The sequence below is a fragment of the Pseudoalteromonas sp. DY56-GL79 genome (assembly GCF_041414765.1).
GTDB classification, from domain to species: Bacteria; Pseudomonadota; Gammaproteobacteria; order Enterobacterales; family Alteromonadaceae; genus Pseudoalteromonas; species Pseudoalteromonas piscicida.
Genome location: NZ_JANHZS010000031.1, coordinates 1 through 57671, shown reverse-complemented (window position 1 = coordinate 57671; position 57671 = coordinate 1). Strand labels below are relative to the sequence as shown.

General features: G+C 44.7%; 54 protein-coding genes and 2 tRNA genes (1 of these 56 running past the window's edge). 21 read left to right on the top strand and 35 right to left on the bottom strand.

Annotated features, from left to right (window positions below; genetic code table 11):
• The 4 genes from NO992_RS20150 to NO992_RS20135 form a co-directional block, all read right to left on the bottom strand.
• Positions 1 to 651, bottom strand: partial view of an MBL fold metallo-hydrolase gene (locus NO992_RS20150; protein WP_371380102.1) — the 5' portion only. 99 nt of this gene lie to the left of the window's left edge; only the first 651 of its 750 coding nucleotides appear in the window; it begins with the start codon at positions 649 to 651; the stop codon falls past the left edge of the window.
• 127 nt (positions 652 to 778) lie between these two features.
• A tRNA-Ser gene (locus tag NO992_RS20145) sits at positions 779 to 871 on the bottom strand.
• 18 nt (positions 872 to 889) lie between these two features.
• Positions 890 to 980 (bottom strand) — tRNA-Ser (locus NO992_RS20140).
• Between the two features lie 224 nt (positions 981 to 1204).
• Positions 1205 to 1351, bottom strand: coding sequence for a hypothetical protein (locus tag NO992_RS20135; RefSeq protein WP_017219379.1), 147 nt, complete (start codon positions 1349 to 1351; stop codon positions 1205 to 1207).
• Between the two features lie 286 nt (positions 1352 to 1637).
• Between NO992_RS20135 and NO992_RS20130 the strand changes: the two genes are divergently transcribed.
• Positions 1638 to 2480 (top strand): diacylglycerol kinase family protein, encoded by an 843-nt coding sequence (locus tag NO992_RS20130; RefSeq protein WP_371380100.1) that lies wholly within the window; start codon positions 1638 to 1640, stop codon positions 2478 to 2480.
• 41 nt (positions 2481 to 2521) lie between these two features.
• Here NO992_RS20130 and NO992_RS20125 read toward each other — a convergent pair whose 3' ends face one another.
• Entirely contained in the window at positions 2522 to 3436 is a 915-nt protein-coding gene (locus NO992_RS20125; RefSeq protein ID WP_371380098.1) for a DMT family transporter, read from the bottom strand.
• Between NO992_RS20125 and NO992_RS20120 the strand changes: the two genes are divergently transcribed.
• Positions 3435 to 4994: a PLP-dependent aminotransferase family protein gene (locus NO992_RS20120; protein ID WP_371380096.1), complete on the top strand. Its 1560-nt coding sequence runs from the start codon at positions 3435 to 3437 to the stop codon at positions 4992 to 4994. The two genes, NO992_RS20125 and NO992_RS20120, sit on opposite strands and share 2 nt — an antisense overlap.
• Before the next feature lie 38 nt (positions 4995 to 5032).
• On the opposite strand, the gene NO992_RS20115 is transcribed toward NO992_RS20120, so the two are convergent.
• Positions 5033 to 5818 (bottom strand): YggN family protein, encoded by a 786-nt coding sequence (locus NO992_RS20115; protein ID WP_017219383.1) that lies wholly within the window; start codon positions 5816 to 5818, stop codon positions 5033 to 5035.
• A 288-nt stretch (positions 5819 to 6106) separates the two neighbouring features.
• Here NO992_RS20115 and NO992_RS20110 point away from each other — a divergent pair, with 288 nt between their 5' ends.
• Positions 6107 to 6292, top strand: coding sequence for a PA3496 family putative envelope integrity protein (locus NO992_RS20110; protein WP_010604204.1), 186 nt, complete (start codon positions 6107 to 6109; stop codon positions 6290 to 6292).
• A 189-nt stretch (positions 6293 to 6481) separates the two neighbouring features.
• Here the strand turns inward: NO992_RS20110 and NO992_RS20105 are convergent, their stop codons facing one another.
• The 3 genes from NO992_RS20105 to NO992_RS20095 all read right to left on the bottom strand — a co-directional run bounded on the left by NO992_RS20105 (position 6482) and on the right by NO992_RS20095 (position 8018).
• Entirely contained in the window at positions 6482 to 6928 is a 447-nt protein-coding gene (locus NO992_RS20105; protein WP_371380093.1) for a cytochrome c, read from the bottom strand.
• Between the two features lie 100 nt (positions 6929 to 7028).
• Entirely contained in the window at positions 7029 to 7493 is a 465-nt protein-coding gene (locus NO992_RS20100) for a DUF2721 domain-containing protein (protein ID WP_017219384.1), read from the bottom strand.
• 12 nt (positions 7494 to 7505) lie between these two features.
• Complete coding sequence (locus NO992_RS20095; protein WP_371380091.1) at positions 7506 to 8018, bottom strand: TlpA family protein disulfide reductase; 513 nt, start codon at positions 8016 to 8018, stop codon at positions 7506 to 7508.
• A gap of 106 nt (positions 8019 to 8124) precedes the next feature.
• Between NO992_RS20095 and NO992_RS20090 the strand changes: the two genes are divergently transcribed.
• On the top strand, positions 8125 to 8553 hold the full coding sequence (locus NO992_RS20090) for a YqaA family protein (protein WP_371380089.1): 429 nt from the start codon (positions 8125 to 8127) through the stop codon (positions 8551 to 8553).
• A 44-nt stretch (positions 8554 to 8597) separates the two neighbouring features.
• On the opposite strand, the gene folX is transcribed toward NO992_RS20090, so the two are convergent.
• The 6 genes from folX to NO992_RS20060 form a co-directional block, all read right to left on the bottom strand.
• Positions 8598 to 8960 (bottom strand): dihydroneopterin triphosphate 2'-epimerase, encoded by a 363-nt coding sequence (gene folX / locus NO992_RS20085; RefSeq protein ID WP_010378103.1) that lies wholly within the window; start codon positions 8958 to 8960, stop codon positions 8598 to 8600.
• Positions 8961 to 8967: 7 nt separating this feature from the next.
• The gene (gene folE / locus NO992_RS20080; protein ID WP_010378105.1) at positions 8968 to 9522 is read right to left on the bottom strand and encodes a GTP cyclohydrolase I FolE; all 555 of its coding nucleotides are present in this window, start codon (positions 9520 to 9522) and stop codon (positions 8968 to 8970) included.
• A gap of 6 nt (positions 9523 to 9528) precedes the next feature.
• A complete protein-coding gene (folM, locus tag NO992_RS20075) occupies positions 9529 to 10245 on the bottom strand; it encodes a dihydromonapterin reductase (protein WP_371380087.1) in 717 nt (238 codons plus the stop codon).
• 70 nt (positions 10246 to 10315) lie between these two features.
• On the bottom strand, positions 10316 to 11152 hold the full coding sequence (gene nadE / locus NO992_RS20070) for an ammonia-dependent NAD(+) synthetase (protein ID WP_371380085.1): 837 nt from the start codon (positions 11150 to 11152) through the stop codon (positions 10316 to 10318).
• 60 nt (positions 11153 to 11212) lie between these two features.
• Positions 11213 to 11839, bottom strand: a complete 627-nt coding sequence (locus tag NO992_RS20065) for a DUF480 domain-containing protein (RefSeq protein ID WP_349198501.1) — start codon at positions 11837 to 11839, stop codon at positions 11213 to 11215.
• Between the two features lie 95 nt (positions 11840 to 11934).
• Entirely contained in the window at positions 11935 to 15291 is a 3357-nt protein-coding gene (locus tag NO992_RS20060; protein WP_253107566.1) for an ATP-binding protein, read from the bottom strand.
• Positions 15292 to 15486: 195 nt separating this feature from the next.
• Here NO992_RS20060 and NO992_RS20055 point away from each other — a divergent pair, with 195 nt between their 5' ends.
• Positions 15487 to 17772 (top strand): penicillin acylase family protein, encoded by a 2286-nt coding sequence (locus tag NO992_RS20055; protein ID WP_371380083.1) that lies wholly within the window; start codon positions 15487 to 15489, stop codon positions 17770 to 17772.
• Between the two features lie 27 nt (positions 17773 to 17799).
• Here the strand turns inward: NO992_RS20055 and NO992_RS20050 are convergent, their stop codons facing one another.
• A complete protein-coding gene (locus NO992_RS20050) occupies positions 17800 to 18870 on the bottom strand; it encodes a diguanylate cyclase (RefSeq protein WP_253107562.1) in 1071 nt (356 codons plus the stop codon).
• A gap of 157 nt (positions 18871 to 19027) precedes the next feature.
• On the opposite strand from NO992_RS20050, the gene NO992_RS20045 reads away from it, so the two are divergent.
• Together NO992_RS20045 and NO992_RS20040 are read left to right on the top strand one after the other, a co-directional pair.
• On the top strand, positions 19028 to 20554 hold the full coding sequence (locus NO992_RS20045; RefSeq protein WP_010378119.1) for a carbon-nitrogen hydrolase family protein: 1527 nt from the start codon (positions 19028 to 19030) through the stop codon (positions 20552 to 20554).
• Position 20555: 1 nt separating this feature from the next.
• Entirely contained in the window at positions 20556 to 20870 is a 315-nt protein-coding gene (locus tag NO992_RS20040) for a multidrug efflux SMR transporter (RefSeq protein WP_010378121.1), read from the top strand.
• Here NO992_RS20040 and NO992_RS20035 read toward each other — a convergent pair.
• Positions 20857 to 21726, bottom strand: coding sequence for an EamA family transporter (locus NO992_RS20035; RefSeq protein WP_371380080.1), 870 nt, complete (start codon positions 21724 to 21726; stop codon positions 20857 to 20859). The genes NO992_RS20040 and NO992_RS20035 overlap by 14 nt on opposite strands.
• A 304-nt stretch (positions 21727 to 22030) precedes the next feature.
• Between NO992_RS20035 and NO992_RS20030 the strand changes: the two genes are divergently transcribed.
• Positions 22031 to 22417 (top strand): MAPEG family protein, encoded by a 387-nt coding sequence (locus NO992_RS20030; protein WP_039491002.1) that lies wholly within the window; start codon positions 22031 to 22033, stop codon positions 22415 to 22417.
• Positions 22418 to 22440: 23 nt separating this feature from the next.
• Here the strand turns inward: NO992_RS20030 and NO992_RS20025 are convergent, their stop codons facing one another.
• The gene (locus NO992_RS20025; RefSeq protein ID WP_371380119.1) at positions 22441 to 23133 is read right to left on the bottom strand and encodes a pseudouridine synthase; all 693 of its coding nucleotides are present in this window, start codon (positions 23131 to 23133) and stop codon (positions 22441 to 22443) included.
• Positions 23134 to 23214: 81 nt separating this feature from the next.
• Here NO992_RS20025 and NO992_RS20020 point away from each other — a divergent pair, with 81 nt between their 5' ends.
• Positions 23215 to 23520, top strand: coding sequence for a DUF6482 family protein (locus tag NO992_RS20020; RefSeq protein ID WP_371380078.1), 306 nt, complete (start codon positions 23215 to 23217; stop codon positions 23518 to 23520).
• 3 nt (positions 23521 to 23523) lie between these two features.
• Here the strand turns inward: NO992_RS20020 and NO992_RS20015 are convergent, their stop codons facing one another.
• From NO992_RS20015 to NO992_RS19980, 8 genes are all read right to left on the bottom strand, one after another.
• Positions 23524 to 24393 (bottom strand): dTDP-4-dehydrorhamnose reductase family protein, encoded by an 870-nt coding sequence (locus NO992_RS20015; RefSeq protein WP_371380076.1) that lies wholly within the window; start codon positions 24391 to 24393, stop codon positions 23524 to 23526.
• Positions 24394 to 24645: 252 nt separating this feature from the next.
• Complete coding sequence (locus tag NO992_RS20010; RefSeq protein ID WP_010604223.1) at positions 24646 to 26157, bottom strand: peptide MFS transporter; 1512 nt, start codon at positions 26155 to 26157, stop codon at positions 24646 to 24648.
• Positions 26158 to 26241: 84 nt separating this feature from the next.
• Complete coding sequence (locus NO992_RS20005) at positions 26242 to 26943, bottom strand: HAD-IA family hydrolase (protein ID WP_206472100.1); 702 nt, start codon at positions 26941 to 26943, stop codon at positions 26242 to 26244.
• A gap of 2 nt (positions 26944 to 26945) precedes the next feature.
• Complete coding sequence (locus NO992_RS20000) at positions 26946 to 27869, bottom strand: tyrosine recombinase XerC (protein ID WP_371380074.1); 924 nt, start codon at positions 27867 to 27869, stop codon at positions 26946 to 26948.
• Positions 27866 to 28492 (bottom strand): DUF484 family protein, encoded by a 627-nt coding sequence (locus NO992_RS19995; RefSeq protein WP_253107554.1) that lies wholly within the window; start codon positions 28490 to 28492, stop codon positions 27866 to 27868. The genes NO992_RS20000 and NO992_RS19995 overlap by 4 nt, the downstream gene beginning before the upstream one ends.
• Positions 28489 to 29319 (bottom strand): diaminopimelate epimerase, encoded by an 831-nt coding sequence (gene dapF, locus NO992_RS19990; RefSeq protein ID WP_010378136.1) that lies wholly within the window; start codon positions 29317 to 29319, stop codon positions 28489 to 28491. The genes NO992_RS19995 and dapF overlap by 4 nt, the downstream gene beginning before the upstream one ends.
• 127 nt (positions 29320 to 29446) lie before the next feature.
• Positions 29447 to 30700 (bottom strand): diaminopimelate decarboxylase, encoded by a 1254-nt coding sequence (gene lysA, locus NO992_RS19985; protein WP_371380071.1) that lies wholly within the window; start codon positions 30698 to 30700, stop codon positions 29447 to 29449.
• A 1-nt stretch (position 30701) separates the two neighbouring features.
• The gene (locus NO992_RS19980; protein WP_010604229.1) at positions 30702 to 30878 is read right to left on the bottom strand and encodes a lipoprotein; all 177 of its coding nucleotides are present in this window, start codon (positions 30876 to 30878) and stop codon (positions 30702 to 30704) included.
• Positions 30879 to 31033: 155 nt separating this feature from the next.
• On the opposite strand from NO992_RS19980, the gene cyaY reads away from it, so the two are divergent.
• From cyaY to add, 7 genes are all read left to right on the top strand, one after another.
• A complete protein-coding gene (gene cyaY / locus NO992_RS19975) occupies positions 31034 to 31354 on the top strand; it encodes an iron donor protein CyaY (protein ID WP_010378141.1) in 321 nt (106 codons plus the stop codon).
• The gene (locus tag NO992_RS19970; RefSeq protein WP_253107552.1) at positions 31354 to 32010 is read left to right on the top strand and encodes an alpha/beta hydrolase; all 657 of its coding nucleotides are present in this window, start codon (positions 31354 to 31356) and stop codon (positions 32008 to 32010) included. The genes cyaY and NO992_RS19970 overlap by 1 nt, the downstream gene beginning before the upstream one ends.
• Before the next feature lie 45 nt (positions 32011 to 32055).
• On the top strand, positions 32056 to 33039 hold the full coding sequence (locus NO992_RS19965) for a DUF2914 domain-containing protein (protein WP_371380068.1): 984 nt from the start codon (positions 32056 to 32058) through the stop codon (positions 33037 to 33039).
• A gap of 103 nt (positions 33040 to 33142) precedes the next feature.
• Positions 33143 to 34081: a hydroxymethylbilane synthase gene (gene hemC / locus NO992_RS19960; RefSeq protein WP_371380066.1), complete on the top strand. Its 939-nt coding sequence runs from the start codon at positions 33143 to 33145 to the stop codon at positions 34079 to 34081.
• Complete coding sequence (locus NO992_RS19955; RefSeq protein WP_371380064.1) at positions 34082 to 35899, top strand: uroporphyrinogen-III C-methyltransferase; 1818 nt, start codon at positions 34082 to 34084, stop codon at positions 35897 to 35899.
• On the top strand, positions 35896 to 36999 hold the full coding sequence (locus tag NO992_RS19950) for a heme biosynthesis HemY N-terminal domain-containing protein (protein ID WP_371380062.1): 1104 nt from the start codon (positions 35896 to 35898) through the stop codon (positions 36997 to 36999). The genes NO992_RS19955 and NO992_RS19950 overlap by 4 nt, the downstream gene beginning before the upstream one ends.
• Before the next feature lie 132 nt (positions 37000 to 37131).
• Positions 37132 to 38127 (top strand): adenosine deaminase, encoded by a 996-nt coding sequence (gene add, locus NO992_RS19945; RefSeq protein ID WP_371380060.1) that lies wholly within the window; start codon positions 37132 to 37134, stop codon positions 38125 to 38127.
• Positions 38128 to 38147: 20 nt separating this feature from the next.
• On the opposite strand, the gene NO992_RS19940 is transcribed toward add, so the two are convergent.
• The 3 genes from NO992_RS19940 to ubiD all read right to left on the bottom strand — a co-directional run bounded on the left by NO992_RS19940 (position 38148) and on the right by ubiD (position 41174).
• Positions 38148 to 38558, bottom strand: a complete 411-nt coding sequence (locus NO992_RS19940) for a CBS domain-containing protein (protein ID WP_371380058.1) — start codon at positions 38556 to 38558, stop codon at positions 38148 to 38150.
• Between the two features lie 352 nt (positions 38559 to 38910).
• On the bottom strand, positions 38911 to 39624 hold the full coding sequence (gene fre, locus NO992_RS19935; RefSeq protein ID WP_017219412.1) for an NAD(P)H-flavin reductase: 714 nt from the start codon (positions 39622 to 39624) through the stop codon (positions 38911 to 38913).
• Positions 39625 to 39701: 77 nt separating this feature from the next.
• The gene (gene ubiD, locus NO992_RS19930; protein ID WP_010604239.1) at positions 39702 to 41174 is read right to left on the bottom strand and encodes a 4-hydroxy-3-polyprenylbenzoate decarboxylase; all 1473 of its coding nucleotides are present in this window, start codon (positions 41172 to 41174) and stop codon (positions 39702 to 39704) included.
• A gap of 316 nt (positions 41175 to 41490) precedes the next feature.
• Here ubiD and NO992_RS19925 point away from each other — a divergent pair, with 316 nt between their 5' ends.
• On the top strand, positions 41491 to 44103 hold the full coding sequence (locus tag NO992_RS19925; RefSeq protein WP_017219414.1) for an EAL domain-containing protein: 2613 nt from the start codon (positions 41491 to 41493) through the stop codon (positions 44101 to 44103).
• Here NO992_RS19925 and NO992_RS19920 read toward each other — a convergent pair.
• Entirely contained in the window at positions 44100 to 44870 is a 771-nt protein-coding gene (locus tag NO992_RS19920; protein WP_010378162.1) for a tetratricopeptide repeat protein, read from the bottom strand. The two genes, NO992_RS19925 and NO992_RS19920, sit on opposite strands and share 4 nt — an antisense overlap.
• A gap of 89 nt (positions 44871 to 44959) precedes the next feature.
• Positions 44960 to 46354 carry a M20/M25/M40 family metallo-hydrolase gene (locus NO992_RS19915; protein WP_017219416.1) on the bottom strand — a complete coding sequence of 465 codons (1395 nt, stop codon included), beginning with the start codon at positions 46352 to 46354 and terminating at the stop codon, positions 44960 to 44962.
• Positions 46355 to 46545: 191 nt separating this feature from the next.
• Between NO992_RS19915 and dbpA the strand changes: the two genes are divergently transcribed.
• Positions 46546 to 47928 (top strand): ATP-dependent RNA helicase DbpA, encoded by a 1383-nt coding sequence (gene dbpA / locus NO992_RS19910; protein ID WP_017219417.1) that lies wholly within the window; start codon positions 46546 to 46548, stop codon positions 47926 to 47928.
• On the opposite strand, the gene NO992_RS19905 is transcribed toward dbpA, so the two are convergent.
• Positions 47917 to 48501: a DNA-J related domain-containing protein gene (locus NO992_RS19905; RefSeq protein WP_010378167.1), complete on the bottom strand. Its 585-nt coding sequence runs from the start codon at positions 48499 to 48501 to the stop codon at positions 47917 to 47919. The genes dbpA and NO992_RS19905 overlap by 12 nt on opposite strands.
• A gap of 71 nt (positions 48502 to 48572) precedes the next feature.
• Between NO992_RS19905 and NO992_RS19900 the strand changes: the two genes are divergently transcribed.
• Positions 48573 to 51407, top strand: a complete 2835-nt coding sequence (locus tag NO992_RS19900) for a response regulator (protein ID WP_371380054.1) — start codon at positions 48573 to 48575, stop codon at positions 51405 to 51407.
• On the opposite strand, the gene NO992_RS19895 is transcribed toward NO992_RS19900, so the two are convergent.
• The 3 genes from NO992_RS19895 to trxA all read right to left on the bottom strand — a co-directional run bounded on the left by NO992_RS19895 (position 51404) and on the right by trxA (position 54595).
• Entirely contained in the window at positions 51404 to 52666 is a 1263-nt protein-coding gene (locus NO992_RS19895) for a methyl-accepting chemotaxis protein (RefSeq protein WP_371380052.1), read from the bottom strand. The genes NO992_RS19900 and NO992_RS19895 overlap by 4 nt on opposite strands.
• 137 nt (positions 52667 to 52803) lie before the next feature.
• Entirely contained in the window at positions 52804 to 54063 is a 1260-nt protein-coding gene (gene rho / locus NO992_RS19890; protein WP_017219420.1) for a transcription termination factor Rho, read from the bottom strand.
• Between the two features lie 205 nt (positions 54064 to 54268).
• Positions 54269 to 54595, bottom strand: a complete 327-nt coding sequence (gene trxA, locus NO992_RS19885; protein WP_010378172.1) for a thioredoxin TrxA — start codon at positions 54593 to 54595, stop codon at positions 54269 to 54271.
• 91 nt (positions 54596 to 54686) lie between these two features.
• Here trxA and rhlB point away from each other — a divergent pair, with 91 nt between their 5' ends.
• Together rhlB and gppA are read left to right on the top strand one after the other, a co-directional pair.
• Positions 54687 to 55967, top strand: coding sequence for an ATP-dependent RNA helicase RhlB (gene rhlB, locus NO992_RS19880; protein ID WP_017219421.1), 1281 nt, complete (start codon positions 54687 to 54689; stop codon positions 55965 to 55967).
• A gap of 52 nt (positions 55968 to 56019) precedes the next feature.
• Complete coding sequence (gene gppA, locus NO992_RS19875; RefSeq protein WP_371380049.1) at positions 56020 to 57528, top strand: guanosine-5'-triphosphate,3'-diphosphate diphosphatase; 1509 nt, start codon at positions 56020 to 56022, stop codon at positions 57526 to 57528.
• Positions 57529 to 57671 lie beyond the last annotated feature (143 nt).

Here is a 57671-nt window from a genome sequence, read left to right as displayed (position 1 = left end):
AATTTCTTCAGCAAGTACCTCTCCTTGATGTGCCAAGATCACTGAGTGGGGTTGTAGTGCCTCGACTTTGGCAAGAGATTGGCGATACAAGCGTGGATAGAATACTGGAAAAGGCGCAACAAATTGCCCTTTCACTTTTACCGTCAAATCCGCCACATAGATGCGCTTACTGGGGAGATGATACAAGCTCAAATCTCTATCCGTATGACCGGGTGTGTGTATCGCTTGCCATTCGTTAAAGTGGGGCAAGCTATCACCATCGGCTAGGTAAAAGTCTGGTGATAATTGTCTTGGGTACCAAAGATTGCGTTTGGCCTTGCGCTTTCTCCCTGCAACCCAAAGTGCCAGCGCCATATCGGAGAGGTGCATCATGACACCATCAATACCACGATACCACTGACTGGGGGCATTTGCGGCCGCAATCTTTGCGCCCGTGAGTTTTTTGAGTTTGTGCGCGCCACCGGCATGATCTGGGTGCATATGCGTGACCACAATCAGCTTGAGTGCGCTTAGTGGCTTTTGCAGTTGCAGGATGTAGTTGCAGACCAACTCAACATCGGCACGACAGCAACCGTCGAGTAACAGCAGGCCCGTTTCGTATTCAACCAGATAAATATGTTGAATATAGCCTTCTAAGACATGGATTTTCATTCGTCACACTCATTTCCCCAATCAGATCTCAACATAGCATAGGTTGAAGACATCTGACCAGTTGTGTGTGGAAGTGATAAATCGCAGACATAAAAAAACCGCAATTAAGCGGTTTTCTTATAAGTGATGGCGGAGAAGGAGGGATTCGAACCCTCGATAGGGCTACAAACCCTATACTCCCTTAGCAGGGGAGCGCCTTCAGCCACTCGGCCACCTCTCCGGCGCAATACTTTAAAAATGGCGGAGAGATAGGGATTTGAACCCTAGATACGCTATTAACGTATGCCGGTTTTCAAGACCGGTGCTTTCAACCACTCAGCCATCTCTCCATGGGCAAAGATAATACTTAGCGATTTAGGCGCTGTAAACCGTTTTTAAACTGTTTGCTTAAAAAATGTGCTAAAAGTGAGGTTTTTTTAAAATTGTGCTAGAAATTAGCGGTTTGACGAAGAGGTTTTGTACAAAAATGCTGGTTGAAGTGGTGCTTTTATGGTCTATTGAAACAAATGCTGACGAGAGCATGGCGGGTTGGGACGCCATGCTCTGTGCAGACTTACTTATACATAATCACGTCTTTTAACGCTAAATGTTGACCACATACTGCCAACCACTTCGTCCAATTGATACGACGTTGTTTAGTTGGTTGTGTTTGGTTAAACGTGTTTTGTGATGGGCTGCAAGGTGCAGCTGAATTAAGCATGTCTGGCTCCTAATAAGCAATGATTGAAAACAAGGCTATTTTGCACGCAATTTGTTTAAATTTAAAACGATAAAAATTGATGTTTTCGGATAAAAATAACTAATGAATTAATGGTTTATTCATTTTTGTTTTAATGGGTTTTTTGCATGTTTATGCATGACTTTGATTGTCTTGGTTAGGCTGTAACCCAATTAATATGGGTGTTTTTGATTTTTGATTTTTGATTTTTGGTTTTAGTTTTGGTTTTTTATTCATATAAGTTGAGTTTTTGTATTTAAGGGTTTTTATGCTGGTGGTAGTCAACCCTTTAGCGGGTGCTGAGGGGAAAGCGCAAATTGCATGGTTAAAGCAACAATTAACACAACAACAGTTGACGGCAACTTGGTTTAATACCACTGGAAACTTTGTCGCAGATAGGGATGCAATTGCTCAAGCTGCTACGGCGGGAGTTAGCGTGGTGGTGATTGGGGGGGATGGCACGTTGCATCTAGTCGCCAATGCCATTGCTGAGCGGGATAACACGCTTGCGTTGCTGCCTGCGGGGACTGGCAACGATTTTGCTCGGCAGTTTAATTATTCCAAAGCACAGTGGCGAGCAGCTGTATTTTCAGACAAGATCTCAAGTATTGATTTGGGTAAAGTGGACGGGCGCTGGTTTGTCAATGTTGCTGGGATTGGCTTTAACGCGCATGTCATGAATAACTTAGGACAAACCAAACGTTTAGGTAAGCTGAGCTATACCTGTGCGGGACTAATGTCGCTGTTTACTGCCAAACTCATTCGCTATCACAGCAATACGTGGCCTGAGCAGGGTATGATGTTGTTACTTGCGAATGGCAAACACTTTGGGGCAGGGTTAACTCCCGCTCCTATGGCTTGCCTTGATGACGGTCAGCTGGAGCTACTGTGGTTCACGCCGCAAACGCATTGGCAGCGGGTGATATTGTTTGTCAATATGCTGCTTAAACGTCATATGGGTACAAGAAATGTGCACCACGGCCGCATTGCAGAGCTTTTTATCGAACAAGAGGGTTATGACATTGAGGCTGATGGTGAGATTGTTGGGCGCACGCCTGCGACGATAACCTGCTGCCGCCGAGCTCTGAGCATAAAAAAAGCGCCATTATAAAATGGCGCTGAAAAGTAAGAAGCTAAAGCATTGGTAAGACTTCAACTTCTAACTGGGGACCGAATGGACAACCAAGCGTAGATGCGATTTAAAGGCGTGAGTACAATCGCATTACCTAGGATGACCAAAATAAACCCAATAAAGGTGTTTTGCTGCCACTCAAAGCCTTCAAATAAGGTACTCAAGGCCACGGCAACAAAAGGAAATAACACTATCAAATAACTCGCTTTCTCAGGCCCAATATTCTTGAGTAGTGAGAAATAACAACCAAAGGCAATGACGGTGCCAAACACGCTGAGATAAATCAGAGACCACCAATATGATGCCGGCGCTTGGTTGATAAACTGATGTTCACTAAAGGCGACATAGGTTGCTAACATGACAGCGCTGTAAAGCATGCCCCACGCATTTCCCGCCATAACATCAATTTGCTGATTGGAATTGCGTACGCTCACCATATTACCGAGTGACGCGACCACTGTTCCTAATAGAGCTAATGATAATCCCAAGAAGGCCTCGCTTTGCAAATCAAATGCGACCAAATCGTGCCAAAACAAGCTGACTATCCCAAGCGTGCCCAGTGATGCACCAAAGTAAATTCGCTTTGCAATAGGTTTGGCAAAAAACAACTTAGTGTTGACGATGTTAACGACCAATAATAATGAAAACGCAATTGATGCCATCGCTGACGTTAAATGTGCCTGAGCCCAATACAAGAAGAGATAGTTAGCACCAAAATTACACAGCGCTAAGAGGATGAAAAAGCCATGATCTCGGCGAGAAAATCGCATTGGCACACGCTTATAGATGACAAACGCCCACATACAAACCGCGGCGAGGCCAAAGCGGTAAAACAGCGACACAAACTCGTTGATGCTGCCAAGTTGGTATTCAATGGCAAGCCATGTTGATCCCCAAATCAACACAGTGATGGCGTAAAGAAATAGATTTTTCATGATCGGCTCTAGATTCAAACAGCAGTGGAAGTATGTAGTTTACGCTGTTATTCTGTATAAGCTATATACAGAATTTACTAATTTATACCTATACAGATTATTGCTTATGAGTACCGTTATTCAACGCCAACATTCCGCCTTTCTCTATCAGCAGGTGATCCAAATGATCTTGTCGATGGCAGAACAAGAGTCCATTTTACCGGGCGAAAAGCTTCCCTCATTGCGTGTTATGGCGCAAAACTTAAATGTCAGTATCCCAACGGTAAAGCAGGCCTATCAAGCACTTGAAGATCAAGGAAAAGTCATTGCCAAAGAGAAATCCGGCTACTTTTTATGCCACAGAGCTTCGCACAACGACTCTCCGAAGCGTGCACGATTGCCCGCCAAACCTGTGGTGGTTAACAAGCAGGCGCTGATTGAACAAGTGTATAAGGGGATCCATCAGCCGCATGCAATCCCCTTAGGTATCGCCAACCCCATCGCCATTGCTGGTACTGAGCTGGTTCTTGCCAAAATTATGCGCCGCGCAATGAAAGAAGCAGGGAATGAACTCATTAATTATGGCCCTATGGACGGTTTAGATAGTTTAAAAAAGCAAATCGTGCGGCGTTATTTGGATATGGGCTTAGCAATAGACATGGATGAAGTGGTGATCACCAATGGCGCGCAAGAAGCGTTGGCGATTGCGTTACAAGCGGTGACCAAGCCCGGAGACGTGATAGCGATTGAATCCCCCTGTTATTTTGGCATAGTTGAACTGGCTGAAAACTTAGGGTTAAAGGCCATTGAAATACCTGTTTGCCCAGATGATGGCATTTGGCTGAGCGACCTTGAACGGGCGCTTGAAAAACATGATATTCGAGCGTGTGTGTTTTCTACCAGTATTAGTAACCCGCTTGGTAGCTTTATGCCAGATACGAGACGTGCGCAGCTGGTGGCACTATTAGAGCAACGTGACGTGGTGTTGATAGAGGACGATGTGTATGGTGATTTATATTTTACCGAGCAGCGCGGCATACCGGCACAAGCATTTAGCCAAAAAGGCTTAGTGATCACATGTGCGTCATTTTCAAAAACCGCAGCGCCCAGCTATCGAGTGGGTTGGATGGTCGCCAGTCAATTTAGTGCAAAAGCAAAGCGCATAAAACGTGCGTTGAGTTGTTCGTCATCTTTAATGAATCAATGGGCTCTGGCGGACTTTCTCAGCTCCGGAGGCTACGAGCGCCATTTAAAGTTGGTCCGTAAACGGTTAATTGAGAATCGAGACCGTATGATCCAAGCGGTGAATGTTGCGTTTGGTAGTGAGGTAAGAGTCAGTCGCCCGCAAGGCGGTTGTGTGCTGTGGCTAGACTTAGGTAAGCACGTTGATGGTGCCTTGTTGTTCCAAAAAGCCTTGGAGTGCGGGATCAGTATTACGCCTGGTACGCTATTTAGTGCCAGCAAAAAGTATCAAAATTGTATACGTATCAGTTATGGTTTGCCGTGGGATGCGTCGGTAGAGCAAGCGATTAAAACGCTGGGGGAGTTGGCTGATGCACAAAGGAAAGGGTTGGCATAACGTATCCTGAATTAAAAGTAAGTTATGCCAACGTCAGATTATTTAAATTTAAACAGTTGGTACTCTGACATTGCGGGGATAGACTTTGCGACAATGGCTTCGTTTTTCGCTATTTGTTCAAAGTCGCCACACAGTGCGTCTGCTTTTTTCTCAATAGATTCTGCCTGTTGTTCAACTTTGGTTTCGATTTGTGTTGCGAAGTTTTCCATACGCTGTTCAAAGCTGCTCATATCACCGTTTGCATCTGACATTTCGTTGCCAATCGCAACCAGTAAGCTACCTATCGATTGCATCATGGCACCTTGTACTGCAGTCTCGATTTTTTCTTCAAACTGATTATCGAAATTTTGGCCAAACTCATCAAAGGTTTGCTTGCCCATCACAAACGCACCTTGCTGATAAAACGTATTTTGCACTTCTGTTTCGAGGTCATCGATCACGGCATGGATGCTATCTAAACTAGTTAAATTAAAGGTTTGTGCCACTTCATTAAGGGCAACGCCCGCTAGTTTTATGCCTTCAAAAGCAATATCAGCCACTTGTGGTAGGCGGCCTCTTAGTTCATCACCGTATTGCGTGAGCATCGTTTTTTGCTGTGTATTAAGTGTGATGCGCTCGCCATTGAGTGTCAGTTCGCCAAGGTTGTTGATCTCAGCTGTTTTGTTTTTGGCCGTTGTGATCACCAAGTTATCAGGCGTGATCCTAACGTCATTCTGAAATTCTACTTCACAATTGTCACCGCTAAACGTGATGTTATTTTTTTCGTGTGCAGCGACGGTGGTTGTCATCATTGTTGCTGCTGTTAGTAGTAAAATTTTATTCATGGTCGATCCTTATTGGCTCAGTTGCATGATTATTGTTACAAGAACAATGCCAAATATAAACTCAAATAAAATCAATATATTGTATTTTATTGTTGAAAGTTAATGTGCTCTAAAAGTGATAAAATTGACTAAAATATAGTTGTTTTTGTCAAAATTAATTAGGCAATAAAAAATTTTTATTGTAAGGATAAGAAACTCTCACTTTTCAGAATGACAATTTAGCGCTAAATAGTGATCTTGAGAGACGGCTCTCATTTTATTAATGACTATTTTATTTTGGAGTTAGTTGTGGGTAAGACATTCTCTTACGATGCGCTTGATGATGATTTTGCAGACGATGAATTTGAAAAGTTGGGTCGTAACCAACATGACAAGCAAAAGCGTAAAGTCAAAAGAAAGCTAGACGACTACTTAGAGCAAAAACGCCTACGTAGAAATCTAGGCGATGATGATTTCGACTATATTGATGATTGATCACTAGAGGTCATCTACGAGTCTAGCACTGACAGTAATTCAATTTGGCTGTGTGATTAAGCAGGGCTGTGGGTTACTCAGTGCGATGTCTGAATTACTGTGTCGTTGGTGATAGCCAAGCAAGTGACGAGATATTCAGATAGTAAGCAGCCGCAAATATGCGGCTGTTTTGTTTTTATACGATTGGTATTAATCTTTAAAAGATTTATGGCAGTCTTTACAGCCTTTTGCCCAATCTTTAAATGCAGAAGCAATCAGCTTTTTGTCGCCAGAGTCAGCTGCAACAGCCAGTGCTTGAGCATACTCGGCAAATTGCTTGGCTTTTCCATCGAACTCAGCTCTGTCTGACCAAACGGCTGGTAGGGCATCAGTATTGCCTTTGTCAGAACCGTCGATAAATGCTTCCCAAGGCATTTGCGATAATTGCGCAGCATTGTGAGCACGTTGCTTAAATACTTCAGCATCAAATGGTACTTTGCCTTTTAGCATGTCGCCCATATTGCCAATCTGGAAACGGATCAATTGGAAAGACGCTTGGCGGTATTCAATTGCATCTTCAGCCGATTCAAACATGGTGTTAGCTTGCGCAGTTGCTGCAAGACAGCTAAATAGTGTGACGGTAAGTAGTTTCTTCATAGTAAACCCCTAATTTTTTCCCTATTTTCAATGTAAATTACAAATATAATCAAACAATTGCGATAAGTGCCCTGTGACGGAGGCAACTAGTTTTAAATAATCAACTCTCGATGTCTTTGAATATCATGCCCCTGCGCATACTGCGGGTGGCTAAAAAGATTTCTCCCAGCAAAGAGACAAACGCGCCAATAAGCAGCACCATAGCGGCGATAAAACAAGACGATAACGTAATGCCCAATGGCATACTGTACAAGTGTGACATGAACAGCAGCATAACCACTGCACACACAAGCAACGCACTGAGTACACTCATGCTAAATGCAACGTGAATAAAACGAGACCGTTTTAACAGTGCGCGCATTTCACGGCTAAAGTGCATTTTGAGCTCTTCATCTTGCGTGGTATTGATCTTGCGATCAAGTAAACGCGCCCTATCCGTGATCCGTGCTAAGCGGTTTGATAGTACCCCTAAGGTCGCAGCAATACCCGTAATTAAAAATACAGGGGCAACGGCGGTTTGGATAACTTTGGCCATCGTGAGAATGCTAACGACTTCTGGATTCATATAGTTACCTCGTTAATTCCAGTTTAGTTTTGATAAGGTGTTGGGTTGCTCACCGATGAGGGTCTGTATCACTTGGTTGCGTTCATCAAGCAAGATGACTCTAGGAATGCCTTTATTGGCATACGTGTTGTAAATATCTCGATTGGGATCGGCAACAAAATGGATGGGCAATTGCATGGTTTCGTTGAATTGCTCAAGCGTAGTGTTAGTTTCTTCTCGGCCTATGGCAACGATGGTTAACTCGGCTTGGGTGAGTAATTCTGATTGTTTTAGTTCACTTAATAAACGTTGTGAATCAGAGCACCACGTCGCGAATAAAATCACCAGCTTTTTGTGATTAGCATCGAACCTAACGGCTTGGTTTTTGATATCCGTAAATTGCAAATGTTTAAAGGAGTCGCCGGTGTGGATATAGGTCTGATAGCCATCGTCTGCTTGTGGTAGCGCTTCGTTAGAGGCCTTGCAGCCGCTTAATCCGGTGGTGAGTACGGTGCTAAGTAGTAACATTTTTATTGTTGTTTTCATGCCTATCCCTTGAATCCATGTCAGTGTTTTTGAAGTCTTGCGCACATTTCAGTATATTGCCCCACTTAGATGATTTCTTAAAGTCCAATTTCTTATAGCCGTTGATATGATTTACCTTTCTTTATTTGGGCTTGCTTTTATTGCCGCAACCTTATTACCTGCGTCGTCGGAACTGGCGCTGAGTGGGCTCGTTGTTAAACAACAAGGCGAATTAGTTTGGTTATGGCTGGCTGCGACAACGGGTAATTTACTTGGTAGCTGTGTCAACTATTATCTTGGCTGGTTTATCGCTAAGTGGCGGGATAAGCGCTGGTTTCCGGTTTCTCAACAGCAATATGATAAGGCTTGTGGACTATTTAATCGTTACGGCAAGTTTTCATTGCTATTTGCTTGGCTACCCATAGTCGGAGATCCTTTGACTGTGGTAGCGGGATCTCTACGGACCTCTTTTTGGTGGTTTTTTGTGTTAGTCGCGCTCGGTAAAGGCGCTCGTTATGCACTGGTGATTTACCTTGCCTTACAGGTGATTTCTTAACACCAGAAGGCAAGGAAGTGAATATCAGAGTCTTATCTCTTAGTTTAGCTTCTGTACCAATCGAGCGTCAGTGACACTGAGTCAGCAAACCGTAAAGCGTGCGGTTTATCTACGGTGACTTTTGCATACGTCACGTCTTGATGTTGATGACATTCAGCAAGTATGTCAGCCACTAATTTCTCAAGTAACAAAAAATGCCCTTCTTCTACCAGTGTGATGACAGCTTTGGTCACTGTTTTGTAGTTAAGCGCGTGAGCCACATTATCATGATCTAAACATGCCGTATCCGCTGGGTAGTGAATTTCAATATTGATCACGACATCTTGTTTTTTTTCCCGCTCCTCGGGATTAAAACCAATAAAGGTACGTAGCCTTAAATTCGTCACCTTAATAATGGCATTCGACATAGCGTGCTTATCCTTTCACTAACTGTAAAAATTCGTTGCGGGTTTTGGGGTCGCTTCTGAAGTTACCAAGCATCACAGAAGTTCGCATACTAGAGTTTTGTTTTTCAACCCCACGCATCATCATACACATATGTTTGGCTTCAACGATCACGCCAACGCCTTTTGCGCCGGTGACTTCCTCAACGGCCTTGGCGATTTGATGAGTTAGCTGCTCTTGGATTTGAAAACGTCGGGCAAACATATCAACAATGCGGGCAAATTTAGATAAGCCAAGCACTTTACCATTAGGTATATAAGCGATGTGACAACGACCAACGAAAGGTAGAAGGTGATGCTCACACATAGAGTACAACTCTATATCTTGAACCAGCACCATATCATCGGCATCCGAGCTGAATACCGCGTTGTTGGTGATTTCATCCAGTGTTTGACGGTAGCCCTGAGTCAGATATTCCATCGCTTTCGCTGCGCGCTTTGGCGTATCTAATAATCCTTCGCGGTCTGCATCTTCACCCACGGCTTCAATAATCGTTTTATAACTCTGTTGTAATTTGTCTTGCATAATGCGTTACCTCAAATGGCGGCCACCGTCGATTTGTACCGTGCGTCCTGTCATATAGTTGCTAGAGAGTATCATGTCGACACTATTGATAACTTCTTTGCTACCAGGCTCAATTCCCATAATAGACTTTTTCAAGGTTTTTGCCTTGTACTCGTCACTATCGTCTTGATTAAAGATGATAAGAGAAGGTGCAATGCTATTCACTTTGATGTTAGGTGCAAACTTAGCGGCAAATGACCGTGTTAAGTTATCTAATGCAGCTTTACTTGCGGCATAGGCAATGTGTTTTGGACTGCCTTTTTCTACTACATAGTCAGTAATATGGATCACATCGCTGACGTTATTGCTAGCTGTCAATAAGTCGCTCAAGGCATGATTGATCAAATAAGGGACTTTAGCGTGGATCCGCATCATATTGTCGAATAATGCTGAAAAGTCAGGGTTGTTGGCTTCACAATCCCAGCTCGATGCATTGTGGATGATGGCACTGAGCGCGCCGGTATGGGCACGAATTTGGTTGTTGAGTTGTGTGATTGCTTCTGGCTCGTCAAAATCAGCCTTGATACAAATAGCACCTTGCGATTCGAGTTCATTGATAACTTGGTGTTTGGTGCGATACGTCAATATGACGGCTTGCTGTTTAGCGAGAAAGTGTTTCACCAAAGCAAGTCCAATGCGCTGTGCGCCACCAGTAATTAAAATAGGTGCGGCTGCTGGGCTCATAAGTTCATCACCTTGTGAATTGAGAGATTAGGGGGCAGGATGAATAATTAATTATCTCCTGCCAACAATATTATTGTTCGTCGTATACCGTAGGAATTGGCTGACGCTTGTGTTGGGTGCGCTGATAGATGGTAATAAGTTTGTCGTTCACTTCACTGCTAACAGGCTTACCCTCAAGGAAGTCATCAATATTGTCATAGCTTAGTCCCAGCGCCTCTTCATCGGAAAGGCCTGGACGGTCGCATTCAAGATCGGCTGTCGGTACTTTATGTACTAGTCCGGCAGGTGCCCCGAGAAAAGCCGCTAGTGCGCGAACTTGGCGTTTTGATAAGCCAAACAAGGGCGCTAAGTCGCAGGCGCCGTCACCAAACTTGGTATAAAAGCCCGTGATGTTTTCAGCGCTGTGATCGGTGCCGACTACTAAACCGCGAGTCAGGCCTGCTATTTCGTACTGTGCTACCATGCGCTGGCGTGCTTTTACGTTTCCTTTAATAAAATCCACGCTGGCTTGTGAAGGCAGTGGCACACTTCCACCCGCCATGGCAGCAAGTGCTTGCTCGTGCATGGCATCGGCCGCAGGCTTGATGTTGACTGTTAAGCGCTGACTAGGTTGGATAAACTCGAGTGCAAGTTGTGCTTCCTCTTCATCAGCTTGAACGCCATACGGCAAGCGCATGGCAATAAATTTATAAGCCCCAGTACCATGTTCAGCATTGAGTTCATCGATAGCTAGCTGGCATAGGCGTCCACAGGTTGACGAATCAACTCCTCCGCTTATGCCAAGCACAAGGGTGAAGCAGCCAGAGGCTTGTAATCGTGCTTTTAAAAATGAGACACGTCGTTTGACTTCAAATTCTGGGTCAATAATTGGCTGAACTTTCATTTCAGCCATGATTGCTTCACGCATACTGGTTCCTCAATACTATCGGGGCGATAAACTTCTATTATGTTGGTGCTGATGCGCTTTTTAAAGCCCTAAATGTGCTTTGATGGTGGCGAGCTCTTGCTTTAATTGCTCAATCTCGGCAATTAAGCTTTCGATTTCGCTGTCATTTTGGGTGCAGGTTATGGGTTCTGCAGGCGCTGTTGATTCAACGACTTGGTCACCAAACAAGTGTTGATAACGACTTTCTCGTTTTCCAGGTTCCCTAGCAAGCTTAACTACATAATCATGTTCTTGCATCGCACTTAATGTCGCTTCAACGTCCTGTACGGAGCTGAACTCTGCGAGGCGGCCGCTGCGGGTACGCAGTTCACCTGGCGTTTGTGGTCCACGCAGTAACAACAAACAGATAATCGCTTTTTGTTTCGCGTTGACTTTAAGGTGGCCAAAATCACTGTTACAAAAGCGCTGGCTGTACTTGTCGACGCGACCAGAGAGTGCTTCGTCGCAGGTAATTAAGCGTTTTTCTTGTAGGCGAGTCAGTGTGTCTAACACATCATTTTGAGAGAGTTCCATCACCGGCTCGCGATTCGACTTTTGATTACACGCATTGGTGAGGCCGTTGAGTGACATGGGGTATTGTTCTGGGGTGGTGACTTGCTTTTCGATTAAGCTACCCAGTACGCGTTGCTCTTGAGTATCTAATTGCATCACTTTCCTTATTTTTGTTGTTGCTGATTAGATGTATAACATCATCTTGATAGTAGCAATATAATACCAATATTTACTGTAGCAAAGTGTGCGAGCTAACTTTGTTGGGCCGTAGACGAAGGTGCTTGCATTGTTTGCTGCGGTTTTATTTGCAGAAGTTTGGCTTTTAGCTCATCAAAGTCAATGGGTTTGGTGAGGTAATCATCCATTCCAGCATCAAGGCATTTTTCTCTATCACCTTGCATCGCGTTGGCGGTGAGTGCAACGATCACGCTATGCTGATGGATTTTTCCGGCAACACCTTGGCGGATCTGCTGTGCTGCCTGATAACCGTCCATTACTGGCATTTGACAATCCATTAGAATTACATCGTAAGGTTTGTTAGTTGATTGTAAGTGTGTAAGTGCTAACTCGCCATTTTCTTGGCAGACTACTTTTGCACCTAAACGCTCTAACATCGTCATCGCAACGGTTTGGTTTATCCGATTATCTTCCACCAATAAGATTGAGCATGCTAACAGAGGATCAGCACTGACCTGTGAGTTGGTTTTGACTGATTTCGGCTTGTCTGGGTCTTGATAATCAGAGTTGAACACCTGAAGTGCTGCATATGGCGTGATGGGATAGTACACCCGCTCGCAAGAGGAAAATAGCGAGAGCGTTTCGCTACTTTGTTCTTCAACGGCAAGCACATGAACGATCTGTTGTTGTGTTAGCTGCGTTTTGAGGGCTTGTTGCTTTTTCCGCGGGGCGGCATTGAGTAATTTGGCATCCAAAATAACAGCAAGATGTGAGGACGGTTGTTGCAGTTGTGTCATGAGCATATCAAGTTGCTGCACGTGTAAGCACGTGATATGCCAAGGCTTCAGTAGTTTACCGTAGTCTTCATTGATTTCGCTTAATATATATAACGTTGAGTTATCAGACTTTTCATGTACGGTAATGGGTTTAGCTGCTGTTAGTAGTACATTACAGGAAAACGTGCTGCCAACGTGTTCTTTACTAAATGCTTGTAGGTCACCACCGAGCAACTGAGACAATTGCTTTGCAATGGTGAGACCAAGCCCAGTACCACCATATTGTCGAGTGGTTGATAAATCTGCTTGGGTAAATGAATCAAAAACTTTATTGAGCTTTTCTTTTGAAATACCAATACCGGTATCTTCTACACTGCACCATAACCGAGTTTGATCGCCCGTTTGTTCGGTATGGCAGCTTAATGTCACTGAACCATCATGGGTGAACTTAATCGCATTGCTTAGCAAATTATTAAGGATTTGTTTGAGGCGATTTGGATCCGTTTGCGCGGTATGGACTTTCATGCCCGATAAATCGATATGTAGCCGATTATTGTTGGCATCAGCTGCGCGCACAAAACCAGACAGCATATTACTTAACATCTCGATAAGGTCGAACTCAACAAATTCGATCGTTAGCTTACCAGCCTCTATTTTGGAAAAGTCGAGAATGTCATTAATGATGGTAAGCAAGGACTTCGCTGAACTATGTGCCAAAGAGAGCTGGTGGTGTTGGGTCGAAGTGAGTTGTGAGTGCATTACAAGCTCAACCATGCCCATTACGCCATTGAGTGGAGTGCGTATTTCATGACTCATACTGGCTAAAAACTCTGCTTTCATTTTAGCGGATTGTTCTGCTAAGTCTTTATCAATGATGGCTTGATTTTTTGCCTTTTGATGGGCTTTATTGATAAAAAGGCTTCCTAACATGGCGGCGATAGATTTCATTAAACGGAGATCGCTTTGACCCCAAACTGGACTTACAACATCGTACTCTGCACAAAGAACGCCTAAGGGTTGGTTTTTATGACTGATAGGGCAGCAAAGCATCGCCTTAATTTCAAAAGGCTCAAGGTACGTTGTGGTGAGGGCCATTGTTGCAGGGTGGTTTTCAGCTTGTTCCGCCGCAATTATTTGGCCACTCTCAATTTCACTAAAGAATGCCGGCGCTATTGCTTTTCGCCAAGGAGGAAAGTGCTCTAAGTTATCCATCGCTGCATTTGAAAAACACACTGGGATCAGCTGGTTTTTATCCTCATTAAATTGCCAAATACTCACTTTATTCACCTCCACTCCTTTTCTACAGGTATCTGCACAGAGTGTGAGTGCTTTGTTGAGATGGTTATTTAAGATGGCTTCGTGAGAGCTCAAATGGGCAAGGAGCTCATTATTTTTGGCGAATTTATCATGTTCCATTTCCATGATTTTGCGTTTATGGATGTTTTGAATGGAACCAAAAATGTGGCTAGTGCGTTTGCCACTGCGAATAGAGCGTGCTTTCACGAGCACCCATAAGTCATCCAGATTTTGAGTTTGGATAATAAATTCTTCTTCGAACTCATGGCCTGTTTTTATAAGTTCATCCACACAATCTTGCAAACGCTTTCTGTGCAAACCTGCTTTGAAAAACTCTGTTGTATTCATCCAAGTGGGCTGAAATTGTCTTGGCACACAGAAAATACTACGAGTGACGTCCGACCAAATAATATCGCGTGTTTTGACGTTAATTTCCCATGCACCAACTTCTGCGAGTATGCCCATGTTGGTCAGTGATAAAGCATTGCGTTGTAGTTGCGATAGCAGTCGAGTGATGAAGATAAATGCGGCAATAAAGATGATAATCAAGGCGATGATAGCTAAGCGAAAAGGCCACACTGCAGTTGCCGCTGGTTGCCAACCAATGCGAGGCACGGCGTAGAGTTCCCATTCACCGGAGGGCACGTTGACACTAAATGCGATGGGGGCAAGCGAATGAATATTACTATTGCCATAAAAGTAATCTCCGTCTTGGCCTTTACCATCAACGCCTTGAATCGCGATCAGATATTGACTTTCTAATGCGGTAAAGTCTGCTTGTTGATACAGACTATCCATATCGAGCACGACAGAGAGTAAACCCCAGAAATGAGTTTTGTCTGTGTAAACGGGAACTCTTGCGATTAAACCTGTGCCTCCTTGCAGCAACTCCAGTGGACCTGCCATCACGATTTCGCGACTTTCTTTGGCGAGTAATGCGCCGTATTTTTGCGTCGGATGGGTTTGGTAGTCCAAGCCTATGGCTTTTTCATTGCCCTTCAATGGGTAAATATAGTCGAGCCGCATATCTGGAGCTGCTCCGATATTACGAAGGATTTGGCTACTATCGAATAGGGGTTTTGCGAGCTGTTCGAAGCGAGCTTGAGAGAGCTCGGATTGACCAGAAAGGGCAATGCCTAGCCCTCTGACAAGTTGTACATTTTTTGCCAGAATACCTTCTATTTTAGTGCGGTAGACATTCACTTCCTCGGTCGAGCGGCTTTTTTCTATCGCGATTAAGCGGCGATAGTTTACTTGATCAACATACCATGCCACTGCGATGATCACGACTAGCAAAAGCCAGAAGCTATATTTCACAAAGCGAAATTTAAGTGGTGATGTCGATAGTTCAGAGATCATGGTGCTTCTGTGTTGAAGACGATGATTTAACTATAGTTCAGTCCTCGCAAAGCGAAATCTAATTAACCAAAATAAAATGCTTTAACTTGATTGTCTTATAACTGTGACAAAGTCGAGAATATTGGTTTATTAGCCAATGACATGCTATATCTTCTAGGCATAAATTAGCGCTAGATACATTGTTAAGGGATGGTCATGCTTACTTGGATTAAACGAATTGTTGTCGCTCTGCTGTTACTGGTATTGCTTGGTACTGCAAGTATATATGGCTTACTTGCGCTAAGTTTGCCCGCACTGGATGGTAAAGGTAGTACATCGGAGATCGATAATACAGTAACGGTAGCACGCGATGCCATGGGGCAAGCTGTGGTGTCGGCTGACACCCGAGCAGATGCGTCGTATGGATTGGGTTTTGCACATGGTCAGGACCGTTTTTTTCAAATGGATCTGCTGCGTCGCAATGCCGCAGGTGAATTGAGTGAGTTATTTGGCTCGGCGGCCATTGGCCTTGATGAAAGCATGCGATTCCATCAATTCAGAAAACGGGCAAAGCTTATCCTGATGTCCTTACCTGAGGCGCATCGGCAAATCCTTGAGCGTTATACACAAGGGGTGAACGATGGGCGAGTACAATCTGGCTTCACCAGTTTTGAATACCTGCTTCTAGGTGCAACTCCTGCACCATGGCAGCCAGAAGACAGCTTACTCACTATTTTTAGCATGTATCTAGACTTGCAAGCAGGTACTTATGAGCGCGATGAAACCCTAATTGCGCTTAAGCAGCAATATGGTCAAGATATGCTCGATTTTATCTTGCAGCCTAGTCAATATCAGGCTGCTTTGGATAACAGTGTACTTACGGCATCGCCAGTTACTATTCCTGCATTACAGCAACAAATCGTGCAAGCTCAGCCATCACATATTGCTGATGTGCCGCTTTACGGCAGTAATAATTGGGCCGTAACTGGTGCGCTTACAAAGACAGGATCGGCAATGTTATCCGACGATATGCACCTTGGCTTAAATGTGCCGTCGATTTGGTATCGTGCCCAGCTTAATTATCAGGATCAGGGCCATGCAATTCAGGTAACTGGGGTGTCGTTACCAGGCGCTCCAGCCATTGTGGTTGGAAGCAATAATCGCATAGCGTGGGGATTCACCAATGGTTATTTAGATACAGCCGATTGGATTGAGCTTGACGCAGACACCAAGACGCAGTTCATTGCTGAAGAAATTAAATTGCCTGATGGCAAAAGTCATACCTATCAATTAGAAATGAGTACATTTGGTCCCGTTAAACAACTTGGAGATAAGAAGCTAGCGCTGAGTTGGGTTGCTCATCAACCCTATGCCGTAAACCTAGAGCTTGTGCAACTTGAGTGCTTAACCGAAGTTCAACAAGCAACAGAGCATGCCAAAAAGGTAGGGATCCCTGTACAAAATTTGATGGTGGTAGACAGTAAAGGAGCAGCTGCTTGGACGCCGATGGGGGCTATTCCTGCACGTAAAATGACTCATAACACGGCGTTGAATACAGAGCAATATGAGCAAGCGTGGCAGAACAACGAACAAGTTCGCCCGGTTGTGCAAAACCCTGAAAACGGTAAATTGTGGACGGCTAACTCTCGCGTGGTTTCAGTTGCAGATAATCAAAGGTTTGGTGATGGCGGCTATGCGTTAGGTGCACGTGCCGTGCAGATCCGCGATGGACTTTTAGCTCAGCAGCAGTTTACGGAAGCGGATTTCTATCAGCTGCAATTGGACAATCGCGCTAAGTTTTTAGCGCCGTGGCACGAGCACTTAGTATCCCTATTGCAAAACCAACATTCCGCATCTTTTGAAAATGATATTTCGCTCCTTAATGACTGGCAGGGCTGTGCGTGTGCCGATTCAGTCGGTTACACCTTAGTGAAAGCCTACCGCAATGCACTGATCGACACTCTTTTCGCACCCTTGGAGCAGCACTTAAACACGCAAAAATTGTCGCTGAAGCCGGTTAAGCGTTATCTTGAACCCGGACTCTGGCAGCTCTTAACCGAGCAGCCAAATAGCTGGTTGGGCGAGCATGGCTCTTGGGTTGAGTTAGAGTTGGCTGCTTACAAGCTTGCCAAGCAGCAACTTAGCGAAAGATATGGCAGTAATATGGCTGCTTGGCGCTGGGGGGATGTCAATGCACTTAAGGTGCAGCATCCTTTTTCAAAACAAATGCCAATGCTGAGTGGTTTGTTAGATATGCCAACCGCACAAGCTTTTGGTGATACCTTTATGCCTGCGGTGCAGGGTAAATCTTTCGGCGCATCGCAGCGCTTTATCGCACAACCGGGTCATTTACAAAATGCAATTTTAACGGTTGCTGGTGGCCAAAGTGGACATCCGTTATCGCCGTTTTATCGGTCTGGATTTGCTGATTATGCCGAAGGGGAGAATACCCCCTTGCTACCTGGTGAATTAACTCACCAGATAGTCATTTCACCTAAGTAATGCTTTGCACTGGACGTATCGGAAGGGTTAACTTACACCCTCCGATACACGCAAAATCGGTGCAGCGGTAACACGGTTCCGACCTGAATGTTTGCTGTCGTAAAGTGCGGCATCCGCGTGTTGAATGACGACCTCAAAAGTTTGGCTAGGATCCCAATTTGCAACGCCAAAACTCATAGTGACTTTAAGAATGTCGTTTTCAAAACTGGTGGTCTCTACGGCTCGTCGTAATTTTTCCATGCGCTGTATTGCTTCTCCACTTGAACAAGGCGCCAGCACGATTAAAAACTCTTCACCACCCCAACGAACTGCAATGTCTGCAGGGTGAATATGTGCTTTGATTGTTTCGGCCACACTTTTTAAAATTTGATCTCCTTTGTCATGGCCAAAGGTGTCATTGATTTTTTTAAAGTGGTCGATATCCGCCATTACCAAACATAAAGGAGAGTGAGTAGAGATACAGTTTTCTTTAGCATGGGTGATTAACTCGCGCGCATAGCGACGGTTGAACATTTGTGTGAGCGGGTCGTGTGCAGCGAGCTCTTCTAATTTGTCTCTTTGTTGCACCGTCATTTTACGTATGTGGCTGATCGTGTAGATCATCGGAATACCACATATGAGCACATTGGCAAAATGCACATAGGGAATTAACTGTTGATAGCGATATTGATAGGCAATATCACCAAACAATAATTCTAAGACTGCGAATAGCGTGATTAACACAACGGAATAAATTACGGCATTACGTAATCTGAGTTGGTAATCTAGCAGCATGAGGCAAGACACTGTCCAGAGGTAGTACTGAAATCCAAGTGACATGCCGAGATAGGCACACACCAGCGTCGCATGTATGGCGACTTCAAGGCAGAAAACCCGCAGTGCAATAGAGGGTTTACTCGCATCAATGAGTTTAATGCCAGCGTACCACATCAGTACACTACCCACGTTTACCAAAGCAAGCATGTTCACCTCTAAATGCCAAAAGACAACAATGAGGCCGGCGTGTAGCCACATGCAATACGCGGCCACGCGTCGTAATAATGCAAATTTTAATGCTTCTACTTGGTCTGGTTTGCTATAAGGGTGGTATTTAGTCAAACGTAAGCTCTTGTGGTATTCACAATAAAATAAGTATAGAAGCTCTATTGTGATTTGCCGTCTATTTGACCTAAGCTCTGGTTATTCGCTCAGCATCCAGCAAGGTTCGCTGTAGTAGAGTGAGAGATAGGTAGATAATAAAAGCTTTGGAGTTGATATGTCTGTAGAAAAAGCGCGGATCACGCTATGTAACCTAGAAAAGTCTGACTACGATCAGGTTAAATCATTAATGGATGAAGCCTATCCTGATCTCGGTGGTGCGTGGCCTAGTCATACGATATTTAGGTTGATTGACCAGTTTCCTGAGGGGCAGATCGGTGTCAAAGACGGTGAGCGTCTCGTCGGTATCGCGCTTAGTGTTCAAGTTGACTATCAAACCTTTTCTAACCCGCATACCTATGAAGACATTGTTGACGCGCATAGCCGGATTTTTAGTGATAGTAATGCTGATGCGCTGTATGGGCTGGATGTAGTGATAGCCAAAAGCCATCGTGGTCTACGTCTTGGTCGACGACTGTATGATGCTCGTAAAGAGCTTTGTCGTCAGTACAACTTACGCGCGATTTTAGCGGGTGGTCGTATTCCGCTTTATAAGCAATTCCGTGGCAGTATGTCGCCAATGGAGTATATAAACAAAGTCGACCATAAAGAATTACACGACCCTATTCTAAGCTTCCAACTTGCCAACGACTTCCAAGTAAAGCGACTGCTTAAACAATATCTGCCGGAAGATCAGGACTCAGAAGGCTATGCGACCCTACTTGAGTGGAATAACATTCTCTTCGAGCCTACCGATACCGTGATCGAAAGTAAGAAAACCATCGTCAGAGTGGGGGCCGTGCAGTGGCAGATGCGCCGGGTGGAATCGGTAGAGGAGTTAATGAAGCAGGTTGAGTATTTCGTGGACACGGTCTCAGATTACCAAAGTGACTTTATCCTGTTCCCTGAATTCTTCAACGCGCCACTAATGGGGCTCGGAAGCTATAGAAATCAGACCGAAGCTATTCGTGCATTGGCAACGTATACCGAGCAGTTTAGAGCCGCTATGTCGCAAATGGCGATCGAGTACAATGCCAATATTATCACGGGCTCTATGCCGCTACTTGAGGGCGACAAGCTCTATAACGTCAGTTACTTATGTCACCGCTCTGGCAAAGTGGATGAACAACGTAAAATTCATATCACCCCTCACGAAGACTACGATTGGGTTATCAAAGGCGGTGATAAAATAGAGGTGTTCGATACGGACGCGGGCCGAGTAGGGATCCAAGTATGCTACGACGTGGAGTTTCCAGAGTTATCGCGGATCATGGCTGAAAAAGGGCTGGATATTTTGTTTGTACCATTTTGGACTGATACGAAAAACAGCTACTTAAGGGTAAGGCACTGTGCACAGGCCCGTGCGGTTGAAAACGAATGCTACGTCGTTATTGCAGGCAGTGTTGGCAACTTACCTCAGGTAGAAAGCCTAGATGTACAGTACGCGCAGTCAGCGGTGTTGACGCCATCGGACTTTGCTTTTCCTCATGATGCCGCGCTCAACGAAGCAACACCAAATACGGAAATGCTGTTATTTAGTGACTTAGACTTAGATAAACTCAAAATATTGCATAGTGAAGGAACGGTGCGTAATTTACGAGACCGAAGAAAAGACCTGTATTCTGTGGAGTTGAAACAAAAATAGTATGGCGTGGGTTTATTTAATTATGGCCGGCCTGTTTGAAATAGGTTGGCCCGTTGGTCTGAAAATGGCGCAACAAGCCGATACTCGTTGGTTAGGCATAGTGATAGCCGTTGGTTTTATGGCCTTGAGCGGCTGGATGCTATGGCTGGCGCAAAAGCAAATTCCATTGGGTACCTCGTATGCCGTGTGGACGGGTATTGGCGCGGCAGGCACATTCTTAGTGGGTATCTTCTTTTACGGTGACCCAAGTAGTTTTATGCGCTACTTGGGCGTATTATTTATCATCAGTGGGGTTGTGGTACTTAAGTTAGCATAACCAAAATCGCCGCGATGGCGATGAGTAAGAGTCCCATTGAGTCGCGCTTCTTCACCGGCGCTTTGAGCCATAAGAATGAGATAAGCAAAGTAAAAAACACTTCGATTTGGCCGAGTGTTTTCACGTAAGCTACATGCTCAAGGCTCATTGCGCTAAACCAACCTATAGAACCGATACAGCTGCTGACACTAATTGCTACTGTCAGTTTGCGACGTTGCCAAAGTACCCGCCAAGAGTGTGGTTCTCGTATCGTCATATACATACTCAGCATCACAGTTTGGCAAACCAGCACCAACAGTAGCACCCATGCTGCACTGTGAGGAAAAGGTAGGCACGATGCGATACTGGCTTCACGCACCCAAAGAGAAGTAAGCGCGAAGCTTGTTCCACAGGCAAGTCCCACTAGTGCAGTTTTACCATTGAAAGCACGTAGGCTAAAACCGCTCAATAACAACACCGCGATGGCGCCGATAAAGACACCAAACCAACCGAGTAAAGTTAAGCTTGAGCCAAAAAAGAGTACGCCCAAAATCGCCGCCACGAGTGCCTCGCTCTTCGCAAGTCCAGCGCCTATGGCGTAATTATTTTGCTTAAACAGCACCACCATTAACCCCGTCGCGATGATCTGCATGATACTGGCACCCAGCACAAAGGCTAAAAAGTCATCGTTAATGGCGAGCGGCTCTGCGGGAGCAATCTGGTAAAGGCTCCAAAGATATAACCCCGCAAGTGGGCTGGCTAAAATAAATCTTGCGAGGGTGACGCTGGCTGTGGAGGCGCTTTCACTCAATTTGCTTTGAAAAGCATTTCGCCAAGCCTGAGAAAAAGCAGCTAGTAAGGTGAACAAAATCCACATGAGAGGTGACTCTACAATGCTCGAATGTGTATCAGCATACCGGATAGGAGCGAGTCTGAATAAATGAATTATCGTGATAGTGAAAATAATTCAATGTGTATTCAAGGTGCTACAGAAGCACTCTTGTGGTTGGCGTACTGCGACAATTTGCCACATGTTCAATTTTCAGTATCACGATATGATTGACGTCGATGCTACAAGATTGGGCCATAGGCTAGGGTATTACGTATTCACTTATGGCTTTTCTTTTTAACGCTATTCTGCTCTACTGAGTTGAATAATCAAAAGGTTGAAGGAGTATCTTGTGGGTATACTAATTATCTGTGCAATTCTTGCCATCTTACTACCTTATTTTGCCAAAATTCCTGTGGCAGTGGCGATGAACAAAGAAGGGGGCTATGACAACAAGCACCCGCGTGAACAGCAAAAGAAACTAACTGGGCTGGGGGCAAGAGCACTGGCCGCACATCAAAACTGTTTTGAGTCATTAGCCGTGTTTGCTGTCGCCTTGGCCGTTGCGTTTGGCACCCAAACCTACACTCCTCTAGTCGAATGGCTAGCTATAGGCCATATTGTCGCTCGAGCATTATATTGTGTGCTGTATTGGGCGAATATTGACGTGCTGCGCTCCATTGTCTGGGCGCTAGGACTCGGCTGTGCTATCGCCATTATTGTGGTGTGTGGTTTATAGTCGTCCTTTGCGTGACTCTACACTTAGGTCAACTGAATTAACTCTGCAGAAATCTCTTTCACTTCAGCAGAGTTAACCTCTAGCTGTGGCAATGCTAAGTTTGCGATACGCACTCGGTATAAATCAATAACCCGATACCCACAGTAATGTGCCATTCTTCTGATCTGGCGATTGAGGCCTTGTCGTAACACTATTTTAAAGCGGTCATGTGCGATTTGTTCAACGGTACAGGGGAGGGTTATTTGGCCCTTCACTGGCACGCCGGCTGCCATTTTAAGGCAAAAATCTGGGTCCAGAGGCTTGTCAACTTGCACCTCATATTCTTTCTCTTGATGATGGTCAGGGTGGATTAACTGCTGACACAGTGCCCCATCATTGGTAAGTAGTAGTAAGCCTCGACTGTCTTTGTCTAGCCGACCTATCGGATACACACGACACGACTCTGGAAGTACATGGTAGATACTGGCAGGGTCATCTGGATTCACTTTGCAGTCTATACCAACAGGTTTATGGTAAACAAAGAGTCTTCTCGCTTGTGGTGGCGTGACCGGTTCACCATCGACCATAATGCAATCGGTCAAATTGATGTGATCTATGTGATTGGCCAAGCGGCCATTTACGGTCACTCTTGCGCTATCAATTAAGCGAGACGCTTGTCGCCTAGAGCAAACACCGCAGTGGCTGAGATATTTGGCCAAACGCATCGGATAGGACATAGACATTCACATGATCAAAAAGAGATAACAGCGCGTATTGTAGGGCAACAGACTGTTTGGATCTATGCATGGGGAATATCAATGGCCATTGCGTTTTCAAAGTTAAAACAACATCAGCCGCTGCAAAAAGTAATAGTGCATTCCATTGATTTAGCGCTTTATCAAGTCAGTGTGCTTATTAATAACGTGGAATATTATGTCACGGAAGAAAGTGGCGAGTTTTTAAAAGCACATAACCCGCTGCAAATTCAAAAACGCCTGCTTGATATTAGCTACATGGAAATGGTGATTAGGCATCAAAGCGCTTATGACGAGATGATAGGGCACCCAGTGTCAGTCAATGACAATACATTAGAAGTGCCCTTTGGTCGTAATAACCTGTTTTAAACGTTATCTGTGTTTTGTGAGCACTTCACTCACAGCGGTTGCAAAATCGCGGTGGTGAGCGATCCCCATGTTAATCAATCTGGTGTCTTTTAGAGCACAATTTTGTGGTCTTGTGGCATCGTCGCTCGGTTGGCTCAGCGGCACGAGATCTTGCGTCGGTAGCTGCAAAGCCTGCGACATGACCAGCGCCATTTCATACTTAGTTAATGCTTGATTGCCACTGATATGAATAATCCCACTAAGACTAGGCTGTGCGATAACATCTTTGAGCGTTAGCGCAATATCATTGACGTGGGTGGGGTAGCGAATGGCCCAATGATCGTGACTGGAAGCGGGGTTGGCTAACAGCTGTTTTGCAATAACGGTTACCGCAGATTCTTCCAGCGTTTTTACCTCGCCGTATAATACTGGCACTCGTACTATGGTGTGTAATGCGCTATCCGCCAGTATGGCACGTTCCGCAGCTTGCTTGGTTTGGCCGTAGAAGTTCACAGGATTAGTGATATCCGTTTCAACATAAGGTGCTGAGGTGCCGTCAAACACATAGTCAGTACTAATAAAGAAAAATCGAATATCTCTTTCGCGGCAGGCTTGGGCTAAGAACTCGGTTGCCGCAACATTGAGCGCAAGCGTGGCCGCTTGATCTCGCTCACATTGCTCTGGCCTACGCTCTGCTGCTGCGTGAATAAGTACCTCTGGGCTGTGATTATCTAAGAAATCTAAAACCGAATTGTGGTCAGCCAAGTCAAGTTTGTGAAGTGGCGCGGCTGCTCGGCTAAAGCCACATCCTAAAATCTCGTGGGTACTACTTAGCTCTTGGCAAAGTGCGCGGCCAAGTAAGCCCGTTGCACCAGTGATCATGACTTTAGACATAGAAAACAGCATCCTTTTTTGAAAGAGCCAGTACAGTAGCAAAGTCGGAAGAAAAACGACATATTTGTGTTGTGTGACTCTATTTTGGACAAGGAATCGAGTTACAGAAATGAATAATAAAAGTTTATTGAACCGTATGTGTTTTTGTTGATATAGACATCAAGCAGCAATGGGCGTGCCGAATTGTAGTTATCTGATTTTAGCTTAGTTTGAGAAGATGTAGAAGTCATCACTCCTACATCTCCAATTCGTTTAAGCCGTTTGTTCTGTCAGTGGCTTTTCAGATTGTTTTTCCCAATGCTTGGTTTTAAGACCAAGCACACCGACAAATACACCAATACCGATCGTAAATAATGCAATTTGCAGATAAAGGTTGGGCAAGTCTTCGATATTATTAGGATCAAAGCTACCAGCGAGCAGACCCGAGAAGATATTACCAATGGAGTAAGTGAGTACGAAAACCCCCATCATTTGCCCAGCAAAACGTTTGGGAGATAACTTACTTACTGCGCTCAACGCCACTGGGCTTAAGCAAAGTTCACCCACGGTGTGCAGAAAGTAAGTGGTTATCAACCACATTGGCGCTACTTGTAGGCCTTGGGCTGCATATTGGGAAGCGAAAAACATCACAATAAATCCGCTCGCCATGATGATAAGGCCAATCGCACATTTTACGCTATAGGTTGGCGTGATCATACGCTTGGCTAAGTTAATCCAAAGCGCTGCAAAGAAAGGTGATAAGATAATAATGAAAAAGGCATTGGCAGATTGAAACCAAGCTGTGGGAATACTAAAGCTGCCTATTAAGCGGTCCGTATAATCACGAGCAAAGAGGTTAAGCGAAGAGCCTGCTTGCTCAAAGCCAGACCAAAAGCAGGTAGAAGCAACGCAAACCAAAAAGAGAGCCCACATTCGGCGCTTTTCATTTTCATCTAGGTTTCCAGCAAAGTAGATATAACCATAGTACAAGAAAAACGTAATGGTGAAAGCGAAGGCTACATACTTTGCCAGTACCACAGGGTTTATCACTAATACGCCAGTAAATGCAGCAATGGTAACTGCTGCGACAGCCGCAATTGCAAGGCCTATAGCACTCCATGCTTTTACGCTCTCTTTTCCTTTCATGGGGTTAGTTGGCTCGTTACCGACAGTGGCAATATGTTTGCCTGTTAAACGATACGTGATAAGGCCGACTGCCATACCGACAGCCGCTGCGCCAAAGGCCCAGTGCCAACCAACATTTTCCATAAAGTAGCCGCACACCATATAACCAATCACAGAGCCTAAATTGATCCCCATATAATAAATGGCGTAACCACTGTCACGACGATTATCCTCATCATTATAGAGCTGCCCAACCATGGCACTGATGTTTGGCTTTAATAAGCCCGTACCACTGGCAACAAAGATAAGGCCCACAAAAAAAGAAAACTCGCTAGGAATGGCGAGAATAATGTGGCCACACATGATGATGATCCCGCCGTACCAAACCGCGCGTTGACCACCAAGGAGGCGGTCGGCTATCCATCCGCCAGGTAACCCTAAGAAATAAACCGAACCAGTGTAGAGGCCATATATTGCGGCTGCAGATGCGACAGTAAAACCAAGGCCTTCTTGCTGTAAGGTGGCCGTCATGAAAAGCACTAACATGGCACGCATGCCATAATAACTCATTCGCTCCCACATCTCGGTGAGAAACAGTGTAAACAGACCTTTTGGATGACCAAAAAAGCCTGTGTCACTTGTTGTGTCCTGTGATGACATATTTCACTTCCATTATTATCGTTTTTTGGAAGTCAATATTAGTACGTTATTCAAGCACCGAATGCAACCGCATGAAAGGAAACATTACATCATCTTTTTTAACATTTGTATGTCATCGATTTCCACATTGGCTAATCCTTTGTACTGGTATGGTGCAAAGTGATTGCGAAGCCAAACACTAGGGCAGCCAGCACGGTGTGCTCCTTGTACATCGGTATCTAAGCTATCGCCAACATGCAGAAGTTGATGTGGTGCAAGGTTAAAATGCTGGCAGGCAAGCTGGTAAAGCTCTGGATGAGGCTTGGCGCGGCCATCAATTCCAGCGCGAAGCACTAAGTCAAAACTATCGCGAAGATTAAATTTATCTATTTCGACATTACCATTAGTGATAGCAATAATGTGATATTGACTGCGTAACTGAGCAAGCAGGCTGATGACGGCGTCGCTGACCGTGATATTACTGCGGGCATCGGCAAAGGCTTGGTAGGCACGTAGTGCGTGCTGTCTACTTGTTGCGGTATCAAAGCCCAGTGCCGTGAAGCCCCATTCAAGTGCCACTTGACGCCACTTTGTCACATCTTCTGCAAGCGCACTGTTTTGTTTGAGCGTTTCGTTTCGACATTGAGACCAGAATGATCGCCCCCTCGCTTGCCACTCGGGAATAGTATTCAGGTGCGCTGTCATGGCGTTAACGGCCGCAATGATAATAGGCCTGTTGTCGTATAGTGTATCGTCTAAATCAAAACTGATGGCGGCAATGTCTGAAATGGGCTTATTGAATCTCATTGTTACTCGTCTTTTTGCTTTTTCGCTCTTGGGTGAGCGCTATCATACACTTTTGCTAAATGTTGAAAATCTAAATGGGTGTAGACCTGAGTGGCGGATAAGCTGGCATGGCCAAGCATCTCTTGTACCGCGCGCAAGTCACCGCTGGATTCTAGCATGTGGCTGGCGAACGAGTGCCTCAGTTTATGGGGATGAATAGGTGTACTAACCCCTTGCTTTAGACCCCATTCTTTCATTCTTGCGCGGACATGGCGAGGGCTGATCCGGCGCTTTAATTTGCTCACAAAAAGCGCAGGTTCTTCCAACGTTGCAAATTGCGGCCTTATTTTGAGCCAATCAGCTAGCGCGTTTAGCGCTTTGCCGCCGACAGGCACAACACGCTCCTTGCCGCCTTTACCAAGCACGCGTATTTCACCGTCTTTGACATCCAATAGGTTTGCACCAACCAATTCGCTTAATCGCAAACCACTGGAATACATTAATTCCATCATGGCTTTGTCACGAATGGCAAGCGCATCATCTGCCTGAATTTCGAGAAGTTGCCCCATTTGGTCAACATCAAGGTTCTTTGGGAGTGGCTTTTGAAACTTAGGCCCTCGGATCCCTTGTGCGGGATTGACGACAGCCTGTTGTGATTGTGACTTGAGCTTGAGAAATTTATATAAGCTCCGAATACAACTGAGCTTAAGGTTGATAGTTCTTGGGCTGTAATTTTGACCGCGAAGCTTCATGCTGTAGCGGCGGATTTGCTCGCCACTGACTTCAAGCCAAGAGGAGGCGTGTTCACAAAAGTACTGCGCTGCTTGAATAAGCTGAGTGTTGTATTGGGTTAGCGTATGTTCTGAGTAGTGCTTTTCGTGGCGCAAGTGTGCCATAAAGGCGGTTACTGGTTGCGTCCAATCTTCCGATAGTGGTGTTAGGCTCATGCCAGCGCTTCGAGCTTAAGCGATAATGTTTGAATAAAAGCCGTGATCAACATATTGTCATGTTGTGGCGAAAAGTGTTCTGGTGAGCGGCTGGCAAAGGCCAGAATAAAGCGACCTTTGTCTGACGCATCAACGCGGTAAAGTGCTACCGATCCTACTTCAATATCGGCAAACAAGAGTTCAGCTTGTGACGGACTGAGTCGTCCTAAGTAGCAGTTGTTACTGCTCAGTTTAGCTGACACTAGTTCCAAAAGCGTATCATCGATGTTGATGAGTTTACATGCTTGGATGTCCGGGTGGTCCTCAAAGCGCTGTGCTAACGTATGATTGATAGCACTCAACTCAGTACAACGCATGATAGCCAATTGGCATTCACTCAATTGCTTGAAAACCAGCTCGTTGGCTTTTGCATAATGGACCATGTCTTCGATCTGTTGCTGTAGTGAGTTGACTTTGTCGCGGAGCATCCGCTGTTGGTGCAAAGCAAGGTTTGGGAGCCCTTGCTGCTGGTGGTGTAGCTGCAAATCCAATAGCACATAAGGGTGCCTGAGCAAAAAATCAGGATGCTTGCGCAGGTACTCAATGACTAATTGTTCAGTTGAATTCGCTTCTTTTATGGTCATATTGCGATTTGCCCATCAAAAACATGCTCCGCCGGTCCGGTCATTTTCACTACTTGACCTTGACCACCCCAACGCACCTGAAGACTACCTCCTGGTAGGTCGACCCTAACGGTTTCTTCTAACTTACCTTGCATTATGCCTGCAACTACGGCGGCACATGCCCCTGTGCCACAGGCAAGTGTTTCGCCGGCGCCGCGTTCCCAAACTCGTAGCTTAACGTATTCACGAGAAACAACTTCCATAAAGCCAATATTGGCCTTTTGTGGGAAACGTTCATGGTGTTCAAGGAGTGGTCCGAGTGTAGCTACCTCAGCGGTTTCTACACTATCGACAATAATCACGCCATGAGGGTTGCCCATAGAAACCGTGCTACAAAACACCGTATGTTCGTCGGCTCTTAAAATATAGGTGTTTTCTTGTTTGTTTGCACGAAACGGAATGGCTTGTGGGTTAAAGTTCGGTTTGCCCATATTCACGGTAACTTGGCCGTCTTTTTCGGTATACAGGGTGATATTGCCGCCCTTTGTAGAGACACAAACCTTGTGCTTGTTCGTTAAGCCCTTCATGCGCACAAAACGAGCAAAACAGCGAGCACCGTTACCACATTGCTCAACTTCGTTACCATCGGCATTGAAAATACGATAATGAAAATCTAAGTCCGGGGAATAAGGCGCTTCAACCATCAACAGCTGATCAAAGCCAATTCCAAAGTGGCGATCTGCTAACTTCTTAATTTGGTCTCGAGACAAAAACACATTTTGGGTGACATTATCTATCACCACAAAGTCGTTGCCTAAACCATGCATTTTTGAAAAGTTTATAAACATAGAGTGGTTATCTTTTGGTATAAAACCATGGCCTCACTTTGCTAATACTTTGCCATGGATACCTCGGCTAGGGAAGCTGCTTGGCATTAAGCCTTGTTTTGCATCCCTAGGACGTATCCAAGTCGGATTATTGTGGCAGTAGTTGCTCAAATTGCCACAGAGATTCTAACGGCTCTCTTTGGCGGATTAGATGGTGTTGGTTGTTATCAACCATGACTTCTGCACAGCGGGGGCGTGAGTTGTAATTTGAACTCATGGTAAAGCCATAAGCGCCTGCACTACGCTGTACTAATAAGTCGCCCGCCTTAATTTTAAGTACTCGGTCTTTACCTAGAAAATCACCCGTTTCACATACTGGACCAACCACGTCGTAATTTATCGCGTCAACGTCGTCTCGCGGTATGACTGGTACGATATTTTGCCAAGCCTGATAAAGCGATGGTCGTAACATGTCGTTCATGCCGGCATCAACAATGGCAAAATGCTTATGCTCGGTTGGCTTAATAAATTCGACTTTAGTCACCAGCACACCGGCATTGGCGGCAATCGCTCTACCAGGCTCAAAAATGAGTTCTAGATCATTGAACTGCGCCAATCGTGCTTTAATCTCTGCAGCGTAAGCACTCGGATGCGGCGGTTTTTCACCGTCATAAGGCACGCCAAGACCGCCACCGATATCGAGGTGATGCAAGTAAATTCCCGCTTTTTCAAGTTGAGAAATTAGCGCCAGCACTTTATCTAACGCCGCTAAAAATGGATTAACCTCAACCAACTGAGAGCCGATGTGGAAGTCGATCCCAACCACTTTTAAACCCGGTAGGGCATAAGCGAGTTGGTAAACATCAAATGCGGCTTTGATATCAATACCAAATTTGTTCTCTTTTAACCCGGTTGAAATATAGGGGTGAGTTTTTGCATCAATATCTGGGTTTACACGCAATGAAATTGGCGCAATCTTATCCAGTCTGGTTGCCACTTCACTGATGCGGTGAAGCTCTGCAATCGACTCAACGTTAAAGCATTTAATCCCAGTCTCAAGCGCAAACGCAATTTCATCTTCCGTTTTCGCAACACCAGAAAAAACGACTTTTTGAGGATCTCCCCCTGCTTTTAGCACTCGCGCAAGTTCACCCTTCGACACGATATCAAAACCAGAACCAAGCTGAGCCAAGACGTTCAATACGGCGATATTTGAATTCGCCTTTACTGCGTAGCACACCAAGTGGGGATGACCGGCTGCGGCATCCGTAAAAGCGTGATAATGCCGTGCTAAAGTCTTCTTCGAGTAGACATAGCAGGGAGTACCATATTGCTCGGCGATTGTGGTTATGGCGACATCTTCAGCGAATAACTCGCCATCTTGATAATTGAAATAATCCATTTTAACGCTCCTGTTGTTCTGCTTCAGGCTGGTTTGCTTGTGCTGCTTTCGGTTGGTTTGATTTTTTAGCCTGTTGTTCAGGCAAATAAAGCGGACCGCTTTGACCGCAACCCGATAATCCGATTAAAGTAGTAAAAACAAGTGCCGTTACGCTAAATTTATAAGGTGTCGCTTTCATTAGATAATTCGTGTCAGTGCCTTTATAATCGCAGAGTAACAGAATTGATAAAAAAAGCAGCTTTTCGCTATTGAAATTTCGTCTTCATCAAATTGCTCAAATAGCGAGTTAAGCTTAGGCACCATGCCGCAGTGCGTCAGTAAGAGGAAATCACGATGACAGAAAGTGAATATCATGAGTTAGCCGATGCGCTAATGTTGACTATTGAAGAGCAGATCGATGATTGTGACGCTGATTTAGATTACGAATCAGCATCGGGAATTCTAGAGATTATTTTCCCTGACAAGAGCAAAATTGTTATCAACAAACAAGCACCATTGCACCAAGTCTGGGTGGCGACTAAGTTTAATGGTCATCACTTCGAGTTGCGTGGCGATCAGTGGATTGATAATCGCTCCGGTGCTGAGTTTTGGCAATTTATGAGCGACGCGGCGACTAAGCAGGCAAATATCGCAATAGAGTGGCAGCACGATTAATGTTGGAATTTGTAGATTATCCTGCCAAAGGGCAACATAAAGCGAGTATTATTTGGCTCCATGGTTTAGGCGATTCAGGTAACGGCTTTTTACCGATTGCATCTGAGTTAAACCTGCCTGACGAATTGGGTGCACACTTTATTTTCCCACATGCACCACAGCAGCCGGTCACCATAAATGGTGGCATGGTGATGCGTGCTTGGTATGACATTAAATCATTTGATCTGGATAAAAGAGCGGATGAGCAAGGTGTGCGAGACTCATCAGCTCAGGTCGAAGCGTTAATTCAGGCACAGTTAGATAAAGGTATTCCAGCTAACCGTATTATCCTAGCTGGTTTTTCTCAAGGGGGGGTGATTGCGCTCCATCTTGCACCGCGTTTAACTGTTAAATTGGCCGGTGTCATGGCACTATCAACTTATATGTGTGTGCCTGAAAAGCTCAGTGCAGAAGCACAGCAAAGCGAGCTCACTATTTTTATGGCGCATGGCAGTGCAGATCCTGTCGTGCCGATGTTTGCAGGTGAGCACGCATTTAACACGTTACAACAGCAAGGCTATGAAGTGAGCTGGCAAGACTACCCAATGGAGCATCAGGTCTGTCTTGAAGAGTTAAAAGCCATTCGCGCTTGGTTAATAACGAGACTGAGCGATTAATATTAAGTGGTATAAGGTACTGGTGACAGATACAGGAGCAAAGCAATGTCACAAAAGATTGTCATAAAAACGTCGGTGAGTAAGCAACCCTCAGAGCCCTCAGCGGTGACCTATCAATGGCACTGGAAACGCATTTTTATGGCAACGGCAGCATTTGCTGGCATTGCAACCGCGGGTGTTTATGGTGTCGTGGATAACGTCAACGCAGATGAAGATGATGTCCAAGTGGCAGTACCTATACATGCCACCATAGCGCAAACCGATACATCGCTGAGTGATTCTCCTGCATCGGTAGTCTCTAATGAGGAGCATGAGGGCGAGCAGCTAAGTGCGAATACCTCAGTCGATAGTGTTTTAACGACACCTGAACTCACTTCTGCTGGTGCCGCGACGACCTCAATAGAGGTCGCTCAAGTCATTGCGTTAGACCAAGTGCAACAACAAACTTCTGAAGAAACAGAAACAGAAACAGAAACAGAAACAGAAACAGAAACAGAAACAGAAACAGAAACAGAAACAGAAACAGAAACAGAAACAGAAACAGAAACAGAAACAGAAACAGAAACAGAAACAGAAACAGAAACAGAAACAGAAACAGAAACAGAAACAGAAACAAGGGCTGAAGCTAAAAATCAATTTGATGCTGAAGCGCGTATAGCCAGTGTCGCGCTAGGGGCAAAAATAGACACGCAATTTATCAGCCGCGCTGTACTCACTACCATGATTGACGACCGCGAACCAACGAACGTGTTGAAAGACGTGATTGCGACCACTCAGTTTAGTGACAAGCTTTACTTTTTCACTGAAGTACACGCGCTTAAAGATCAAGTGGTGTCGCACCTGTGGTTTCATCAAGACGAGTTGATGGCAGAAGTGGAACTTCCGATCCAAGCCGCGCGCTACCGTACTTATTCAAGTAAGAACGTCATGCCGAGTCAAACCGGAGATTGGCGTGTTGAGGTGGTGACGCAGTCTGGGCAACTGCTTGCCCAAAAGACGTTCCGCATTGTGGATAATAGTCAGCAATAATCTTACTCGCAGTATCGTGTATGGCAGCTTGCGACTGACTGCCATCACCACACAGTTAACTCTTTGCAGTGGCAATAACGCTGCAATAAATGAAAGGCAAATCATGACAGAACAAGTTTCCATATTACGTATTGCAACGCGCAAAAGTGCTTTGGCGCTATGGCAAGCCGAATTTGTGAGGGCAGAGCTTGAAAAACACCATACTAATCTAAAAGTAGAGCTCGTGCCGATGTCGACGAAAGGCGACAAGATTTTAGATACGCCACTGGCAAAAATTGGCGGTAAAGGGTTGTTCGTCAAAGAGCTTGAGCAGGCCATGTTAGAAGGGCGCGCAGATATTGCTGTGCATTCAATGAAAGATGTACCTGTTGATTTCCCTGAAGGGCTCGAGCTGCATACTATTTGCGAACGCGAAGACCCAAGAGACGCGTTTGTGTCTAATACTTATACCTCACTTGCAGAGTTGCCTGAGGGCGCTGTGGTTGGCACATCAAGCCTGCGTCGCCAATGTCAAATTCGAGCAGCGCGCCCAGACTTAGTCATTAAGGATTTACGTGGCAATGTGAATACTCGCCTAGCTAAGCTAGATGCGGGTGAGTTTGATGCCATTATTTTGGCCGCCGCGGGACTTATCCGCTTAGAAATGGTGGATAGAATCGCAAGTTATATTGAACCAGAAGATTCATTACCGGCCAATGGTCAAGGCGCTGTCGGCATCGAATGTCGTAGCGATGATGCTCAAACTAAAGCATTCCTTGCACCACTGGAACACACTGATACACGTATTCGTGTACTTGCCGAGCGTGCAATGAACCGCCGTTTGGAAGGGGGATGTCAGGTTCCAATCGGCGCTTATGCAGAAGTCTCGGGCGATCAGGTACACTTGCGTGGCTTAGTGGGTGCTGTCGATGGCAGCGAAATTTTGCGCGGCGAATGCTCTGGTACGGTTGCAGAGGCTGAGCAACTTGGAATTCAATTGGCAGAATCCTTACTTGCGCAAGGTGCAGATAAAATTCTTGCTGAGGTTTATAGGGACGCTTAAATGAAAGTTGTGCTAACTCGACCCGTTGGCAAATCAGAACCTTTATCTGAGTTACTGACACAGCAGCAAATTAGCTCAGTGATTTGCCCAGTATTACAGCTTAACGAAGTGGCAGTGAGTGACACCGCTAAAGCAATGATAAGCGAAGCCGAGTTAGCTGTTTTTGTCTCGCCAGATGCGGTGCGATACTTTCACCAATTAGAAGTTCCATTAGCCGGACATTGCGCAGCTTTTGCTGTTGGCGAAGGCACGGCCGATGCTATCCAGCAGACCCTAAATATTAAGGCTAAATACCCTAAACAACCTGATTCCGAAGGTTTGCTTGCACTCCCGCAGCTGTCCTCTGTTGAGGGCAGGCGTGTATTGTTGGTCAAAGGGAAAGGTGGGCGTCCCGTCATTGCGCAAACTTTAAAAGCGCGGGGAGCCATCCTTGACAGTCTGGTGGTTTATGAACGCGTTGCCGTAAAAGACAATGCAGATGGCTGGTTAGACCACTGGCGAAGCCAGCAGATTGAAGGTATAGTCATTACCAGTAATAGTGCAGCGGATGCGATTTTTAATACGCAGTCGTCAGCAAGTAAAGATTGGTTGGCTCAGCGCACTTTCTTTGTTGTGAGCCAACGTATTGCTGAGCATGTACAGCAATCCTATAACATCGAACAGTCTCAAATTGTGGTATGTCATGGCCCTGATAATCGTGCCATCGCAGGGAGTATCATCGACTATACCAAGCAGCAAGGGCGCAAAATGACTCAGTCTGAATCGCAAACAAAGAATACAAATACCCAGCAAGCTGCAAAAGCAGCAGAGCAAACCGTAACGCCACATCACGCGAAGGCTGGTGTGAGTAAGGTTGCGCTCCTTGCATTATTAGTGGCGCTGGGTAGTGGTGCTGGTGCTGGCTATGTTTATTTGCAACAGCAACAACAGTTGCAGCAAGCGTTGCTAGCTAACCAAGCGATTAACGCTGAAAATCAGCTATTAAACACGCAGCTGAGTGGTGCTAAGTCGCAACTTCAACGAGTAGAAAATGTGCTTGATTCGCTGCAAGACAATGTCGCAAAGCGATTGGCTGAGCAGCAGCAACATGTAGAAACCCAGTTAATGCAGACGCTTGCCAAGGCGCAGCAGCAAGTAAGCGGTGCAGTGGCCTCTGAGGCATTGTATTTACAGCGCCTTGCTGCATTTAAAGTTGCGGCAGAGCAAGATTATCTTGGCGCAATTGCTATTCTGCAGCGCTTGCAAGAGAGCTTAGAGTCTGAGTCCAACACGGCAGCTGTTAAGCAGGCGATTGCTACCGACATTGCGGCTTTGAAGGCCTTGCCTAAGCCGCAAACGGAGTCACTTTACTTTGAGCTTCATGGTTTATTGTCTCAAGTTGATACGCTAACGATCAAAACTAAGCAAATTCCGCAAAAAGCAGCGAGTGAAGATGCTGCGCTATCGCAACAGGTTGATGATTGGCAAGCGAACTTAAAGCGCTCTTGGCAGGGATTGGTTGATGACTTTATTACCATACGTCACCATGATGAAGTGGTGATAGACCCACTCCTAGATAAAAACGAGCAGCTGCTTATACGCACGCAGCTGCGTGCTTATTTAACCCAAGCACAAACCGCATTAATGGATCAACAAGCGAGCATTTACTTCAGTGCGCTTGATAGTGCAGCCGACACGTTGACGCGTTATTTTGATACGCAACACGCGCCTGTGAACGCGATGCAGCAGGCTTTAAACAAGCTGAGCCGCAGTGAAGTTCAGCGCCAAGAGTCGATTGAGCTTGCCACCCCAGCAGCAGTAAAAGGGTGGCTAAAATGATGGCAAAAATCATCACCTTTACGCTTATCTTTATCGCGCTAGCCGCCAGTCATTTGCTCATTGATGAGAAAGGCTATGTATTGATCTCTTTCAATCAAACCACGATTGAAGGCAGCATAGTGTCTTTCACTATCTTGCTGTTGCTTGCCATCACCGCTTTAGTGTTGTTGGGTAAGGTAGTGCGTTGGTCGTGGCATCGTCTAGTCAATACGAAAGGTCATTTTTCCAGAAAGCGTAAACTAAAAGCGCAACAAGCATGGAACGAAAGCTTGTGGCTATTTATTAACGGCGAAGTGGAACAAGCCGCAACCTTGTTGACGAAAACGCCGCAGCCGGATGAACGCCAAGACTATGTGCGTGCCATCGCAGCCAAAGCGGCGTTAAAGCAAGGAGATGTTGTCAAAGCGAATACAGAGCTAGAAGCAATATCGGATGACAACCAAGGGCAGCTTGCTGCATTGTGGCTAGAAGCAAATAATAGTGAACAGGCGTTGGCTTTACTTGATGACAAAATGTCTGCGGCTAAACCAACTTCAGCGGTGCTTAGTGGTTACATTTTAGCATGTCTACAGGCTAAGCAACCTGAGCTGGCAGCTGCACAAATCGCAAAATGGCATAAAAAGCTTAACTGGAGTGATACACAGTGGCAGAGTGTGTTCGAGCGCATGTTTGTGATAGCCCCTGAGCAAGCAGATACTTTGTTTAATACGCTACCTAAGGCAGTAAAAGCGCATGCAATACCAGCCCTTAATAAGGTGAAGCTGCAACAGGGGCGCATAGCGGAAGTGTTGGGGGAGCTCAAGAAGCTGCTCAAACAAGGTCAATATCACCAGCTGGCCGACTATCTGCAACACAGCACGCAAAGTAGTAATGAACTCAAGTTAGCACTACAGCAGCAATTGAAAAAACATCCAGATGATAAGGAGTTGCTGTTCTCATTGGCTTGCCTTTGCAATGCTGAGGGGGATTATGAACTTGCTGCGAAGATCTTTGATTCCTTAAGCGCAAACCCTTGGGAAGCGCGCTGGAGTAAGCAAGCCCAGCTTGCCTACGAAAAAATGCATACCTACGAGAAAGCGTATTTAATCGCAAAATCGTAACGAAAAGCCTGCGCAGCAATGTGCAGGCTTTTTTGTATTAAAGTTAGCTATACTCAATTCTGACATATGTCCTTGCTATCTCAGTTTAGGTGCGTATGATCCCAAAAATTTTAACTGCAAATCGAGTCTCTTATGATCAATAACACACTCCCACTATTAGATTTACATCGCCACTTAGATGGTAACGTTCGTGCTACAACGATTTTAGAACTTGGCCAGCAGTTTAATATGGATTTACCGGCAACGGATCTCGAAGGTCTACGCCCACATGTTCAAGTGTTGGACAATGCACCCAATCTAATGGCGTTTCTTGAGAAACTAGATTGGGGTGTAAAGGTACTTGGTGACTACGATGCTTGTCGCCGTATTGCGATTGAAAATGTTGCCGACGCAGTTGCACAAGGTATTGATTACACTGAGCTAAGGTTTAGTCCTTACTACATGGCAAAAGCCCATAATCTACACCCACAGGGCGTTGTTGAAGCCGTAGTCGACGGTGTACAAAGTGCAGTTAAAGGCCAAGACATCAAGGTTAACCTGATCGGGATTATGTCACGCACATTTGGTGTGGAAAAGTGCCAATATGAGCTAGACGCGCTACTTGCCTTTAAAGAGCAGTTGGTTGCGATTGACCTCGCGGGTGACGAGCTGGGCTTCCCAGGAGAGCTGTTTATTGAACATTATAAGCAGGTTCGCGATGCTTACCTTGGTGTGACGGTACATGCTGGCGAAGCTGAGGGCGCGGTAAGTATCTGGCAAGCCATTAAAGAACTTGGTGCAACACGTATCGGTCACGGAGTTAAAGCAATCCATGACCCAGCTCTGATGGACTATTTACGTGATAATCGTATCGGGATCGAGTCTTGCCTAACCAGTAATATCCAAACAAGTACTGTCGAAAGTTTAACCACACATCCATTGAAAGCATTTTTAGATCATGATGTATTGGCAACCATCAATACCGATGACCCTGCGGTTCAAGGTATCGAGTTGGATAACGAGTATAGCCATGCAGCTGCGGCGGCAGGTCTAGATTTGAGTGATATCCATAAAGCGCAGCGCAATGCGGTTGAGATTGCCTTTTTAAGCGAAGCTGATAAAAAAGCGTTGCTTGCAAAGAAAGCGTAGGCTGAAATTGCTGTGTGGGATCACCCCGCACAGCTAAGATAACTCTCCTTTAGCGCCGCAACGACTTGGCTGCGTGTCACAATTCCAATCACTTGGCCTTCATTGAGTACGGGATAAACCTTAGGACTATTTTGCTGCATACGTTGTGCAAGGTCGACAACGGTTGTTGCAGCTTCAATGCTGAGGGCTGGCGTAGCCAGTAAGTCTCTCAGCTGTACTTTACCATCACAAAAGTAGCTGGAATTAAGCAAAGGCTTGAGCAGCTGCTGCTCTGAAATAAATCCAACAAGATGACGCTGTGCATCTATCACTGGCGCACCAATTAAATGATGCTTTTGTAGCAAACTAATCGCGTCGGTTAGCTCGGTCTCGGCGGTTAACAGTGGGAAATCAGGTGACATGATGTCACGAACATAGAGTTTACTCATCATACTTCTCGCGGTGTCTGTGTGTAATATGAGAGTAGCGGGTGAAAGTGTTTTGGTAAAATGGATTGTTTTGATTGGTTTATTCTGTTTTTTCAATGTGTGACCAAAGACCTGCCACACATTGGATAAATTGCTATTAAATAACTTGTCTTAAGTTACTTAACCTGAGGTTTGGATAAGGAATGTTCCAACTCATTGTTTCTAAAGCACAACTTAGTTTTTTCCTTGTCTAGCCAGAGAGTTTTAGGGAAAACAAGGCGAATTTACGCACCAATAGCTGGCTATTGGAAGTGAATTCAACGCAGTTAGCGCTAAAACTGGCTGCTAGAAAGGCATTAATTATCCGCAGCTCAGGTTACTTAATAAACGCAAAAGCGTCGGCGTACATAAAGTCGCGCTCAGCACCATGATTGATAAAGTCATCACGCACGATACCTATCATGTCAAAGCGGCCAGCCATATAAATGCTGTACGGCTCTAAAGAAACGATATCTTTCATCACAGCCTGATGAACGAAACCGCGATGACCTTGCCATGCTTCACTGGCATTTTCTACCACAGGAATAAATTGGAAATGTTTATTTGAGGCGGCCCAAGCTTCCATCTCCGCTTTTGCATACAACGCAGCTTCTTCTTTTACACCCCAGTAAAATAATACTGGTTGGTCGTAACCCGTTTCAGCCAAGTGATCGGCCATAGATTTGACATAAGAAAACCCTGTGCCGCCGGCAAGTAGTACTAGTGGACGCGCTTGATCAACACGGATCTGAGATACGCCAAGGCCAACTTCTAATGCAACGGTTTGCTTTGTATCAAAAGCGTTACGTAGGTGATCTAGTGACTGCATGGCATAAGAGTCAGCGCCAGAAGCACCGATATGTAACTCTAACTGCTCTGTTTTTGAAGGACTGCTGGCAATCGAGAAAGCACGTTTGTCTTTTTCACCAAGTACCAATTGCAGATACTGGCCGGCTTCGAATTGCACCGCTTCTTCAGGTTTTAATATAACTTTGTGAACAAATTCCGTAAGAGGTGTAATTGAGACAACCTCTGCTGCTAATACTTGCATGTGTTACCTTTATTAAGCACGTGGCTAAAGTCTGTGCACTCTAGCATAGCTGAGTGCACAATGTTAGATGATATATGTCATTTGATGGTGATCCCTAGGGTATCCCAAATTTCGTCAACGCGTTGTTTAACCTCGGGATCCATAACGATAGGCTCGCCCCATTCACGGTCGGTCTCACCCGGCCACTTGTTGGTTGCGTCCATACCCATTTTAGAACCAAGTCCGGACACAGGGGAAGCAAAATCGAGATAATCGATAGGCGTGCTTTCAACTAAGGTGGTGTCTCTTGCGGGATCCATACGTGTTGTTATCGCCCAAATTACATCATTCCAGTCGCGAGCATTTACATCATCATCGCAAACAATGACAAACTTGGTGTACATAAATTGTCTAAGGAAAGACCATACACCCATCATCACGCGTTTAGCATGCCCCGGATACTGCTTTTTCATGGTGACGACCGCCATGCGGTAAGAGCAGCCTTCTGGTGGAAGGTAAAAATCGACGATTTCCGGAAATTGCTTTTGTAAAATCGGCACGAATACTTCGTTGAGCGCAACACCAAGAATAGCTGGCTCATCAGGCGGGCGGCCCGTATAAGTGCTGTGATAAATAGGATCTTTGCGATGTGTCATATGAGTGACAGTCATTACAGGGAAGTCGTCAACTTCATTGTAGTAGCCGGTGTGATCGCCATATGGGCCTTCTGGCGCGAGCTCGCCCGGTTGAATATATCCTTCTAAGACGATTTCGGCACTCGCTGGTACTTGCAGTTCGTTTGAAATTGATTTAACGACCTGCGTCTTACTACCACGCAGTAGACCTGCAAATGCGTATTCGCTTAGCGTATCTGGAACTGGGGTTACCGCACCTAAAATCGTCGCGGGATCAGCGCCAAGTGCAACCGATACCGGATACGGTTCGCCGGGGTGCTCTTTGCACCACTCCTGAAAATCAAGCGCACCGCCACGATGTGATAGCCAGCGCATAATAATTTTGTTTTTACCCAATAGCTGTTGACGATAAATCCCTAGGTTCTGACGCTTTTTATAAGGACCTTTGGTTACCGTTAACCCCCATGTAATTAAAGGTGCGGCATCACCAGGCCAGCAATGTTGAATAGGTAGTTTAGTGAGATCAACCTCATTATCGCTCAGTACAACTTCCTGACATGGGGCTTTTTTCACTTCTTTGGCTGGCATATTCAACACTTGTTTGAATACCGGTAGCTGGCCAATGGCTTCTTTAATTCCCTTTGGTGGATCGGGTTCTTTTAAAAAAGCGAGTAACTTGCCGACTTCTCTTAGTTCACTGACATCGCTTTGTCCCATCCCCATTGCAACGCGCTTTGGTGTGCCAAATAGGTTAGCCAGTACCGGAATGTCATAACCAACAGGGTTTTCAAATAGGATAGCGGGTCCACCTGCTCGCAGCGTTCGGTCTGCAATTTCAGTCATTTCTAGTTTGGTGGAAATGGGCTGCTTGACGCGAACAAGTTCTCCTTGTTTTTCAAGCTGGGCTATAAAATCTCGTAAGTCTTGGTATTTCATCGGCGCACTATGAGTTGAGTTTGGCCTAGTATATCAACTAGGCATATTTTTCCTAGCTGTACGGATGGGGTGGTGAAAAGGTTTAGTTACTCACTTTTGCGTCTACACTATTGCGAAATAGACTACACTTTCAGAACTTATCGGCTTGTCAGTACGCCAGAGCAAGTGTATAAATTGTTATAAAAAGATGTGTGTGTTGAGTTGTTTTGATATGAAACAAGCAAGAATCGACTTTCGATGTAGCTCACATACCCTTTGCGCTATAGTCGCCGCGGTTGCATAAAACGATATCCTGAGGGGTCTGAGTTTGAAGTTGATGTCAAAATTGCTCGGGGGGCTGCTGTTGCTGTTTTGTATTTCAGCACCAGCTAACGAGTTACCATATTATACTTTTTCTAATCATAGCGCGGTGATGTTGATCATCGAGCCTACGTCTGGAAAAATTTTGGATGCCAATAAAGCTGCCGCCGCATTCTATGGTTATAGCGAGGCGGTACTAGAATCAAAAGTCATTCAAGATATCAACTTATTTACCGCCGAGCAGGTTGCCAATGAGCGTCAAGCAGCTTTAAATGAAGGCCGCAACTATTTTATCTTCCAACACCAAACTGCAGACGGTAGTGTGAAAACAGTAAGTGTTCACTCAACGCCGTTTGAAAATAGTGATGGCAAACCTAGATTACTTTCTATCATTCAAGATATGAGTGAAAAGCGTAAGCTACAGCAAGATCTCTGGCACTACCAAGCTAACCTTGAACAGCAGGTCTTGTTACAGACTGAAAAAATCAAGCAAGCCAATATGGTACAGGTCATTCTGTTAACTGCGGTAATTGCTGTGCTTATTCTATCGATGGCGGTATTGATGACCGTTTTGGTCAGGCTAAGGCGCTCCAATCAGCGAGCACAAGATCAAGGCGCAAAACTCAGTGCCATTTTTGATGGTATTAAAGCATACCTGGTGTTTACGGATGAAACTCATCATATAGAAGCCGCTAATGGTTCAGTATTAAAGGATTTTGATAGTTTAGAAGCGTTAAAATCAAAATCTATTTATACCTTATTTGATGTGCTTGATAGTGAAAAGCTGCTAACGGAAGGTACGCTGGAGTGCCAACTCGATGCGCGTTTTGACTATCGTAATGTTCGGGTTTCTTGTGCCCCTGTAGTAAGCGAAACGCAAGCTAAGCTTGGCTTCATTTATGTTATTCAGGATATTACGGAAGAACTTGAGAACGAAAGAGAACAGCGTTTGGCAAGTACGGTATTTGCGACAACCACTGAAGGCGTGTTGGTCTCCGACAAACATAATCAAATCCAAATGGTAAATCGCGCATTTAGCGAAATTACAGGCTTTGGCATGGATGAAGTGATAGGGGAGACTCCATCAATCCTAAACTCTGGGCGTCACGATGAGCGCTTTTTCAATGCGTTATATGATGATTTGGTTAACAAAGGCCATTGGGAAGGAGAGATTTGGAACAAGCGCAAAAATGGTGAAATTTATCCGAGTTGGCTGCAGGTATCCGCAGTATTTAATGAAGCTCGGGAGATTGATATGTATGTTGCCTTATTCAGTGATATTACCTCGAGAAAACGTAACGAGCAGTTGATGTGGCAGCAAGCCAACTTTGACAGTTTGACGGGCCTTGCAAATCGCCATCATTATCACGTTAAATTTGATTTAGCGTTAAAACGAGCAGCTCAGCTAGAAGAGCGCTTTGCTATTTGTTTTATCGATCTTGACCGCTTTAAAGCAGTGAATGACACGCTTGGGCACCATATTGGTGATCTATTACTCAAAGAAGCAGCAAACCGTATTAATGAGTGCGTGCGCAGCTCTGATACCGTTGCAAGGTTAGGTGGGGATGAATTTGCTTTATTGCTACAAGACATCAGCTCTATCAGTGATTTAGAGCTGGTTGCGACGAAGATTTTACGTGCGCTAGCCAACCCTTTTCATTTGGAAGGACACGAAGCTTATGTCTCCGGTAGTATGGGGATCACGCTTTACCCAGATGACGGCACCGACCGAAAAATTTTGCTCCGTAATGCCGACAGTGCAATGTATAAAGCCAAGGAACATGGTCGCGACTGTTTTCAATTCTATACTTCAGCGATGCATCAACATGCCAAAGCGCGTAGCGTGTTAGAAAGCGCTTTGCATAAAGCACTGTCTAATCGAGAATTATCACTGGTGTACCAGCCCATTTTTTCACAGCTTGGCAGCGGCGACCTCGTTGGCTGCGAGGTGTTGTTAAGATGGAAAAGTGAGTTGCTGGGCCATGTTTCACCCGATCAGTTTATTCCCGTTTGCGAAGAACTAGGCCTTATCTTACCCATTGGGGAGTGGGTGCTATATCACGCTTGTTCTCAAGTTAAAGCCTGGCAAGACAACTACGGTAGACCCTTATTTATTGCAGTTAACGTTTCTAGTATTCAGTTTAAACGCCAAGATATGGTCGAGCTAGTAAGAAAAGTACTTAGAGATACCAAACTGGAAGCAAAGTATCTGACATTGGAAATCACAGAGTCGGTACTGGTTGAAAACTCAGACAAAATATTGTCACAATTAAAAGCATTAAGAGAAATGGGCGTAGAACTGGCGATTGACGACTTCGGTACTGGATATTCGTCGTTGAGTTACCTCAAGCGCTTCCCGCTTTCTAAATTGAAAATTGATAGAACCTTTATTCGTGATTTACCTGAAGATGAAGAAGATAAAGCGCTCGTCAGTGCGATTATCTTGATGGCGCACAAATTGAACTTAAAAGTCATTGCAGAAGGGGTTGAAACCCCTGCACAATGCATGTTTTTAAAGAACTTACTGTGTGATATGACACAAGGCTATTTTCATTCTAAGCCTGTGGCACAACAAGAGTTTGAAGCAAACGTTTTGACTATGCAGTATCACAAGCAAAGTCACAGTTAACAGGGGTAGTCTTGGCATAACTTAGCCAGAGCCGATTGTGCTTTATGATTACCTTGCTCGGCGGCAAGTTTAAGCCAGTGGATCGCCTTTTTAATGTCTTTTGCACCGCCTTCACCGTCGCGAAGCATTGTTCCATAGTTATATTGTGCCCAAGGGTTGCCAGTTTTAGCCGCTGCTGCAAATCCCGTTTTTGCTTCTTCAAAGTTTCCTTGGCTGTAAGCGTGAATTGCTTCTTGATTCTGTGCAGAGATCTTAGGTCCGTTATATAGTGGCTTCGGCTTTTTAAATCGTTGTCTAACAACACCGCCAAGTACATGGATCCCGACTGGTCTGTAGACGGAAACAATCGTTTCATTGTCAAGTAAGTCTAATAGATTGTCTTTTTCTAGCGTCAGCCTTTGTGGCTTAAAATAATGATCGGTCATTAGCATGCTGACACGGATATCTCGGGTGATGTTACGCATTGTTCGATACGTGTAGGCACTTTCCTTCACTTCAATGTTGTCATCTGTTAGTTCAGTAATTTGTAGTATCTGAAAAGCTGGATCATAAGCTTGCCCTGTGTTTTTGCCAGCGTCAAAAATAATCAGGTCATCGATTTGTGGGGAGGCTAAGTATGTTTGATAACTAGCGATTTGTTGTTGATGTTGGTTATAAAAGTAAAGTGCAATAGTGACCACAATCAGTGCCGACATCGCAACTTTATATTTACTGATAAAGTTGAATATTGTGTCGTAAAAGGAAAAAAATACGCTTTTGATTTCCATATTCTATTAGTTAGTTACGTGTGGGTATGTCTAAGGTAGGCAACTTGAGTGTAGGGGACAAGTGTACTTGTCCCCATAAGTGTAAGATTTTATTTCCCTGCCATTTTCGTTTTGGCGTCGGCTGCCATTAAGGCAAATACAGCGTATGCCGCGGTATTTTGCTTTAATTTTGCCGGATCGACTTTATCAAGCGTGTCATCAGCTGTGTGGTGATAATCAAAATAATCCGTGCCATCTTGGTGTAAAGCGAAGATTGGCGCCGATGTGGCATTTTTCAGCGGAATTAAGTCAGGACCACCATGTGCGCTATTCTTGCCAATATAAGTAACGCCGAGCGGCGCCAATTGCTTTGCAATCTCACGTACAACTGGTAAGGAAGCGGCATTTACGTTTGATTCAAACGCATACACTACATCTGCACCAAAATCGGACTCGGATGCGGCTACGATGCGGTCTAATTCTGCCTGATGCTTTTTAAAATAAGCTTTTGCTCCCCAGAGACCGAGTTCTTCTGCTGCAAATAGGACTACGCGGACACTACGTTTAGGGCGTTTTACATCGGCAATGTGCTTTGCTGCTGCCATCGTCAATGCAACACCAGCGCCATCATCGAGTGCACCAGTACCCAGATCCCAAGAGTCTAAGTGACCACCAATTAAGACATATTGCTCTGGAAATTCGGTGCCCGTGAATTCACCGATGACGTTGTAACTGGTTCCTTCACCTAAGTCCTCGGTTTGAATATTTAGCGCGACTTTAACGGCATGACCTGAGTTGATAAGGCGTGCTAGCTGATCTGCATCTGGGTTCGCAACTGCAGTGGACGGGATCTTTGTCACTCCCGCTTTATAGTGACTGCCGCCAGTGTGCGCGAAGCGGTGGTGGCTGGTGCTGACTGAGCGCATCATATAGGCGATAGCGCCTTTTTTAGCGGCTTCTACGGCACCGCTATTACGAGCTCTTACCGCAGGTCCATAGCCATTACCATCAATGTCGCGGTTCATGCGGTAATTAATAAAGGCTATTTTACCTTTTAAGCTATTGTCTGGCGCGGCAATCAGCTCATCGAGGGTTTCAAATAAAACTACCTCACCACTTAAACCATCTTTTGGTGTGCTGACGCTGTTACCGAGCGCGGTAAGGTGTAGCGGTTGTTCGCTCGGTATCAGGATTTTTGCAGACTCATGGTAGCGGCGCCATTCAGGAAAGGTCGCTTCCTCAAGCCAGACTTTGTCAAAGCCCAATTGCTCAAGTTGTTTCTTTGCCCAAGCTACCGCTTTTTTATCATTTTCGGTACCCGGTAAGCGTGGGCCTACTTCTGTGGTGAGGGATTCTAGTAGTTGCCAGCTTAGGTTGCTGTGGCTTGCGGCTTCTCTAACTTGTTTAACTTGTTCTAATTGTTGTGTAGTAAATTCTTCGGCTTGCAGTGCTGTGCTCAAACCTGCGCTTAATAAACCAAATGCCAATAGTGATTTAAACTTCATGATAATCCTTGGTAAAAATGGAGTTACCGAGAGATTAAAGCATAAATTGTGATGTAAGTCCGTGTATTGCGATGAGGGAAATTCATCCACAATCTAGGGGTGCTTTATCTTGGAATAATAGAGTAAAGCGGTTAGCGAATTTACACATTTGGTATAAAATACGCGATTAAGATAGCGAATAGGAAAGCACTGTGTCGATCACTTCATTTTCTCAATTACCTCTAAACCAAGCGCTTGCTCAGCGCCTTGTAGATCTTAACTACATGGTGCCAACGGCAGTACAGTCTGTGAGTTTAGCGCCGGCGCTGACTGGACGAGATTTAGTCGTGAAAGGGAAAACCGGATCTGGTAAAACACTGGTGTTTTCACTTGCGCTGCTGAATAAGTTGCAGCCTGACAGCAATGAGGTTCAGGCTTTGGTGTTATGTCCAACGAGAGAGTTGGCTGATCAAGTCGCACAAGAAATCAGAAAAGTTGCGGCTTTAATTGGTAACGTCAAAGTGCAAACACTCTGCGGAGGAACGCCAATTGAACCTCAAACTCGGGCGTTACAACATGGCGCGCATATTGTTGTTGGTACACCCGGTCGGGTTGAAGAGCATGTTTTTAATGGCTCACTCATGCTAACTGAAACGCAGACTGTGGTATTCGACGAAGCCGATCAGATGCTGGATATGGGCTTTACTGAAACGCTAGAAAGCATTCTAGTGTATGTGCCTGAAGTTCGACAAACACTAATGTTTAGTGCGACTTACCCAGACAAGATCATGAAACTGGCGAAGCAATATATGCGTGAGCCAGAGTTTGTTGAAGCGAAAGAAGAACAAGCACACCACAGCATTAAGCAAACCTTTTATAAATTAGACAACAATAAAATGCGCTTTAACGCATTGAGAGTGCTGTTAATGCAACACCAGCCGCAAAGCTGTATCGTTTTTTGTAATACCAAAGCTGAGACTAAGCGACTATTCGAAGAATTACGTCAAACCGGACTTGCTTGTGTCGAGTTACATGGCGACTTAGATCAAGGTGAGCGTGAGTGGTCATTGCTCACCTTTGCCAATAAGAGTGCCAATATTTTGGTTGCCACTGACGTGGCCGCTCGAGGGCTCGACGTTGAGGAAGTTGAGCTTGTGGTTAACTATCATTTGGCACTTGAGCCGCAGACGCATATTCACCGTGTTGGTCGTACGGGCCGGGGTGAGCACAAAGGTATCGCAGTATCTCTTTATGGAGAAAAAGAAGCCTTCAAAATAAAACAGTTGGCGGAGATATATGGTCAAGAGCTAAAACATGGCACGTTGCCGAGTCATTCGCTGCTCGAAAAACCAGCCTATAAGTCGAATATGGTGACCCTCATGATTGAAGGCGGAAAGCAGCAAAAGCTTCGCAAAGGAGATATCGTCGGCAGTTTGACTGGTGAAGAAGGCATAAGCTTCAAGCAAATTGGTAAAATCAATATTTATGATGTGCAAACATTCGTGGCTGTAAAACGCGAGGCAGTGAAGCCTGCACTACGTAAGCTTAACAATAGTAAGATTAAAAATAAGCGCTATAAAGCCTTACGTGCTTAAGGCCTGCTTGAGTATTTCATACTCATTCATTAAGCGTTTGAATGTTTCCTCATCACCTGATTTATCCGGGTGATGAGTCAAGGCCAGTTTTCTCCAACATTGGCTTAACATCCTGCGATCATAACCTTTAGGAAGTCTCCAGCGCGTTTTAATCGCGTTTAATTCGTCAGGTTTGATGGCAAGTCGCTGGCGAGCGCCGCTAAATGTAAACTGTTGCCAAAAATTATCTAACAGAGCACTCACTTCTTCACTACTGGTTTCGTAATGCTGCCAGTCTAAATAATAACTTCTGAGCGGGTCATCTAACGCTAATGAATGTTCACCTAGTTGTGGAGCTAGATAAATATTGAGTGCTTCTACATGTAGATACAGGCCCTCAGCGAATACTTCTTGCTGGAGTTGATACAGGGCATTCATGATCAGGAAGTTACGTTTAAATAGATTTTTATTTTCATCTTCATCAAGGCGAGGTAGTTGCTGTTGTTCCATCAGAGCGGCGGCAATAGTGTGCACTTTTAAAGATTGATTTTGACAAATTAGTCTAAAAATAACATCTGTTAGCGGATTGAACATTGTCGCCTCTTTAGTCTTGGTGTATCTTCACACTACCACGCAGACTAAATGATAAGCAATGGAGAGCAACAATGAATTTATCGAGGCTACTAAAGCCCTGGTCTGTGTTTGCCTGTAGCCTGTGTTTCTCCAGTTGTTTTCAAGTTAACGCCACACTAAATGATAGCGCCCTTGCTGAGCGGATCTCAGAGGTGGAGCAAACCACCAATTGGCAACAGCAAAAAATACTGGGCACTGAGTTGCTCACGGAGCAAAACCTAGGAAAGGCAAGAAAAGTAGAACTTTTGCTTAGTCTAGGTAAGTCTGCTTATAAACAAAATCAATTCAAAGATGCACTCGTTTTTCTCAATCAGTTAGAGTTGATAACGCAATCAGACAGACTGAGTGACAACCATTTTTCAGCGGTAAAGGTTCAAGGGATCTGCTACTTTTACCTTGGTCATTATCAACAGGCTATTGAGTTTTACTCACGGGCATTAGCGTTAGCTGAGCAACGTAATGTCCCCATCGAAATGGCTAATTTACATAGTAATTTGGGGTTGGCGTATTTTAATAGCTTTACACTTGACTTGGCACTACATAATTATTTAAAAGCAGATGAACTTTACCAAGAGTTTGGCGATGCTCAAGATCATGCCGATATTTTACTAAATATATCGGGTGTTTATATTCGTCAAGGTGCCTATGATAAAGCGGAAGAAATGCTCCATGAAGCACTAAACGCATTCGTCGAGCTAAACGATGAATATGGTGTTGCGCTAGCTCAAGCAGATCTTGGCGTGCTATACACTGAGACTAAACGCCCCGCGCTTGCCAAAGCGTCGTACCAAGCAGCAATTACTTATTATGAAGCGCAGAACGATGTCCGCCACTTGTCATTTGAATATGGCAATCTTGCTTTATTGAGCTATTCACAAAACCAATTAGAATTAGCCGAAAAAGAAGCAAACTTTGCGCTCTATTATGCCGAAAAGGCTCAGAATCCTGCCAACCTCATGGAAGCTCAGTTCACCTTAGCACAAATTTTCTTCGCTCAAGGGCGGCTAACAGAAGCGCTGACTAATGCAGAGCAAAGTTTAGCGGCAAGTCGAGTTATGCATGAACAGAAAAGAGAGCGTATGGCACTTCGTTTGTTAGCGCTGATTGAGGCTGCACAAGGAAATATTAAGCGCGCTAGAGATTATGACTCACAAAATTTGGAAGCGCAAAACCGCTTGATGAATGATGACATGCTGAAAAGGATTAATGACTATCGTGCTAAGTATGAGGCTAGTGAACTTTCTCGAGAAGTCGAAGTGCTCAAGCAAGAACAAAAATTACAGCTACTGAAAGAGGAACAGCGCAGCCAATTACAATTGTTGGGTGTTATCATCGCGATATTAACTTTACTGACAACTTTCGCACTCTATCGGCGTAAGGTTGAGCAAAGAGCAAAACTGGAGTTAAGCCAAAAAGTAGCGTTGAGAACATCTGAGCTTCAGCAAAAGGCGGATGAGTTAAAAGCGGCCAACCAAGTAAAAAGTCAATTTCTGGCAAACATGAGTCATGAAATCAGGACGCCACTTACCACGGTGCTGGGACATGCAGAAGACTTGTTGGTCGAACAAGATTTAAATGCTCAGGCACAAGCATCGGTCAGAACAATTTATAATCAAGGATTACATTTACGCGACCTCGTCAATGATATTTTGGATTTAAGTCGAATCGAAGCCGAGCGCTTAGAGCTAGAAGCAACTGAATTTTCGGTAGGCAGCTTACTTGCTGACTTATGTGATATGTTTCAACAAAATATACAGAGTAAGCAATTAGAGTTTATTGTTTGTGATCAGGTAAGGGCTAACGCTTATGTACGTTTGGATTACATTCGAGTAAAACAAATACTAATAAACTTGCTAAGTAATGCCCTAAAGTTTACCGAAAAAGGCCGTATCGAATTGGAGGTATCTGAAACGCACCATGGTTTACAGTTTGTGGTGAAGGACACCGGTATTGGTATGACTGAGCAGCAGATAGGTCGAATTTTTGATAATTTCCAACAAGCTGACAACAGTATAACAAGGCGCTTTGGGGGGTCTGGGCTGGGGTTAAGTTTGTCGAGCCAGCTTGCCCACATGATGAATGGTGAAATCAAAGTACAAAGTGTTGTCGATCATGGCAGTGTTTTCTCCTTCTGTGTCCCTTGTACTGTATACCTCAATACGGTTATTACCGAAATTCAAGAACCGCAGTCCAAGCAACCTTTGCTCTCAGGTACGGTGCTGGTTGTGGAAGATCACCCAGAGAATCGGCAACTATTCTCTCGCATGATAGAGAGAACTGGTGCGACGGTTATTGTAGCCGAAAATGGTGCTCGAGCGGTTGAACAGTGTCTTAGCGACTTTCCTGATCTGGTGCTTATGGATATTCAAATGCCAAGAATGGATGGGGTTGAGGCACTTCGGATCATTCGCTCGGCGGGCTACTCTGGTCCAATATACGCGTTAACCGCTAATGTGTTGATGGAAGAGGTAAAATCATATATTGACTCAGGGTTCAATGGTCACATTGGCAAGCCGATTAATAAAAATGAATTATTAGCGGTATTGAATACGCACTTAAACTTTGAGTCTGACGGCAAAGCGTATGAACTTAATATTGATTTATCGGATTTGCGAGATAGTTTCGCAAGCACTTTTGAGCAAGAGCGCTACTTGCTGATTGATGCATGGCAAAACAAAGACTTGGCTACACTTCAGACTATTTGTCATAAACTGGCTGGGGCAGCATCTATGTTTGAATTTCCGGAGCTTGCAAGCATCGCAATCGAATTTGAGAAAGTATTAAAGCAAGGAAGTGAAGACCAATTTCAATCTCTGTTTTTAGCAATGTGTGATCAGCTAAAATCTCAAGAATCATTGGCCTCCTAAAATAGCTCTATATCGTCGGAATCATCCACCTTTAGATTGTTAGGTTGCTCATCATCACTGATAGATACTCGGGAGCTGTCTTTTCTGGTATCGAGTTCTGGCGTGTAATCTGAAATCTTAAACATGGATAACTTTGAATGAATACTTTGCGAAAGGGCAATGAGGTCACGATTGGAGACGGCCTGTATTTTGGTACTTGAAAGGGCATCGGAATTCAGGTGTACCATTGACTCTATACTTTCTTGAGCTGCGTCAGAGGCTTGTTTCTGCTCTCCAACTTGTTGATGAATGTCATGGGACATTTGGTTGATAGAAAGCATCGCATTTTCTATTTCATCCACTTCTTTTGTAGAGGCTTCGCTTAATTTTACGGTATTGGCGGTTTCTTGCAGTGCCGCTTGCATCAGCGCATAAACAGAATCTGTACCGGATTGTATTTTTCTTATGACTTGGCTTACTTCCTTGGTTGATTGACTCGTTCGTGCTGCCAGATTACGCACTTCGTCAGCAACGACGGCAAAGCCTCGTCCTAACTCGCCTGCTCGTGCGGCCTCAATTGCGGCATTCAGTGCAAGTAAGTTGGTTTGCTCTGCAATACCGTTAATGACTTCAAGCACAGAACTAATTTCATTGCTGTCAGTCTTGAGCAATTCTATTTGTTCACTGGTTTTCTTGATGTTGTCTGCAAGTGTTAGCAGACTTTCTTGGCTTTTATCGGTATCTAATCGGGTCTGTTTAACTGCCGTTGTGGCATTCTCTACAGATGCGTAGATCTGCTCTAAGCTAGTATCTAAACGCGCAGAAATCTCTAACATAGACTGTATTGAGGTAGCTAAGTATTCACCGTGAGTGTGCTGAAGTGTTGCCTTTTGTGTCATGGATGCATAGGTATCTCTTAAGCTATCCGCCATTGGGTGAAGTCGAGAAGAAGATGCGTACACTTCACTAATTATATGTTCTATAACGGCGAAGCAATCATTCATTAGTAGGCAGGACTTAGAAATATTTTTATCTTGTTCGTTAAAGCGATACGTGAGGTCGACGCCATTGTCAGTGATAAAATTACGAACTAGGTGCTCCATATGTTTTTCAGCGGAAGTGGTTTTTTTAAAATATAATAATTGCAATAGTGCCCCTAGTGTTAAAGCGCCAATTGTAACGGCCACTTTAGCCTCATCAGAGGATAGTAAGGTAATTGCGAGTGTTACAGAAGCCAAGTTAAAAAGCGTGACAGCGGCAATAATACGACTCGGCTTCATTCTATATCCCTAGGTTCATTACTCAAATACGGTTTAATTTTATTAGGTAGGTATAGAACAAAAATAGGCAGTTGGCGAACCTGAAATGCAAAAAGCCAGCATAAGCTGGCTTTTCAGTAAGTAGACTCTAATTCTACTTACTTACGACGCATTGAGTCGAAAAACTCATCGTTTGTTTTGCTCATGGAAAGCTTATCAATAAGGAATTCCATCGCATCGATTTCACTCATTTCATGAACAATCTTACGCAAGATCCACATTTTCTGAAGTTCATCAGTTTTTGTCAGTAGTTCTTCACGACGAGTACCTGAGCGGTTGAAGTCGATAGCTGGGAATACACGTTTTTCCGCAATCTTACGGTTTAGGTGTAGTTCCATGTTACCCGTACCTTTAAACTCTTCGTAGATAACTTCATCCATCTTAGAGCCAGTATCGATAAGTGCCGTTGCGATGATGGTTAAGCTTCCGCCTTCCTCAACATTACGCGCAGCACCAAAGAAGCGCTTAGGCTTGTGAAGTGCATTGGCATCAACACCACCAGTTAATACTTTACCTGATGAAGGAATAACCGTGTTGTATGCTCGGGCAAGACGTGTAATTGAGTCAAGTAGAATAATAACATCCTTCTTATGCTCCACTAAGCGCTTTGCTTTTTCGATTACCATTTCAGCTACTTGAACGTGTCGGTTAGCTGGTTCATCAAACGTAGAGGCAATAACTTCACCTTGAACAAGGCGCTGCATCTCAGTTACTTCTTCCGGACGCTCATCGATAAGTAGGACCATCAAAGTTGCATCTGGGTTGTTGTATGTGATGGACTGAGCAATGTTTTGTAGCAACATTGTCTTACCAGCCTTTGGTGGTGCAACGATAAGTGCACGTTGACCTTTACCGATTGGAGAGGCAAGGTCTAATACTCGAGCGGTAATATCTTCTGTACTACCATTACCTCGTTCCATTACCATACGCTCATTAGCATGAATAGGCGTTAGGTTTTCGAATAGGATTTTGGTACGAGAGTTTTCAGGTTTATCGAAGTTAACTTCGTTAACTTTCAATAATGCAAAATATCTTTCGCCATCTTTTGGTGGTCTGATTAAACCAATGATGGTATCACCGGTACGCAGGCTGAAACGTCTAATCTGGCTCGGAGAAACATAAATATCATCAGGGCCAGCTAGGTAAGATGCTTCTGAAGAACGTAAAAAGCCGAAGCCATCTTGTAAAATTTCTAAAACACCGCCGCCGTATATATTCTCGCCGCTTTTCGCGTGCGCTTTCAAAATAGCAAAGATAATATCTTGTTTTCTTAAACGAGCTACGTTTTCAAGTCCCATGGACTCAGCCAGTTTTACAAGTTCATTGATTGACTTGTCTTTTAATTCGCGTAAATGCATATTGGTGGGTTCTTTATTACAGTTGTCATTCTCGTTAGTTTCACGAGAGAGGTTGATTTGATAAAGCTTAAAGGTTTGTGGCTTTATAAGTTAGCAGCTAGGCGTCGGGTCGTCCAGTGTTTATACAAATTTTATTCTATTAAAAATGATATAGATCAGCTTCACAACTGCGGCAGTTATGCCGCAGAGTGTGTAACAACCTGAATTACAGGTTGTTTTCTAGGAACTCAACGAGTTGAGTCTTAGATAGAGCACCAACTTTAGTTGCTGCTACTGCACCATCTTTAAACAGTAATAGTGTTGGAATACCACGGATACCGTACTTAGGTGGAGTACCAGCGTTTTGGTCGATATTTAGTTTGCCGATCGCTACGCGGTCACCGTGTGATTCTGCAACTTCATCAAGGATAGGCGCAATCATCTTACAAGGGCCACACCATTCTGCCCAGAAATCTACTAGTACAGGCTTGTCAGATTTGATTACGTCAGCTTCAAAGCTGTCATCAGTTAGTTGGATAATTTTGTCGCTCATTACGCTCTCCGTTAGAATTAGGCGAAATATTTAATGCGTATTTAAACACTCTTGTTTCTTATTGCAAGTTTAAACGTTATGCTTTATTGCTATGACTAAGACACATTTGACCAATAAAAAATTCAACGACTTTGCTTTAGCACCGGAAGTGGTCGCCGGTTTACAGGAAAATGGCTTCGAATTTTGTACGCCAATCCAAGCAAAGTGTATACCTTACATCTGTGAAGGCCGCGATATCGCGGGCCAGGCACAAACTGGTACGGGCAAAACTCTTGCGTTTTTGACCGCGACCTGTCATCGCCTATTGCAGACTAAAAAGGATAAAAAAACGCAACCTCGTGCAATTATTATGGCACCGACTCGAGAGTTGGCTATCCAAATACATAAGGACGCGCAAGTCATTGCGCCACGTTGTGATCTTAAGCTTGCCCTTGTATATGGTGGCGAAGATTACGAAAAACAACGGGCTCAACTGGAAAAAGGCGCGGATATACTAATCGGAACGACTGGGCGTTTAATCGATTTTTATAAGCAGGGTGCTTATAACCTCAATGATATCGAAGTGGTTGTGCTAGATGAAGCAGACCGAATGTTTGATTTAGGTTTTATCAAAGACATTCGTTATTTGTTCAATCGCATGCCAGGTCGTGAAGAGCGATTAAATCTATTATTCTCTGCAACACTGTCATACAGAGTGCAAGAGTTAGCATTCGAACACATGACCAATCCTATTCATGTGCAAATTGAGCCAGATGTTAAAACGGGCAAACGTATTCAAGAAGAGCTATTTCACCCGTCAACAGATGACAAAATACCTTTACTGCTGACTTTGATAGAGGAAGAGTGGCCAGAGAAGGCAATCATTTTTGCTAATACTAAGCACAGCTGCGAAAACGTATACGCATGGCTGAAAGCAGATGGCCATCGTGCAGGCTTGCTTACTGGAGACGTGAATCAAAAGAAACGCCAGTCAATTTTAGCGCAGTTTACGCGTGGCGATGTTGATTTATTGGTGGCGACTGATGTTGCTGCACGTGGTTTACATATTCCTGAAGTAAGTCATGTGTTCAACTTCGACTTGCCGGATGACAGAGAAGACTACGTTCACCGCATTGGTCGTACGGGTCGAGCTGGTGCATCTGGACATGCGATTAGTTTCGCGTGCGAGCAATACGCCTATAATTTACATGAGATAGAGGAATACATAGAGCATGCAATTCCTGTTTCTCATTATGATAAAACAGCACTATTAACTGACTTGCGTGCGCCTCAAGTAAATAAACGTCGTCATTCAGGCCATGGTAATAGTGGTAACAAGCAACGTGGTGGTGGTCGCCGAACAGGTGGCTACAGAAAACCACAATCCAAGTAAACTTGGATAGTAAAGTAGTAAGCGCTTAAAGCGATTTGTTGAGGTTTAAAAAGTGGCAAAGACTGCTTCGAAGGAAGATATTTACGCTGTAATAGACTTAGGGTCTAACAGCTTTCATATGTTGATAGCGAAACATATGGCAGGCGGTATTCACACAATCGGCCGTGTGAAAAGGAAGGTGCGGCTGGCATCTGGGCTTAATGACCAAAATGAATTGTCGCTTGAGGCGATGCAAAGAGGGTGGGAATGCCTTGCTTTGTTTGCTGAGCGCTTACAGGATATCCCCAAGCAAAACGTTAGTATTGTCGCGACAGCGACATTGCGTTTGGCTACTAATGCTCACACATTTATCGAAAAAGCGGAGCAGATCCTTAATCATCAGGTAAATGTCATAAGTGGAGAAGTGGAAGCGAAAACCATTTATAAAGGTGTCGCTCACACATCCGCCTGTCAAGGTAAGCAACTTGTTATTGATATCGGTGGCGCGAGTACCGAAGTTGTGATCGGGAAAGGCTTTGATGCCTTACTGTATAAAAGCTTAAATATGGGCTGTGTGACTTACCTAGATAGGTATTTCAGCGATGGCCTATTAAGTCTTGAAAACTTTGACGCTGCTGAGCAGGCTGCAAAGCAGGTAATACAGCCTATTCAGGCCAAATATAAAAAGCTTGGCTGGGAGTTAGCCATTGGTGCGTCAGGAACAGTTCAAGCCATTCAGGAAATTTTCGCCGCGATGGGCGAGAATGAACAACTGACGTTAAGCAAGTTGGAAGAAGTAAAGCTTAAAGCAATTGAATGTGAAACGGTGGCTGCGCTAACTTTACCTGGGTTAATTGAAGAACGCCGCTTAGTCTTTGTATCGGGCCTTGCTATTTTGATTGCACTATTCAAGTCATTGGATATTCAATCTATGGGTCTTGCCGGTGGCGCACTTCGTGAGGGTGTACTTTATAGTATGCTCCCTGATTTTCAGGCTGTCGATATCTGTCAGCGTACATTGGATGGTTTCACTCAGCGTTATCATGTTGATATCGAGCAGGCGCTGCGAGTATACGAAGTGGTGTCTGATATTATCGCCCAAGTGTCATCAAGCTGGGGTCTGGATGAACAAGCGAGTCTGCACTTGGCAAAGGCAATCGCATCTCTTCATGAAATTGGCTTGCTGATTGACTATAAACAGTACCATAGACACAGCGGCTATATATTGGCGAATACTTCAATGCCTGGATATAGCAAAGCGCAAAAAGATATTATCGTTGCTATCGTTAAAAATCATAGAGCCGACCTTGTGGCTAAAGATTTTGATCGATTAGGTTGTCACTTTGAGTACGCTAAGCTGTTGTGCGTCGTAGTTCGACTTGGTGTTTTGCTGTCTATGCGTAGAAAAGACGATGTTCTACCTAAAGTAACAGTTCAAGCCAACAATGAAGAGAAAAAGTCCCTGACTATGCAAATGCCCGATCCCTGGTTATCTCTTCATCCGTTGATGCTAGCGGAGCTCGTTCAAGAAGCGGCTTACCTATCAAAATTCGGTTGGGAATTAAAAATAGAGCGCGTCTAGCGCTCTTTTTGTTTGTAAAACATGCAAAAATAACTGTCTTAGAGTGATTTCTATCCAAACGATCTGTTTTTCGCAACTTTCTTAAAAAAAAGGGTTGCACTAAAATCGGATCGCCCTATAATGCGACCCCACTGACACGGGGC

What these genes read in the sequence shown, in the direction of transcription:
- NO992_RS20135 (WP_017219379.1), bottom strand. Translation starts at nt 1,351, where the DNA reads ATGCTTAATTCAGCTGCACCTTGCAGCCCATCACAAAACACGTTTAAC.
- NO992_RS20130 (WP_371380100.1), top strand. Translation starts at nt 1,638, where the DNA reads ATGCTGGTGGTAGTCAACCCTTTAGCGGGTGCTGAGGGGAAAGCGCAA.
- NO992_RS20120 (WP_371380096.1), top strand. Translation starts at nt 3,435, where the DNA reads ATGATCGGCTCTAGATTCAAACAGCAGTGGAAGTATGTAGTTTACGCT.
- NO992_RS20125 (WP_371380098.1), bottom strand. Translation starts at nt 3,436, where the DNA reads ATGAAAAATCTATTTCTTTACGCCATCACTGTGTTGATTTGGGGATCA.
- NO992_RS20115 (WP_017219383.1), bottom strand. Translation starts at nt 5,818, where the DNA reads ATGAATAAAATTTTACTACTAACAGCAGCAACAATGATGACAACCACC.
- NO992_RS20105 (WP_371380093.1), bottom strand. Translation starts at nt 6,928, where the DNA reads ATGAAGAAACTACTTACCGTCACACTATTTAGCTGTCTTGCAGCAACT.
- NO992_RS20100 (WP_017219384.1), bottom strand. Translation starts at nt 7,493, where the DNA reads ATGAATCCAGAAGTCGTTAGCATTCTCACGATGGCCAAAGTTATCCAA.
- NO992_RS20095 (WP_371380091.1), bottom strand. Translation starts at nt 8,018, where the DNA reads ATGAAAACAACAATAAAAATGTTACTACTTAGCACCGTACTCACCACC.
- NO992_RS20090 (WP_371380089.1), top strand. Translation starts at nt 8,125, where the DNA reads ATGATTTACCTTTCTTTATTTGGGCTTGCTTTTATTGCCGCAACCTTA.
- folX (WP_010378103.1), bottom strand. Translation starts at nt 8,960, where the DNA reads ATGTCGAATGCCATTATTAAGGTGACGAATTTAAGGCTACGTACCTTT.
- folE (WP_010378105.1), bottom strand. Translation starts at nt 9,522, where the DNA reads ATGCAAGACAAATTACAACAGAGTTATAAAACGATTATTGAAGCCGTG.
- folM (WP_371380087.1), bottom strand. Translation starts at nt 10,245, where the DNA reads ATGAGCCCAGCAGCCGCACCTATTTTAATTACTGGTGGCGCACAGCGC.
- nadE (WP_371380085.1), bottom strand. Translation starts at nt 11,152, where the DNA reads ATGCGTGAAGCAATCATGGCTGAAATGAAAGTTCAGCCAATTATTGAC.
- NO992_RS20065 (WP_349198501.1), bottom strand. Translation starts at nt 11,839, where the DNA reads ATGCAATTAGATACTCAAGAGCAACGCGTACTGGGTAGCTTAATCGAA.
- NO992_RS20060 (WP_253107566.1), bottom strand. Translation starts at nt 15,291, where the DNA reads ATGATCTCTGAACTATCGACATCACCACTTAAATTTCGCTTTGTGAAA.
- NO992_RS20055 (WP_371380083.1), top strand. Translation starts at nt 15,487, where the DNA reads ATGCTTACTTGGATTAAACGAATTGTTGTCGCTCTGCTGTTACTGGTA.
- NO992_RS20045 (WP_010378119.1), top strand. Translation starts at nt 19,028, where the DNA reads ATGTCTGTAGAAAAAGCGCGGATCACGCTATGTAACCTAGAAAAGTCT.
- NO992_RS20040 (WP_010378121.1), top strand. Translation starts at nt 20,556, where the DNA reads ATGGCGTGGGTTTATTTAATTATGGCCGGCCTGTTTGAAATAGGTTGG.
- NO992_RS20035 (WP_371380080.1), bottom strand. Translation starts at nt 21,726, where the DNA reads ATGTGGATTTTGTTCACCTTACTAGCTGCTTTTTCTCAGGCTTGGCGA.
- NO992_RS20025 (WP_371380119.1), bottom strand. Translation starts at nt 23,133, where the DNA reads ATGTCCTATCCGATGCGTTTGGCCAAATATCTCAGCCACTGCGGTGTT.
- NO992_RS20020 (WP_371380078.1), top strand. Translation starts at nt 23,215, where the DNA reads ATGGCCATTGCGTTTTCAAAGTTAAAACAACATCAGCCGCTGCAAAAA.
- NO992_RS20015 (WP_371380076.1), bottom strand. Translation starts at nt 24,393, where the DNA reads ATGTCTAAAGTCATGATCACTGGTGCAACGGGCTTACTTGGCCGCGCA.
- NO992_RS20010 (WP_010604223.1), bottom strand. Translation starts at nt 26,157, where the DNA reads ATGTCATCACAGGACACAACAAGTGACACAGGCTTTTTTGGTCATCCA.
- NO992_RS20005 (WP_206472100.1), bottom strand. Translation starts at nt 26,943, where the DNA reads ATGAGATTCAATAAGCCCATTTCAGACATTGCCGCCATCAGTTTTGAT.
- NO992_RS20000 (WP_371380074.1), bottom strand. Translation starts at nt 27,869, where the DNA reads ATGAGCCTAACACCACTATCGGAAGATTGGACGCAACCAGTAACCGCC.
- NO992_RS19995 (WP_253107554.1), bottom strand. Translation starts at nt 28,492, where the DNA reads ATGACCATAAAAGAAGCGAATTCAACTGAACAATTAGTCATTGAGTAC.
- dapF (WP_010378136.1), bottom strand. Translation starts at nt 29,319, where the DNA reads ATGTTTATAAACTTTTCAAAAATGCATGGTTTAGGCAACGACTTTGTG.
- lysA (WP_371380071.1), bottom strand. Translation starts at nt 30,700, where the DNA reads ATGGATTATTTCAATTATCAAGATGGCGAGTTATTCGCTGAAGATGTC.
- NO992_RS19980 (WP_010604229.1), bottom strand. Translation starts at nt 30,878, where the DNA reads ATGAAAGCGACACCTTATAAATTTAGCGTAACGGCACTTGTTTTTACT.
- cyaY (WP_010378141.1), top strand. Translation starts at nt 31,034, where the DNA reads ATGACAGAAAGTGAATATCATGAGTTAGCCGATGCGCTAATGTTGACT.
- NO992_RS19970 (WP_253107552.1), top strand. Translation starts at nt 31,354, where the DNA reads ATGTTGGAATTTGTAGATTATCCTGCCAAAGGGCAACATAAAGCGAGT.
- NO992_RS19965 (WP_371380068.1), top strand. Translation starts at nt 32,056, where the DNA reads ATGTCACAAAAGATTGTCATAAAAACGTCGGTGAGTAAGCAACCCTCA.
- hemC (WP_371380066.1), top strand. Translation starts at nt 33,143, where the DNA reads ATGACAGAACAAGTTTCCATATTACGTATTGCAACGCGCAAAAGTGCT.
- NO992_RS19955 (WP_371380064.1), top strand. Translation starts at nt 34,082, where the DNA reads ATGAAAGTTGTGCTAACTCGACCCGTTGGCAAATCAGAACCTTTATCT.
- NO992_RS19950 (WP_371380062.1), top strand. Translation starts at nt 35,896, where the DNA reads ATGATGGCAAAAATCATCACCTTTACGCTTATCTTTATCGCGCTAGCC.
- add (WP_371380060.1), top strand. Translation starts at nt 37,132, where the DNA reads ATGATCAATAACACACTCCCACTATTAGATTTACATCGCCACTTAGAT.
- NO992_RS19940 (WP_371380058.1), bottom strand. Translation starts at nt 38,558, where the DNA reads ATGATGAGTAAACTCTATGTTCGTGACATCATGTCACCTGATTTCCCA.
- fre (WP_017219412.1), bottom strand. Translation starts at nt 39,624, where the DNA reads ATGCAAGTATTAGCAGCAGAGGTTGTCTCAATTACACCTCTTACGGAA.
- ubiD (WP_010604239.1), bottom strand. Translation starts at nt 41,174, where the DNA reads ATGAAATACCAAGACTTACGAGATTTTATAGCCCAGCTTGAAAAACAA.
- NO992_RS19925 (WP_017219414.1), top strand. Translation starts at nt 41,491, where the DNA reads ATGTCAAAATTGCTCGGGGGGCTGCTGTTGCTGTTTTGTATTTCAGCA.
- NO992_RS19920 (WP_010378162.1), bottom strand. Translation starts at nt 44,870, where the DNA reads ATGGAAATCAAAAGCGTATTTTTTTCCTTTTACGACACAATATTCAAC.
- NO992_RS19915 (WP_017219416.1), bottom strand. Translation starts at nt 46,354, where the DNA reads ATGAAGTTTAAATCACTATTGGCATTTGGTTTATTAAGCGCAGGTTTG.
- NO992_RS19905 (WP_010378167.1), bottom strand. Translation starts at nt 48,501, where the DNA reads ATGTTCAATCCGCTAACAGATGTTATTTTTAGACTAATTTGTCAAAAT.
- NO992_RS19900 (WP_371380054.1), top strand. Translation starts at nt 48,573, where the DNA reads ATGAATTTATCGAGGCTACTAAAGCCCTGGTCTGTGTTTGCCTGTAGC.
- NO992_RS19895 (WP_371380052.1), bottom strand. Translation starts at nt 52,666, where the DNA reads ATGAAGCCGAGTCGTATTATTGCCGCTGTCACGCTTTTTAACTTGGCT.
- rho (WP_017219420.1), bottom strand. Translation starts at nt 54,063, where the DNA reads ATGCATTTACGCGAATTAAAAGACAAGTCAATCAATGAACTTGTAAAA.
- trxA (WP_010378172.1), bottom strand. Translation starts at nt 54,595, where the DNA reads ATGAGCGACAAAATTATCCAACTAACTGATGACAGCTTTGAAGCTGAC.
- rhlB (WP_017219421.1), top strand. Translation starts at nt 54,687, where the DNA reads ATGACTAAGACACATTTGACCAATAAAAAATTCAACGACTTTGCTTTA.